At 67.6% G+C, this 56,973-nt stretch carries 45 protein-coding genes, 2 tRNA genes and 1 riboswitch (2 of these 48 running past the window's edge); of the genes, 22 read left to right on the forward strand and 25 right to left on the reverse strand.

Annotated features, from left to right (window positions below; genetic code table 11):
* A protein-coding gene (purL, locus tag AC3WR5_RS22685) for a phosphoribosylformylglycinamidine synthase (RefSeq protein WP_492487357.1) crosses the window boundary here: on the reverse strand, window positions 1-2,068 show its 5' portion. 1,958 nt of this gene lie to the left of the window's left edge; only the first 2,068 of its 4,026 coding nucleotides appear in the window; the start codon lies at window positions 2,066-2,068; its stop codon lies beyond the left edge, outside the window.
* A 149-nt stretch (window positions 2,069-2,217) separates the two neighbouring features.
* On the opposite strand from purL, the gene map reads away from it, so the two are divergent.
* Both map and AC3WR5_RS22695 read left to right on the forward strand, forming a co-directional pair.
* On the forward strand, window positions 2,218-3,021 hold the full coding sequence (gene map, locus AC3WR5_RS22690) for a type I methionyl aminopeptidase (protein WP_492487359.1): 804 nt from the start codon (window positions 2,218-2,220) through the stop codon (window positions 3,019-3,021).
* 9 nt (window positions 3,022-3,030) lie between these two features.
* Window positions 3,031-5,670: a [protein-PII] uridylyltransferase gene (locus AC3WR5_RS22695; RefSeq protein ID WP_231011155.1), complete on the forward strand. Its 2,640-nt coding sequence runs from the start codon at window positions 3,031-3,033 to the stop codon at window positions 5,668-5,670.
* A gap of 58 nt (window positions 5,671-5,728) precedes the next feature.
* On the opposite strand, the gene AC3WR5_RS22700 is transcribed toward AC3WR5_RS22695, so the two are convergent.
* Window positions 5,729-7,171 (reverse strand): PPC domain-containing protein, encoded by a 1,443-nt coding sequence (locus AC3WR5_RS22700; RefSeq protein WP_141291098.1) that lies wholly within the window; start codon window positions 7,169-7,171, stop codon window positions 5,729-5,731.
* A gap of 247 nt (window positions 7,172-7,418) precedes the next feature.
* Between AC3WR5_RS22700 and mnmH the strand changes: the two genes are divergently transcribed.
* A complete protein-coding gene (gene mnmH / locus AC3WR5_RS22705) occupies window positions 7,419-8,465 on the forward strand; it encodes a tRNA 2-selenouridine(34) synthase MnmH (RefSeq protein ID WP_492487361.1) in 1,047 nt (348 codons plus the stop codon).
* 1 nt (window position 8,466) lies between these two features.
* On the opposite strand, the gene AC3WR5_RS22710 is transcribed toward mnmH, so the two are convergent.
* From AC3WR5_RS22710 to phaC, 5 genes are all read right to left on the reverse strand, one after another.
* Complete coding sequence (locus AC3WR5_RS22710) at window positions 8,467-8,874, reverse strand: response regulator (RefSeq protein WP_231011157.1); 408 nt, start codon at window positions 8,872-8,874, stop codon at window positions 8,467-8,469.
* Window positions 8,871-11,990 carry a PAS domain S-box protein gene (locus AC3WR5_RS22715; RefSeq protein WP_492487363.1) on the reverse strand — a complete coding sequence of 1,040 codons (3,120 nt, stop codon included), beginning with the start codon at window positions 11,988-11,990 and terminating at the stop codon, window positions 8,871-8,873. Before AC3WR5_RS22715 ends, AC3WR5_RS22710 begins: the two co-directional genes overlap by 4 nt.
* Before the next feature lie 275 nt (window positions 11,991-12,265).
* On the reverse strand, window positions 12,266-13,003 hold the full coding sequence (phbB, locus tag AC3WR5_RS22720) for an acetoacetyl-CoA reductase (RefSeq protein WP_141288396.1): 738 nt from the start codon (window positions 13,001-13,003) through the stop codon (window positions 12,266-12,268).
* A gap of 110 nt (window positions 13,004-13,113) precedes the next feature.
* On the reverse strand, window positions 13,114-14,295 hold the full coding sequence (locus AC3WR5_RS22725; protein ID WP_492487365.1) for an acetyl-CoA C-acetyltransferase: 1,182 nt from the start codon (window positions 14,293-14,295) through the stop codon (window positions 13,114-13,116).
* Window positions 14,296-14,406: 111 nt separating this feature from the next.
* On the reverse strand, window positions 14,407-16,098 hold the full coding sequence (gene phaC, locus AC3WR5_RS22730; protein ID WP_492487492.1) for a class I poly(R)-hydroxyalkanoic acid synthase: 1,692 nt from the start codon (window positions 16,096-16,098) through the stop codon (window positions 14,407-14,409).
* Between the two features lie 164 nt (window positions 16,099-16,262).
* Here phaC and AC3WR5_RS22735 point away from each other — a divergent pair, with 164 nt between their 5' ends.
* Window positions 16,263-16,550, forward strand: a complete 288-nt coding sequence (locus tag AC3WR5_RS22735; RefSeq protein ID WP_492487367.1) for a hypothetical protein — start codon at window positions 16,263-16,265, stop codon at window positions 16,548-16,550.
* Between the two features lie 11 nt (window positions 16,551-16,561).
* Here the strand turns inward: AC3WR5_RS22735 and pgeF are convergent, their stop codons facing one another.
* The 3 genes from pgeF to AC3WR5_RS22750 are packed head-to-tail and all read right to left on the reverse strand — an operon-like array spanning window position 16,562 to window position 18,720.
* Window positions 16,562-17,377: a peptidoglycan editing factor PgeF gene (gene pgeF, locus AC3WR5_RS22740; RefSeq protein ID WP_492487369.1), complete on the reverse strand. Its 816-nt coding sequence runs from the start codon at window positions 17,375-17,377 to the stop codon at window positions 16,562-16,564.
* On the reverse strand, window positions 17,367-17,999 hold the full coding sequence (gene maiA, locus AC3WR5_RS22745) for a maleylacetoacetate isomerase (protein ID WP_141290372.1): 633 nt from the start codon (window positions 17,997-17,999) through the stop codon (window positions 17,367-17,369). Before maiA ends, pgeF begins: the two co-directional genes overlap by 11 nt.
* A 13-nt stretch (window positions 18,000-18,012) precedes the next feature.
* Window positions 18,013-18,720, reverse strand: coding sequence for a fumarylacetoacetate hydrolase family protein (locus tag AC3WR5_RS22750; protein ID WP_492487371.1), 708 nt, complete (start codon window positions 18,718-18,720; stop codon window positions 18,013-18,015).
* 123 nt (window positions 18,721-18,843) lie between these two features.
* Between AC3WR5_RS22750 and AC3WR5_RS22755 the strand changes: the two genes are divergently transcribed.
* Complete coding sequence (locus AC3WR5_RS22755) at window positions 18,844-19,389, forward strand: NUDIX hydrolase (protein WP_141290366.1); 546 nt, start codon at window positions 18,844-18,846, stop codon at window positions 19,387-19,389.
* Between the two features lie 16 nt (window positions 19,390-19,405).
* On the opposite strand, the gene AC3WR5_RS22760 is transcribed toward AC3WR5_RS22755, so the two are convergent.
* Together AC3WR5_RS22760 and AC3WR5_RS22765 are read right to left on the reverse strand one after the other, a co-directional pair.
* Complete coding sequence (locus tag AC3WR5_RS22760) at window positions 19,406-19,564, reverse strand: oxidoreductase-like domain-containing protein (protein WP_141290368.1); 159 nt, start codon at window positions 19,562-19,564, stop codon at window positions 19,406-19,408.
* 61 nt (window positions 19,565-19,625) lie between these two features.
* The gene (locus AC3WR5_RS22765; RefSeq protein WP_231011160.1) at window positions 19,626-21,557 is read right to left on the reverse strand and encodes a bifunctional diguanylate cyclase/phosphodiesterase; all 1,932 of its coding nucleotides are present in this window, start codon (window positions 21,555-21,557) and stop codon (window positions 19,626-19,628) included.
* A gap of 230 nt (window positions 21,558-21,787) precedes the next feature.
* Between AC3WR5_RS22765 and AC3WR5_RS22770 the strand changes: the two genes are divergently transcribed.
* The 3 genes from AC3WR5_RS22770 to AC3WR5_RS22780 all read left to right on the forward strand — a co-directional run bounded on the left by AC3WR5_RS22770 (window position 21,788) and on the right by AC3WR5_RS22780 (window position 24,936).
* Window positions 21,788-22,963 (forward strand): YybH family protein, encoded by a 1,176-nt coding sequence (locus AC3WR5_RS22770; protein WP_492487373.1) that lies wholly within the window; start codon window positions 21,788-21,790, stop codon window positions 22,961-22,963.
* A 71-nt stretch (window positions 22,964-23,034) separates the two neighbouring features.
* A complete protein-coding gene (locus AC3WR5_RS22775; protein WP_492487375.1) occupies window positions 23,035-24,369 on the forward strand; it encodes a L,D-transpeptidase family protein in 1,335 nt (444 codons plus the stop codon).
* A 60-nt stretch (window positions 24,370-24,429) separates the two neighbouring features.
* Window positions 24,430-24,936, forward strand: a complete 507-nt coding sequence (locus AC3WR5_RS22780) for a DUF6265 family protein (protein ID WP_492487377.1) — start codon at window positions 24,430-24,432, stop codon at window positions 24,934-24,936.
* A 66-nt stretch (window positions 24,937-25,002) separates the two neighbouring features.
* On the opposite strand, the gene lpdA is transcribed toward AC3WR5_RS22780, so the two are convergent.
* From lpdA to aceE, 3 genes are all read right to left on the reverse strand, one after another.
* Entirely contained in the window at window positions 25,003-26,832 is a 1,830-nt protein-coding gene (gene lpdA, locus AC3WR5_RS22785) for a dihydrolipoyl dehydrogenase (RefSeq protein WP_492487378.1), read from the reverse strand.
* A gap of 13 nt (window positions 26,833-26,845) precedes the next feature.
* Window positions 26,846-28,528 carry a dihydrolipoyllysine-residue acetyltransferase gene (gene aceF, locus AC3WR5_RS22790; protein ID WP_492487380.1) on the reverse strand — a complete coding sequence of 561 codons (1,683 nt, stop codon included), beginning with the start codon at window positions 28,526-28,528 and terminating at the stop codon, window positions 26,846-26,848.
* A 128-nt stretch (window positions 28,529-28,656) separates the two neighbouring features.
* Window positions 28,657-31,365 carry a pyruvate dehydrogenase (acetyl-transferring), homodimeric type gene (gene aceE, locus AC3WR5_RS22795; protein WP_492487382.1) on the reverse strand — a complete coding sequence of 903 codons (2,709 nt, stop codon included), beginning with the start codon at window positions 31,363-31,365 and terminating at the stop codon, window positions 28,657-28,659.
* Between the two features lie 224 nt (window positions 31,366-31,589).
* Here aceE and AC3WR5_RS22800 point away from each other — a divergent pair, with 224 nt between their 5' ends.
* From AC3WR5_RS22800 to AC3WR5_RS22820, 5 genes are all read left to right on the forward strand, one after another.
* The gene (locus tag AC3WR5_RS22800; RefSeq protein ID WP_492487384.1) at window positions 31,590-34,166 is read left to right on the forward strand and encodes a PAS domain S-box protein; all 2,577 of its coding nucleotides are present in this window, start codon (window positions 31,590-31,592) and stop codon (window positions 34,164-34,166) included.
* Window positions 34,163-34,786 (forward strand): response regulator transcription factor, encoded by a 624-nt coding sequence (locus AC3WR5_RS22805; protein WP_141287582.1) that lies wholly within the window; start codon window positions 34,163-34,165, stop codon window positions 34,784-34,786. The genes AC3WR5_RS22800 and AC3WR5_RS22805 overlap by 4 nt, the downstream gene beginning before the upstream one ends.
* A 116-nt stretch (window positions 34,787-34,902) precedes the next feature.
* Window positions 34,903-35,766, forward strand: a complete 864-nt coding sequence (folD, locus tag AC3WR5_RS22810) for a bifunctional methylenetetrahydrofolate dehydrogenase/methenyltetrahydrofolate cyclohydrolase FolD (protein ID WP_492487386.1) — start codon at window positions 34,903-34,905, stop codon at window positions 35,764-35,766.
* A 44-nt stretch (window positions 35,767-35,810) separates the two neighbouring features.
* Window positions 35,811-37,835, forward strand: coding sequence for a M3 family metallopeptidase (locus AC3WR5_RS22815; protein WP_492487387.1), 2,025 nt, complete (start codon window positions 35,811-35,813; stop codon window positions 37,833-37,835).
* Between the two features lie 181 nt (window positions 37,836-38,016).
* Window positions 38,017-38,634, forward strand: coding sequence for a DUF4124 domain-containing protein (locus AC3WR5_RS22820; protein WP_231011163.1), 618 nt, complete (start codon window positions 38,017-38,019; stop codon window positions 38,632-38,634).
* Between the two features lie 12 nt (window positions 38,635-38,646).
* On the opposite strand, the gene AC3WR5_RS22825 is transcribed toward AC3WR5_RS22820, so the two are convergent.
* From AC3WR5_RS22825 to AC3WR5_RS22845, 5 genes are read right to left on the reverse strand one after another with little or no spacing between them, the layout of a single operon-like run.
* Window positions 38,647-39,831, reverse strand: coding sequence for an MFS transporter (locus AC3WR5_RS22825; RefSeq protein WP_492487388.1), 1,185 nt, complete (start codon window positions 39,829-39,831; stop codon window positions 38,647-38,649).
* Window positions 39,828-41,204 carry a DNA recombination protein RmuC gene (locus AC3WR5_RS22830; RefSeq protein WP_492487390.1) on the reverse strand — a complete coding sequence of 459 codons (1,377 nt, stop codon included), beginning with the start codon at window positions 41,202-41,204 and terminating at the stop codon, window positions 39,828-39,830. Before AC3WR5_RS22830 ends, AC3WR5_RS22825 begins: the two co-directional genes overlap by 4 nt.
* Window positions 41,205-41,250: 46 nt before the next feature.
* Window positions 41,251-42,249: a 2-hydroxyacid dehydrogenase gene (locus AC3WR5_RS22835; protein WP_492487392.1), complete on the reverse strand. Its 999-nt coding sequence runs from the start codon at window positions 42,247-42,249 to the stop codon at window positions 41,251-41,253.
* A gap of 22 nt (window positions 42,250-42,271) precedes the next feature.
* A complete protein-coding gene (locus tag AC3WR5_RS22840; RefSeq protein WP_492487394.1) occupies window positions 42,272-42,718 on the reverse strand; it encodes an acyl-CoA thioesterase in 447 nt (148 codons plus the stop codon).
* The gene (locus AC3WR5_RS22845; RefSeq protein WP_492487396.1) at window positions 42,718-43,695 is read right to left on the reverse strand and encodes a histone deacetylase family protein; all 978 of its coding nucleotides are present in this window, start codon (window positions 43,693-43,695) and stop codon (window positions 42,718-42,720) included. Before AC3WR5_RS22845 ends, AC3WR5_RS22840 begins: the two co-directional genes overlap by 1 nt.
* Window positions 43,696-43,937: 242 nt before the next feature.
* On the opposite strand from AC3WR5_RS22845, the gene AC3WR5_RS22850 reads away from it, so the two are divergent.
* Window positions 43,938-44,501: a phasin family protein gene (locus tag AC3WR5_RS22850; protein ID WP_141288716.1), complete on the forward strand. Its 564-nt coding sequence runs from the start codon at window positions 43,938-43,940 to the stop codon at window positions 44,499-44,501.
* Between the two features lie 250 nt (window positions 44,502-44,751).
* Here AC3WR5_RS22850 and AC3WR5_RS22855 read toward each other — a convergent pair whose 3' ends face one another.
* Complete coding sequence (locus AC3WR5_RS22855) at window positions 44,752-45,681, reverse strand: patatin-like phospholipase family protein (RefSeq protein ID WP_492487397.1); 930 nt, start codon at window positions 45,679-45,681, stop codon at window positions 44,752-44,754.
* A gap of 175 nt (window positions 45,682-45,856) precedes the next feature.
* Between AC3WR5_RS22855 and AC3WR5_RS22860 the strand changes: the two genes are divergently transcribed.
* From AC3WR5_RS22860 to AC3WR5_RS22895, 8 genes are all read left to right on the forward strand, one after another.
* Window positions 45,857-47,587, forward strand: a complete 1,731-nt coding sequence (locus AC3WR5_RS22860) for a nitrite/sulfite reductase (RefSeq protein ID WP_492487399.1) — start codon at window positions 45,857-45,859, stop codon at window positions 47,585-47,587.
* Window positions 47,588-47,608: 21 nt separating this feature from the next.
* Window positions 47,609-48,088: a DUF934 domain-containing protein gene (locus AC3WR5_RS22865; RefSeq protein ID WP_492487400.1), complete on the forward strand. Its 480-nt coding sequence runs from the start codon at window positions 47,609-47,611 to the stop codon at window positions 48,086-48,088.
* Window positions 48,085-48,897, forward strand: a complete 813-nt coding sequence (locus AC3WR5_RS22870) for a phosphoadenylyl-sulfate reductase (protein ID WP_492487401.1) — start codon at window positions 48,085-48,087, stop codon at window positions 48,895-48,897. Before AC3WR5_RS22865 ends, AC3WR5_RS22870 begins: the two co-directional genes overlap by 4 nt.
* An 8-nt stretch (window positions 48,898-48,905) precedes the next feature.
* On the forward strand, window positions 48,906-49,694 hold the full coding sequence (gene cobA / locus AC3WR5_RS22875) for a uroporphyrinogen-III C-methyltransferase (protein ID WP_492487402.1): 789 nt from the start codon (window positions 48,906-48,908) through the stop codon (window positions 49,692-49,694).
* Between the two features lie 123 nt (window positions 49,695-49,817).
* Window positions 49,818-50,141 carry a ferredoxin FdxA gene (fdxA, locus tag AC3WR5_RS22880; protein WP_141288510.1) on the forward strand — a complete coding sequence of 108 codons (324 nt, stop codon included), beginning with the start codon at window positions 49,818-49,820 and terminating at the stop codon, window positions 50,139-50,141.
* A 135-nt stretch (window positions 50,142-50,276) separates the two neighbouring features.
* A riboswitch (TPP riboswitch) is annotated at window positions 50,277-50,383 on the forward strand.
* 60 nt (window positions 50,384-50,443) lie between these two features.
* Complete coding sequence (locus tag AC3WR5_RS22885) at window positions 50,444-52,594, forward strand: TonB-dependent siderophore receptor (RefSeq protein WP_492487403.1); 2,151 nt, start codon at window positions 50,444-50,446, stop codon at window positions 52,592-52,594.
* 115 nt (window positions 52,595-52,709) lie between these two features.
* Window positions 52,710-52,785: transfer RNA gene (locus AC3WR5_RS22890), tRNA-Asn, on the forward strand.
* A 106-nt stretch (window positions 52,786-52,891) separates the two neighbouring features.
* Window positions 52,892-52,967: transfer RNA gene (locus tag AC3WR5_RS22895), tRNA-Asn, on the forward strand.
* Between the two features lie 69 nt (window positions 52,968-53,036).
* On the opposite strand, the gene AC3WR5_RS22900 is transcribed toward AC3WR5_RS22895, so the two are convergent.
* The 4 genes from AC3WR5_RS22900 to AC3WR5_RS22915 form a co-directional block, all read right to left on the reverse strand.
* Window positions 53,037-53,990 (reverse strand): tripartite tricarboxylate transporter substrate binding protein, encoded by a 954-nt coding sequence (locus AC3WR5_RS22900; protein WP_492487404.1) that lies wholly within the window; start codon window positions 53,988-53,990, stop codon window positions 53,037-53,039.
* 234 nt (window positions 53,991-54,224) lie between these two features.
* Window positions 54,225-54,410: a hypothetical protein gene (locus tag AC3WR5_RS22905; protein ID WP_141288513.1), complete on the reverse strand. Its 186-nt coding sequence runs from the start codon at window positions 54,408-54,410 to the stop codon at window positions 54,225-54,227.
* An 84-nt stretch (window positions 54,411-54,494) separates the two neighbouring features.
* A complete protein-coding gene (locus AC3WR5_RS22910; protein WP_141288514.1) occupies window positions 54,495-56,210 on the reverse strand; it encodes a cation:proton antiporter domain-containing protein in 1,716 nt (571 codons plus the stop codon).
* 69 nt (window positions 56,211-56,279) lie between these two features.
* Window positions 56,280-56,973, reverse strand: the 3' portion of a protein-coding gene (locus AC3WR5_RS22915; protein WP_492487405.1) for an IclR family transcriptional regulator. Its footprint extends 98 nt past the window's final position; 694 of the gene's 792 nt are visible here — the last part of the coding sequence; its start codon lies beyond the right edge, outside the window — the gene reads right to left on this strand; the stop codon is at window positions 56,280-56,282.

Below are 56,973 nucleotides of genomic sequence, written 5' to 3' on the forward strand. Positions count from 1 at the left end.
CGCGGTGGTTCATGCCGCCCACGGTGCGGTCGCCAATGGTGACCAGGAAGCGCTTGCTGGCGACCGTCGGGTGGCGCAGCACGTCGCGAGCGGCCTTGTCCAGCGGCACGCCGGTCAGGTCCAGCGCGGGCAGCTGGCGGGCCACGCTTTTCACGTCGCGCAGCATCTTCGGCGGCTTGCCCAGCAGCACGTCCATCGGCATGTCGATCACGCGCTCACCGCCGGGGCCGTCTTCGAGGATCAGCTCGGGCTCGTCAGTCGCCACGCCAACGATGGCAAACGGGCAGCGCTCGCGCTCGCACATCTGCTCGAACAGTGCCAGCTTGGCCGGGTCGATCGCCAGCGTGTAGCGCTCCTGGCTCTCGTTGCACCAGATTTCCTTGGGCGCCAGGCCGGACTCTTCCAGCGGCACCTTGCGCATGTCAAAGCGAGCACCCTTGCCGGCGCCATCCACCAGCTCAGGGAAAGCGTTGGAGATGCCACCAGCGCCCACGTCGTGGATCGCCACGATGGGATTGCCTTCGCCCAGGCTCCAGCAGTGGTTGATGACCTCCTGCGCGCGGCGCTGGATCTCGGGGTTGCCACGCTGTACCGAATCGAAGTCCAGCGACGCGGTGTTGGTGCCGGCCGCCATCGAGCTGGCGGCGCCGCCGCCCATGCCGATGCGCATGCCCGGGCCGCCCAGCTGCACCAGCAGCGTGCCGGCGGCAAACGGCAGCTTCCTGGTCTGGCCGTCGGAGATCATGCCCAGGCCGCCGGCGATCATGATGGGCTTGTGGTAGCCGCGGCGAATGGCGTTTTCGCTGCCGTCCGCGCCCTCGCCCACCGTCTGCTCGTAGACGCGGAAGTAGCCGCCCAGCGCGGGCCGGCCGAATTCGTTGTTGAACGCTGCGCCGCCCAGCGGGCCCTCGGTCATGATCTGCAGCGGGCTGGCAATGTGCTCGGGCTTGCCGTAGGGCGTTTGTTCCCAGGGCTCATTGGTGCCGGGCAGGTTCAGGTTGGAGACGGAAAAGCCGGTCAGGCCCGCCTTGGGCCGGGCGCCACGGCCGGTCGCGCCTTCGTCGCGGATCTCGCCGCCGGCACCGGTGGAGGCGCCGGGGAACGGCGAGATGGCGGTGGGGTGGTTGTGCGTCTCGACCTTCATCAGCACGTGCGCGGTTTCCTCGCGAGCACCGTACTTCGGGGCGTCGCTGAAACCTTCGGGCAGCCAGCGTTCGACCGGGCCGCCTTCCATCACCGCGGCGTTGTCGTTGTACGCAATGATGGTGTGCTGCGAGTTCAGCTTCTCGGTGTTGCGGATCATGCCGAACATCGACAGCGGCTGGGCTTCGCCGTCAATGCGGAACTCGGCGTTGAAGATCTTGTGCCGGCAGTGTTCGCTGTTGGCCTGGGCGAACATCATCAGCTCGACGTCGCTGGGGTTGCGCTTGAGCGTGGTGAAGGCGCTCACCAGGTAGTCGATCTCGTCGTCCGACAGCGCCAGGCCGAACTCGCTGTTGGCCTTGACCAAGGCCGCGCGACCCTGGCCGATCACGTCCACATGGGCCAGCGGCTCGGCGGCCTTGTCGTCGAACAGGTGCTGCGAGGCTTCGCGCTCGAAGACCACGCTTTCGGTCATGCGGTCGTGCAGCAGCAGTGCGCAGGCGGCGCGTTCCTCGGCGCTCAGCGGCTTGTTGCCGCCGGTCAGCGTGCTGATCAGGCCGGTCTTCAGTGTCAGCCGGAATTCGGTCACGCGCTCGACGCGGTGGATCGGCAGGCCGCAGTTGTGGGCAATGTCGGTTGCCTTCGAGGCCCAGGGCGAGACGGTGCCCAGGCGCGGCAGTACGACGATCAGCTCACCGTCGGCCTGCGCTTCATAGGCGTCGCCGTAGGTCAGCAGCTCGGCCAGCTTCTGGTGCGCGTCGGCCGCCAGCGGGGCGTCGCTCCAGACCCAGTGCACATGGCGGGCGGACACGCCAGCGATGCGCGGGCATGCGGCCTGCAGGGCCGGCAGCAAAGCGGCGGCGCGAAACGCGGAAAGGGCGTTGCCGCCCTCGAAGTGCATCAGGTGCTTGGAAGCTGTGGACATGGGGTTCCGTCGGTTGGCGGCGGTGCGGGCGCGGGTTGCGGGGTCTGGTGACAAAGCCAGCGGCAGGAATGCCCACCATCTGCTGACTTGGTTCCCCAGTTGCGCCCGTGGAAACCCGGCATTTTACGATGCGATGGGATAATCAGTGGATGACGATCACCCTGAAATCCGCAGCCGACATAGAAGGCATGCGCGTCGCAGGCCGCCTGGCCTCGGAAGTGCTGGACATGCTGACCCCGCACGTCAAGCCCGGGATCACGACCGAAGCGCTGGACAAGCTGGCCCACGACCACATCGTGAACGTGCAGGGTGGCATTCCCGCGCCGCTGAACTACCAGCCGCCGGGCTACACGCCCTACCCAAAGTCGGTCTGCACCTCGATCAACCACCAGGTCTGCCACGGCATTCCGAACGACAGGCCGCTGAAGAATGGCGACATCGTCAACATCGACGTCACCGTCATCAAGGACGGCTGGCACGGCGACACCAGCCGGATGTTCGTCGTGGGTGAAGGCTCGATTGCCGCCAAGCGCCTGTGCGCGCTGACCTACGAAGCCATGTGGAAAGGCATCGTCAAGGTCAAGCCGGGCGCGCGCCTGGGCGACATCGGCCATTCGATCCAGACCTTCACCGAGAACCAGGGTTTTTCCATCGTGCGCGAGTTCTGCGGCCACGGCATCGGCCTGAAGTTCCACGAGGAGCCGCAGGTGCTGCACTATGGCCGGCCGGGCACGCTGGAAGAGCTGGTGCCAGGCATGGTCTTCACCATCGAACCGATGGTCAACGCTGGCCGCCGCGAGATCAAGGAAGCCGGGGACGGCTGGACCATCGTCACCAAGGACCGCTCGCTGTCGGCCCAGTGGGAACACACCATCGTCGTGACCGAGACCGGCTATGAAGTGCTGACGGTTTCCGCAGGCAGCCCGCCCCCGCCGGCCTTCGTCAACGGCTGAACAAACCGGATGTCTGCAGTCCTAGAGTCCGTCATCCAGCCGCCGATCCCGCCGCAGGCCGCCGTGCCGGTGGCCGAGCTGCGCCGCCGCTTCAAGGACGGCAAGGCGGCCTTGCTGACCCATTTCCGCGAGGCCAGGCCCACGGTCACCAGCGCAGCGCGACTGGCACGGGCGCTGGCCCGGCATGTGGACGCGACGCTGGCCCAGCTGTGGTTCCAGTCCTGCCTGCCGCGGGGCGCAGTGCTGGTGGCGGTGGGCGGCTACGGGCGTGGTGAGCTGTGCCCCTATTCCGACATTGACGTGCTGGTGCTGCTGCCGGCCGGTGCCGAGGCCGACCCGGCCTGCCAGGCGGGCGTGTCGGACTTCATCACCGGCTGCTGGGACATCGGGCTGGAGATCGGCTCCTCGGTGCGCACGGTGGACGAATGCGTGGGCGAAGCCCGCAATGACGTGACGGTGCAGACGGCGCTGCTGGAAAGCCGCTTCCTGTGCGGCCCGCGCCGCCTGTTCACCCGCTTCCGCCGCGCGACCGACGAAGCCATGGACCCGGTGGCCTTCCTGCGCGCCAAGGCGCTGGAAATGCGCCAGCGCCACGTCAAGTACGAAGACACGCCCTACTCGCTGGAGCCCAACTGCAAGGAAAGCCCGGGCGGCCTGCGCGACCTGCAGGTGGTGATGTGGGTGGCCCGCGCCGCAGGCCTGGGCAAGACCTGGGGCGAGCTGGCGGCCAAGGGGCTGATGACGCAGTTCGAGGTCAAGCAGCTGCAGCGCCAGGAAGGCACGTTGAAGCTGATCCGCGCGCGCCTGCACCTGGTGGCGGGCCGGCGCGAAGACCGGCTGGTGTTCGACCTGCAGACCGCCGTGGCCGAGAGCTTCGGCTACCACGGCACCGGCAACGAGCGCGCCTCGGAAGTGCTGATGCGGCGCTACTACTGGGCCGCCAAGGCGGTGACCCAGCTGAACCAGATCCTGATGCTGAACATCGAGGAACGCATCATGGGCTCGGAGACGGCGCCGATGCGGCCGATCAACGCCCGCTTCCTCGACCGGGCCGGCATGCTGGAGGTCATCCGCGACGACCTTTACCTGGACAGTCCGCATGCCATCCTCGAAACCTTCCTGATCTACCAGCAGACACCCGGCATCAAGGGTCTGTCGGCCCGCACGCTGCGCGCGCTCTACAACGCCCGCAACGTGATGAACAGCAGCTTCCGGCGCGACCCGGTGAACCACGCGCTGTTCATGGAGATCCTGCAGCAGCCCGAGGGCCAGACCCACGCCTTCCGGCTGATGAACCAGACCTCGGTGCTGGGCCGCTACCTGTGGGTGTTCCGGGCCATCGTCGGCCGCATGCAGCATGACCTGTTCCACGTCTACACGGTGGACCAGCACATCCTGATGGTGCTGCGCAATGTGCGCCGCTTCTTCATTCCCGAGCATGCGCACGAATATCCGTTCTGCGCCCAGCTGGCGGCGAACTGGGACAAGCCCTGGCTGCTCTACATTGCCGCGCTGTTCCACGACGTGGCCAAGGGCCGCGGCGGCGACCATTCCGAGCTGGGCGGCACCGAGGTGCGGCGCTTCTGCCGCGACCACGGCATCGACAAGGCCGACGCTGCGCTGGTCGAATTCCTGGTGCGCGAACACCTGACGATGAGCCGTGTGGCGCAGAAGGAAGACCTGTCGGACGCGGACGTGATCGCCGCCTTTGCCCGCCACGTGGGCGACGCACGCCACCTCACCGCGCTGTACCTGCTGACGGTGGCCGACATCCGCGGCACCAGCCCGAAGGTGTGGAACGCCTGGAAGGCCAAGCTGCTGGAAGACCTGTTCCGGCTCACGCTGCGTGCGCTGGGCGGCGCGGCGCCGAACGCGGATGCCGAGATCGAGGCACGCAAGCAGGAGGCTCGCCACCTGCTTGCGCTGCACTCGGCGCTGCCGGGCACCGAGGAGCCGCTGTGGGCCACGCTGGAGGTCAGCTACTTCGCGCGGCACGATGGCTCGGAAGTGGCCTGGCATGCCCGCTCGCTGTGGCGCCACCTGGCGACGGACAAGCCCATCGTCCGGGCCCGGCCCTCGCCCATCGGCGAAGGGCTGCAGGTGCTGGTCTATGCCCAGGACCGGCCGGACCTGTTTGCCCGCATCTGCGGCTATTTCGACAGCACCGGCTTCTCGATCCAGGATGCCAAGGTTCACACCACGCGCACCGGCTACGCGCTGGACACTTTCCAGGTCGTGAACCCGCTGGCCGACGACCAGGGCGCCACCGCCTACCGCGACATGATCTCGCTGGTCGAGACGCAGGCCGCGCTGGCGCTGGCCAGCAGCGGGCCGCTGCCCGAGCCCAGCCGCGGCCGGGTCTCGCGCCGGGTGCGTTCGTTCCCGGTCAAGCCGCGGGTGCAGTTGCGGCCGGACGAACGGGGCCAGCGCTGGCTGCTGTCGGTCAGCGCGAGCGACCGCTCCGGCCTGCTGTATGCGATTGCCCGTGTGCTGGGCGCACACCAGATCAGCCTGCAGCTCGCCAAGGTCTCGACCCTGGGCGAGCGGGTGGAAGACACCTTCCTGATCAGCGGCATGACGCTGGCCCAGCCCAAGGTGCAGCTGCAGATGGAAAGCGAGCTGCTGGACGCCATCGCGCCAGCAACTTGAAGCCAAGGCCAGCAACTTGATGAAGCCACGAGGCGCCCTTCAGCGCCTCGCCTTCGGCTCACTCGCCGCTGGTGCACAGGCGGAAGTCGCCCGAGCCGTCCAGCGCGGTCACGGTCCAGCGCAGCATGCCGGCTGGCGCGGTCTTCGTCGTCACCGTGCCATCGGTGCTCACGCTGGTCGACGAGCCGATGACCTGCCATTGGCCGTCGGCAATCTTCTGCTCCAGGTAGAGGTCGAAGTCCAGCGGGTAGATCTCGTCGTGCATGAAATCGGTCTGCACCGTCATCTTCGCGCCAACCTTGCCACCGGCCGAGTCGAACTTGAAGCGTGCCGCCTGGCCGCGGTACAGCGTGCCGACGTGCTGCGTGGTACCTGATGGGCAGGCCGCGCCGGTGTAGCCGCCACCGCCGAGCTCATAGGTGGCAGTAAGGGCGACGTTGCTGTAGCTGTCGAAGCTCCTCAGGCCGATGTAGTAGGTGCCGGCCTTGGGCGTGGGGAACACGCAGGTTTCGTTGGCGCCATTGCCGAACACGTCCGAGCTGCAGTCGTATTGCCACCAGCTTGGCACCTCGCCGCGGCTGACATACATCAGCAGGTCGGCCGAGGTGCTGCCGGTGGTCGCCACTGTCAGCTTGCCGGCGCCTTCGGGCACGTCGATCTTGTAGTAGTGCATGTCGCTGTCGCCCCAGCTGCCGCTGAGGCCAGTCAGCGGCACGCCGTTGCCCAGGTCGGTCAAGGGCGACGGGGTGGACAACTGGGCCGTCAGCGCGACGTTCTGGAAATCGGTGTTGCCTGTCACCTTCACGTACCAGGTGCCGACCTTGGGGAAGCCCTGGTCGCAGCTCATGCCGCAGCCATTGCCGTCCGGACTGGGCTCCTGCTGGTACTTCATGGACAGGCTCACATCGCCGCTGCCGCCGGCATTGCTGACCACCAGGTGCGAGGTGCCCTTGGGCACGCTGACCTTGTAAAGCACCGAGCTGCCGGCCGCGCCGGACACCTGCGCCGGCACGCCGGACGCCAGCTTGATCGCCTTGGGCCCCTGCTGGGTGCCCAGGGTGTAGCTGGCCAGCAGCTGCGCATCGGTGTAGCCGCCGATGTAGATGCTGCTCAGCATGACCGTGTAGCGGCCGGGCTTGGGGTTGTAGAAGGTGCAGACGTCGTTGTTGCCTTCGGCGCCGGTGTAGCAGTCATAGTGCATCTTGCTGACCGGCTTGCCGGCGGCGGCCATCCACATGTCGGCATCGCCGCTGCCGCCGGTCACACTGACGGTCAGCGAGCCGGCGCCTTCGGGCACGTCGATTGTGTAGAAGCGCTTGGTGTCGCCACCGTCGCTGACGGCCAACACCGTGTCGTTGGCCAGCGCGATGGCGCCGACCGACGAGGCGGGCGTCTTGTAGGGATCCGAGGCAGCGCTGGCGGCAGCGGTGGCCAGCAGGCCCCAGGCCAGCCACGCGGGCCGGGAGAACAAGGCGAGGGACGAGGTCCGGGACTGGGACATGGGGATGAGCTCCGAAGGCAGATGAAAGCAAAAACCGGCATGCAGGCACGCCGGCAACCAATGCGGCGAAGCATGCCCAGCAGTGCGGCAACGGAGTCCTCGCCGGTCTTGGTTTTTTCTGGTTTTTGCCGGTCTCCCGGGCAAGCGTGGCAAGGATTTGGCAACGGAGGCCTTTTCGAAGGCTGGCCGTGACCGCTGGCCTGTCTTTGATCCAGCGGACAATCGCCGCGATGCCCGCCTTCCTCCCATGAGTTTTTCTCCCATCCAGGTGCCGGACTGGCTGGCCCAGCCAGCGCAGTTCGATTGCGTGATCGATGTGCGCTCGCCGGCCGAGTTCGCCGACGACCACCTGCCGGGCGCCGTCAACTGGCCGGTGCTGGACGACGCCGAGCGCGCCCATGTCGGCACGGTCTACACCCAGGTCTCGACCTTCGAGGCTCGCAAGCAGGGCGCGGCGCTGGTCTCGCGCCGCATCGCCGACATGCTGGAGCGCCACGTGGCCGACAAGCCCAAGGACTGGCGGCCGCTGGTCTATTGCTGGCGCGGCGGCCAGCGCTCGGGCAGCCTGTCGCTGGTGCTGGCGCAGATCGGCTTTCGCACCCGCCAATTGCAGGGCGGCTACAAGGCCTTCCGGGCCCAGGTGCGCGAAGACCTGGCCACCCTGCCCGGCCGCTTCCAGTGGCAGGTGCTGCGCGGGCGCACCGGCAGCGGCAAGACCCGGCTGCTGGCAGCGCTGGCGGACGAGGGGGCACAGGTGCTGGACCTGGAGGCGCTGGCCGCCCACCGCGGCTCGGTGCTGGGCGGCCTGCCCGGCGTGGCCCAGCCAGGGCAAAAACAGTTCGAGGGGCAGATCTGGCAGCAGCTGCAGGGTTTCGACCCGCGGCGGCCGGTGTTTGTCGAGGCAGAGAGCCGGCGCATTGGCGCCCGCCAGCTGCCGGACAGCGTGCTGGCCGCACTGCAGGCCCCGGCAGGCTGGGTGGAACTGCAGATGGACATTCCGGCGCGCACCGAGCTGCTGCTGGACGAGTACCGGTTCTTCACCGCGCAGCCCGAAGCGCTGTGCGAGCGCCTGGCCGAGCTGAACAGCCTGTGCGGCAACGCCACCGTGGCCCATTGGCAGGCGCTGGCCCGGGCCGGTGCCTGGACGCAGCTCCTGCCCGAGCTGCTGAGCCAGCACTACGACCCGCTGTACGACAGGCAGCAGCGCCGCGGCAATGCGCCGGTTCGTGCGCTGCCGCTGGCGGACGGCCAGGCGGCGGCGCTGCAGGCGGCTGCACGCAGCCTGCTGGCCTGACTCAGCCGATCGCGGTGCCGATCCCGGGCGGCAGCATCTCACGCACCTGGGCCGCCAGCTTGGTCACGTCAATCGGCTTGGAGAGGTAGCCATCGCAGCCGGCTGCGCGCATGCGGGCGTCGTCGCCCTTCATCGCATAAGCGGTGAAGGCCACCAGCACGATGTGGCGCGTGGCCGGGTCGGACTTCAGCCGGCGCGCCAGTGTCAGCCCGTCCAGGCCAGGCATCTGGATGTCGAGCAGGATCAGGTCCGGCGGGTTGGCCTGCACCCGGTCCAGCGCGGCCAGGCCGTCCTCTGCAGCATCGACCTCCAGGCCATCGGCGCTGAGCACGTAGCTGGTGAGCTCGACGTTCATCGCGTTGTCGTCGACGATGAGGATGCGCGCGGCGCGGTGGGTGTCAACGGTCACAGCAGGTCTCCTTCGGTCAAGGCCACCACAGGCGGCCGCCAGCGCCGCAACGCGCCCAGGGTGTCGGCCAGTGCACCGCCGCCCTTGCCAAGCACGGCACGGGCCGAGGTGGCCAGCCGGCCGTACTCGTCGTCGGTCAGCACCATGCTGGTCCACACCAGCACCGGCAGTTCGCGCCAGGTGGGCAGGCGCTGCAAGGCGTCCAGCATCTCGAAGCCGTCGAAGCCCGGCATCATCAGGTCCAGGATCAAGGCATCCGGCCGGTGCTGCGACAGGCTTTCCAGCGCTTCCCGCCCATCGGCGAGGCAGACAGCATCAATGCCCAGCTGGGCCAGCGACGAACGCATCAGCGCCAGCGCCAGCGGGTCGTCGTCCACCACCATCAGCCGTGGCCGGCGGCTGACCGGCAGCGCCAGCCGGCCCAGCGCCTGTGACAGCTCGCCATTCTGCAGCGGCTTGGCCAGCAGGTCGGCGACGGGGAAGCTCGCGGTCTCGCCGGTGTCTCCCGCCGGCATGCTCAGCGCCAGCACCGGCGCGCTGCGGCTGGGGCCGGACTCGCGGATGCGGGCCAGCACGCTCAGGCCGCCACGCCCCGACAGGCGCAGCGCCAGCAAGATGGCGTCATAGGCCTGCTGGCTGGCCTGGGCCACGGCTTCCACGGCATTGGCTGCCGCGTCGACCAGGAAACCGGTGTCGGCCAGGCTGCGCACCAGCCGCGGATCGCTCTCGATGACCAGCAGCCGGTGGCTGGCTGGCGGGAGCATCAGGCCGTCGGCAGGATCGGGTTTCACGCGCGGCAGCACCAGGTGGAACACGCTGCCGGCACCCAGCGTGCTGCGCACGCCCACGCGGCCACCCTGGGCCTGCACCAGCCGGCGGGTCAGTGCCAGGCCCAGGCCGGTGCCGGCGTGCTGCTTGTTGTAGCCGGTGTCCAGCTGCTGGAATTCGGCGAACAGGCGCGGCAGGTCGGCCTCGGCAATGCCGATGCCTGTGTCCTCCACCTCCAGCCGGAAATGCGCCGGGCCCTCGGGGCGCGTGCGGATGGTGACCTGCCCGCCTTCAGTCGTGAACTTGATGGCGTTGGACAGGTAGTTGTAGAGCACCTGCTTGAGCCGGCCCGGGTCCAGATCCACCGTGTCCACTGCCGGGTCCAGGTCCAGCATGAGGCGCAACTGCTTGCGCTGCATGCCAGGCTGCAGCACGTCGCAGACCTCTCGCACCAGCGGTGCCAGCGCCAGCTGCTGCGGGAAAAACTCGAACTTGCCGGACTCGACCTTGGACAGGTCCAGCACGTCGTTGATCAGCTGCAGCAAGTGCCGGCCGCTGGCCGCGATGTGGCCGAGGAACTCGCGGTTCTTGGGCGACTGCGCCGGTACTGCGCCGCTGTGCAGCAGGTCGGCAAAGCCGATCACCGCGTTCAGCGGCGTGCGCAGTTCGTGCGACATGTTGGCCAGGAACTGGCTCTTGAGCCGGCTGGCGGTCTGGATCTGCTGGTTCTCGGCTTCCAGCCGCATGGCCTTCTGGCGCGCTTCCTGCGCCAGCTTGTGCTGGGTGATGTCGGTCACGATGCCCAGCATGCGGCCGGCCGTGCCGCTGTCGTGCAGCAGCCCGGCCTGCAGGCTGATCCAGTGCACGCTGCCGTCTGGCCAGCGCACGCGGCATTCGGCCTGCCAGTCGCCTTGCTGCTCGACGGCGGCGCTGAAACTCGCCTGCAGCTCGGGCCGGTCTTCCGGGTGCACATGGGCCAGCAGCGTGTTGAAGGACCACGAAGGCTGCAGCTGGCTGTAGCCGAAGCAGCGGTCATGGCGGATCGAGCGCCGGGTGGCGCCGGTCGCCAGGTCCATGTCCCATTCGCCGATCTGGGCCGAATCGAGCGCCAGCCGCAGCCGGGCGTCGCTCTCGCGCAGCGCGGCCTCGGCGCGCCGCTGCGGGCTCAGGTCGCGCACGATCTTGGCGCTGCCCACGACCCGACCGGAAGGGTCGCGCAGCGGCGAGACGCTGACCGAAACCTCGAAGTGGCGACCGCCCTTGGCCCGGGCCACGGTGTCGAACGGCGGCACGCTGTGGCCCGAGGCAATGTCGGCGAGCATGTGCGGCTCGGCCATCGCGTGTTCGGGGTTGGCAATGACCTGCACCGGCTGGCCCATGACCTCACGGGCGGTGTAGCCGAACAGGGTTTCGGCAGCATGGTTCCAGCTGGTGACCCGGCCATCCAGCGACTTGCTGACGATGGCGTCGATGGACGAGTCGACGATGGCGGCCAGCCGCAGCCGCTCGGCTTCGATCTCCTCGATCTGCGTCAGGTCCCGGAACACCAGCGTCATGCCGCGCTGCTCGCCACCTTCACCGTCTTTCGGGGCCAGCGTGGCGCGCACTTCCAGCGGGGTCAGGCTGCCGTTGCGCGAGCGGATCAGGTCATGCCGGGTCACCGGGCCGGCCGTGGCCAGCAGGCTGCGCACCACCTCCACCGGATTCTCGCCGGTGAGGGCCTCGTCGCGTCCTTCGCGCACCAGCACGTCCCACAGCACGCGGCCGCGTGCCTCCGCGTCCGACCAGCCGGTGACCCGCTCGGCGACCTCGTTCATGCGGGTCACCTTGCCCTGCGCATCGGTGACGATGAAACCGGCGCCGATGCTGTCCAGCGTCAGGGCCACGCTTTGCTCGATGCCTGCCAGGTGCTGCTCGGCGCTGCGGCGCTTGCTGACCTCAGCCTCCAACGAACTGACCGCGCTGCGCAGCTGCGCTGCCGACGGGATGCGCAAGGCGCGTGGCAGCAGCACCCAGAGGGCAACGGCGGTGACGACCGAGATGGCCGCGGTGAAGACCTTGGCCAGCACCTGCAGCCCGTAATCGGCCTGCCAGATGGTCCACACGTCCATCACATGCGTGATGCCGCAGGCAAAGATGAAGGCGCTGAACAGCCAGGCCACCGGGCGGTAGCCGATGTCCGGGCGCTTGCGGTAGAAGCTGACGATGGCCAGCGGAATGGAGAAATACGCCGCCGCGATCAACCCATCGGCCAGCACCATCGGCCACAGCAGGCCCGGCGCCCAGGTGAAGCAGTAGCCGTGCGGCAGGAAGCCGTTGCGTCCGAGCAAAGACAGCAGGAAATCCATGACAGCCCTTCTGTTCACCCCCTGACCCGCCGCCGTGCGTCGGGCCTCCCCTGGAGGTCATGTGCCTCGTGACGGCCGTGAGGCAGTCCGCCAGACATGGTCTGCCGCGGCAAGGCTGCGGTCAATCGCTGCAGCGGCCGGGATCCCGTGTGCTGCCAAAAAATCGCAAAAAAGAGACTGTGCCGGGCACCCGGGCGGGTATCCCGGCGGGTATCCGGCACAAGGCCCGTCGCGGCGCGATGCCAGCGCGATGCCGCTGTCACAGACCAAAGGCTTCAGCCCATGTGCAGGCCGCCATTGCAGGAGAAATCAGCACCGGTGGTGAAGCCGGAGTCTTCGCCCGCCAGCCAGGCGACGATGGCGCCGATCTCTTCGGGCGTGCCCAGGCGCTTGACCGGGATCGTCGCGACGATGCGCTCCAGCACCTCGGGCTTGATGGCGCGGACCATGTCGGTGCCGATGTAGCCAGGGCTGACGGTGTTGACCGTCACGCCCTTGGCAGCCACTTCCTGCGCCAGCGCCATCGTGAAGCCGTGCATGCCGGCCTTGGCGGCCGAGTAGTTGGTCTGGCCGGCCTGGCCTTTTTCACCGTTGACCGACGAGATCTGGATCACCCGGCCCCAGCCGCGCTCGACCATGTCCGGCACCACCTGCTTGGTGACGTTGAACATCGAGTTCAGGTTGGTGTCGATGACGGCATGCCAGTCCTCGGGCGTCATCTTCAGGAACATGCGGTCACGGGTGATGCCGGCGTTGTTGACCAGGATGTCGATCGGACCGTGTTCGGCCTTGGCGGTCTTGAAGGCCTGCACGGTGGATTCCCAGTCGGCCACGTTGCCCACCGAGGCGTAGAACGTGAAGCCCAGCGCACGCTGTTCGTCCAGCCATTTGGTGAAGTCACGGCTGGGGCCGCAGCCGGCGATGACCTTCAGGCCGCTGTTGGCCAGGCGCTGGCAGATCGCGGTTCCGATGCCACCCATGCCACCGGTCACGTACGCTACTTTTTGAGTCATGTCTTTTATCTCCTGAGCTTGGATATCGAAGGGAAAGCAGCGGTTTCAAACCACTATCGCGCGTCGGCCCGGCCGCACACGTCCGTACATTCCCTGCGTCTCGCTGTGGTTCAACGCTCGACCGTCAGTGCAACACCCATGCCACCGCCAATGCACAGCGAGGCAATGCCCTTCTTCGCATCCCGGCGCTGCATCTCGTGCAGCAGCGTGACCAGGATGCGGGCACCGGATGCACCGATCGGGTGGCCGATGGCAATCGCGCCGCCGTTGACATTGACCTTGCTGGTGTCCCAGCCCATTTCCTGGTGCACCGCGCAGGCCTGCGCGGCAAAGGCTTCGTTGATCTCCAGCAGGTCCAGGTCGGCCGCCTTCCAGCCGGCGCGCGCCAGCGCCTTGCGCGCCGCCGGCACCGGGCCCATGCCCATGATGGACGGATCCAGCCCGGCGCTGGCATAGCTGGCAATGCGGGCCAGCGGTGTCAGGCCCAGCGCCGCGGCCTTGGCCGCCGTCATCACGACCACGCCGGCAGCGCCGTCGTTCAGGCCGGAGGCGTTGCCGGCTGTCACGGAACCAGCCTTGTCGAAGGCGGGGCGCAGGCCGGCGAGTGCGTCGGCGTTGGTCTTGCGGTTGATGAATTCGTCGGCATCAAAGACGATGGGGTCACCCTTCTTCTGCGCCAGGCTGACGCCGACGATCTCGTCCTTGAACCTGCCGGCGTCCTGCGCCGCGGCGGCCTTCTGCTGCGAGGCCAGCGCCAGTGCGTCCTGCGCTTCGCGGCTGATGCTGTACTGCCTGGCCACGTTCTCGGCGGTGATGCCCATGTGGTACTGGTTGTAGACGTCCCACAGGCCATCGGTGATCATGGTGTCGACCAGCTTCCAGTCGCCCATGCGCTGTCCATCGCGCGAGCCTGGCAGCACGTGGGGCGCCAGGCTCATGTTTTCCTGGCCACCGGCAATGATGATTTCGCTGTCACCGTCGCGGATGGCTTGCAGCGCCAGCATCACGGCCTTCAGGCCCGAGCCGCAGACCTTGTTGATGGTCATCGCCGGCACGCCGTTCGGCAGGCCGGACTTGATGACGGCCTGGCGCGCCGCGTTCTGGCCGGAGCCGGCGGTCAGCACCTGGCCGAGGATCACTTCGTTGACCTGTTCACCGGCCAGGCCGGTGCGGCGCAGCAGTTCCTTGATGACGGTGGCGCCCAACTCGGGGGCCGGGGTCTTGGCCAGGCTGCCGCCAAACTTGCCGACGGCAGTGCGGGTGGCGGCGACGATGACGATGTCGGTGGTCATGGGATGAGACTCCTTGCTGTGGATTCGGGCCGCGAGGCAAACGGCAACGCGCGGCGGTGACAGGGGTGATGGTGCTGAGGATGCGCGTTGGCAAGGCCTGCGGCCATCGGGTCAAGCGCGCTGTTTGACGTAGCGGCCAGGCGCCGGTTCGATGGCCTTGTGCTGCTTGCTGCCGGGGATTTTCGGGGCCTGCACCTGCTTGCCGGCATGGGTGGCGAGCCACTGGCTCCAGTCGGTCCACCAGCTGCCGCGATTTTCCTTGGCATGGGCCAGCCACTCATCGGCCGTGGGCGGCAGGCCTTCGTTGATCCAGTGGGAGCGCTTGCCGCTGGAAGGCGGGTTGATCACGCCGGCAATGTGGCCGGAGGCGCCCAGCACGAAGCGCTTGGGGCCTTTGAACACCTTGGTCGAACCATAGGCGCTCTTCCAAGGCACGATGTGATCTTCCTTCGAGCCGTAGAGGTACACCGGTGCCTTGATCAGCCCCAGGTCCAGCGGCACGCCGCAGACGGTCAGCTTGCCGGGCTGCTTCAGCTCGTCCTGCAGGTAGGTGTGGCGCAGGTACCAGCAGTACATCGGGCCCGGCAGGTTGGTCGAGTCGCTGTTCCAGTACAGCAGGTCGAACGGCGGCGGCATCTCGCCCTTCAGGTAGTTGCCGACGACGTAGTTCCACACCAGGTCGTTGGGCCTCAGGAAGCTGAAGGTGGTGGCCAGTTCCTGGCCCTTGAGCAGCCCGGGGCCGCCCGGCGCTTCGGCGCCCAGCGTCATCTCGCGCAGCTGCACCGAAGATTCGTCGACGAACAGGTCCAGCACGCCGGTGTCGGAGAAATCGACAAAGGTGGTCAGCAGCGTGACCGAGGCGGCCGGTTGCTCGCCGCGCGCCGCCAGCACGCCCAAAGCGGTCGCCAGCAAGGTGCCGCCCACGCAGAAGCCCAGCGTGTCCAAGGTCTTGGCGCCGGTGATCTCCTGCACCGTGCGCAGCGCCTGGATCGCCCCCTGCTCGACGTAGTCGTCCCAGGTGTGGGCGCGCATGCTGTCATCCGGGTTGCGCCAGCTGACGACAAACACCCGGTGGCCTTGCGAGACGGTGTAGCGGATCAGCGAGTTGTCTGGTTGCAGGTCCAGGATGTAGTACTTGTTGATGCAGGGCGGCACGAACAGCATCGGCCGCTCGAAGACGGTGGCCGTCAGCGGCTTGTATTCGATCAGCTGGAAAAACGCGTTTTCGAACACCACCGAGCCTTCGGTGGTGGCCACATTGCGGCCAACCTCGAACAGGCTCTCGTCGGTCTGCGAGACATGGCCTTGCTGCAGGTCATGGAACAGCTGGCGCAGGCCTTGCGCAATGCTCTCGCCGCGGCTCTCCAGCGCCTTGCGCTGGACCTCGGGGTTCAGCGCGATGAAGTTGCTCGGGCTGGCCGCGTCTATCCACTGCTGCACCGCGAAGCGCACGCGGGCGCGGGTCTTGTCATCGCCCTGCAGCGCATCGGCCAGCTGCAGCATCATGCGGCTGTTCAGCAGGTACATCTGCGCGGTGAAGGCATTGCCCGGGTGGCTGCCCCAGTCCTTTGCGGCAAAGCGCCTGTCGGTGATGGCCAGCGGCTTGGCCTCGGCCGGTGCTTCGCCTGCACCGCCTGCGCCCCTGGTCAGCACGCTGTTCCAGATGGCCGTGGCCTGTTGCAGATAATCGTCGCGCAACTGCGTCAGCGCGGGTGCCGACACGCTGATGCCGGACCACGATTTCAGCAGGTTGCCGACGGCATGGCCAAAGGCATCGGCGTGCGCTTGCGCCTGGGCACCCATGTCTTCGAACGACGACGGGGTAAAACGCTTGTTCAACGGCTTGTCTCCTGTTGATCAGCCCGGCGGTCACTTGCCGCATGCGGCAAGGCCGGAGGCCCTGATGCAGCTTACCGCAGCAAGGCCTTGATTTCCGTTAAGCGATATTGCGAATCACATCCCGAAAAATGCACATCGTCGCTGCCGCCTGGATCTTCGTCGCGCTGATGATGGCGCTGGCCGAGGCCACCGCCACCGAGGGCAGCGTGCTGGGCGCGCTTTTCACCTTCTTGTTATACGGCGTGATGCCACTGGCCATCTTGCTCTATGTCATGGGCGCACCCATGCGACGGCGTGCTCGCAGACTGGCCGAACAGCAACAGTGGGAGGCCGAGCGCGCCGCGCAGCCCGGTCCGGCTGGCAAGCCGTCTGTCAACCCTTCTGTCAACGATCGCGCGGCCCCGGCGCCCGATTGAAGGCGGGCGACTCAGCGTCGCCAGATGGCCGCAGCGTGCCGGCCGGTCACACCGGTGTCACGCCGATAGGAGTAGAAGCGCACGGCATCGCTCGCGGTGCACCACTGGCCCCCGCCGATCTGCTGCACGCCAGCCGCACGCAGCCGTCGGCGCGCCAGGCCCGGCAGGTCGGCCCACCATTTCGGCGGCAAGCCTTCCGGCGTGGCAACTGGCCGGAAGCAGGGGTCGCCCGGTTCGGCGCCGAACGCGATGCGCACCTCGTCTCCCACCTCGAAGCGCTGCGGCCCGATGCAAGCGCCCAGCCAGGTCGTCACTTCCGAGGGCTTGCAGCCCGCGGCTTCACAGAGCGCCGCCAGCGTGGCCTGCAGCACACCACCCGCCAGCCCGCGCCAACCCGCGTGCGCAGCGCCCACCGCCCGCCCCTGCGGCGCCGAAAACAGCACCGGCAGGCAGTCGGCCACCAGCACCGTGCAGGCCAGGCCGCGCTCGGTGGTGATGCTGGCGTCGGCTTGCCAGAACTCGGTCGACCGGCCTTGCGCGTCCACCGGAGTTTCACCGGCCCGCAGGTGCACCACCCGCGTGCCGTGCACCTGGTCCAGGTAGACAGGCTTGGCGCCGCCCAGCGCGGCGGCAAAACGCTGCTGGTTGCGCCAGATCGACTCGGGCACGTCGAGGTTGTCGCCGCGCAGGCCCGGTGGCCGCAGGTTCAGGCTGGCCCACGGTCCAAGGCTGACGCCGCCGGCCCGGGTGCTCATCAACCCTGCAGCCTCCGCCGGCAAACCGCTGGCGTGCAGCCAGATCGAATCCGTCACCAACTCATTCGGCATCGGGACAGCGCGCTGGATGCGTCTCGCTGAACGCTGGCAAGGCCATGCAGGCGTCGAAGACCTTCATGACCTGCGGCACATGGTCCAGCCGGCACTGGAAACGCTGGGCGTTGAAGATCTGCGGCACCAGCACGCAGTCGACCAGCCCCGGCGTGTCGCCCATGCTGAAGCGGCCCGCCTGCACTTGCAACTGGCGCTCGACCGTGGCCAGGCCGGTCTCGGTCCAATGCCGGTACCAGCGGGTCTTGTCCTCTTCCGACAGGCCCAGGTCCTTGACCAGGTAGCGCAGCACGCGCAGGTTGTTCAGCGGGTGAATCTCGCAAGCCATGTCCAGCGCCAGCGCGCGGGCCTGGGCCCGGCCCAGCGGGTCCGCCGGCAGCAGCGGTGGCTCGGGGTGCGTCTCGTCCAGGTACTCGATGATGGCCAGCGACTGGTGCACCGAGGCTTCACCGTCGCGCAGCAGCGGCACCAGCCGGGTGGCCGACACGGCGGCGTAGGACTCGCCCATCTGCTCGCTGCGTGCCAGGTGCACCGGCTTGTAGTCATAGGCCAGGCCCTTGAGCGCCAACGCAATGCGCACCCGGTACGAGGCCGCCGAGCGGAAGTAGTTGTAGAGCTCCATCACGGGTTTCGTGTCACGCACCTGCAACGATCTCGACCACCAGGCTGCCCAGTCCGGTGATCTCGCAGCGCAGCGTGTCACCCACCTTGACCGCGCCAACCCCTGCCGGCGTGCCGGTGTAGATCAGGTCACCGGGCGCCAGTTCCCAGCCCTGGCTCAGCACCGCGATGGTCTCGCGCACGTTCCAGATCAGGTCCGACAGGTCGCCTCGCTGGCGCAGCTCGCCATTGACTTCCAGTGTGATCGCGCCGCTGGTCAGCTCGCCGGTGCTGGCGACCGGATGCAGCGGGCCGATGGGCGCGGACTGCTCGAAAGCCTTGCCGATCTCCCACGAGCGGCCCTGCTTCTTCATGTCGTTCTGCAGGTCGCGGCGGGTCATGTCCAGGCCGATGGCGTAGCCCCAGATGTGCTCGCCTGCGGCTTCGGCGCTGATGTCCTTGCCGCCCTTTCCGATGGCCACCACCAGTTCCACTTCGTGGTGCAGGCTGTGGGTCAGCGTCGGGTAGGCCATGTGGCCGGTCTCGCCCTGCGGCACGGCCAGGATCGCGTCGGCCGGCTTCATGAAGAAGAACGGCGGCTCGCGGCCGGTGGCACCCATCTCGATGGCGTGTTCGGCGTAGTTGCGGCCGACGCAATAGATGCGGCGAACCGGGAATTGATCGCTGCTGGTGCCGGCGACTGGCACGGTGATGACGGCGGGGGCGGGAAAGACAAGGCTCATGGCGGCACGGAGCCGGCGCCGTGGCGGCTACCGGCGGCAAATGAGGGGGAAAACGAAGGGTGGACGACGATGATGCCATGCAGCCGGCAAAGCGCTGCGGCCTGCCCGCTACACTGCAAAGCCATGCTGCTCGAGCGCTCCATTCGTCACTGCCGCGCCTGCGGTTCGCCCACCGCCTACATCGTGCCAGCGGACGACAGCCGGCCGCGCGCGGTTTGCAGCCAGTGCCACACCGTGCACTACGAAAACCCCCTCAACGTGGTGGGCACTGTGCCGGTCTGGCAGGACCAGGTGCTGCTGTGCCGCCGCGCCATCGAGCCGCGCTACGGCCTGTGGACGCTGCCGGCCGGGTTCATGGAGCTGGGCGAAACCACGGCCCAGGGTGCAGAACGCGAAACCGACGAAGAAGCCGGCGCGCAGATCGAGATGCAGGGCCTGTTCACCGTGCTGAGCGTGCCGCGCGTCGGCCAGGTGCACCTGTTCTACCTGGCCCGCATGCTGGACACCACGCTGAACCCCGGCCCCGAAACCCTGGAAGCCAAGCTCTTCCGCGAAGACGAAATCCCCTGGGACGAAATCGCCTTCCGCACCGTGCGCGACACCCTGCTGCACTACTTCGAAGACCGCAAGACCGGCCGCTTCGAGGTGCACACCGGCGACATCCTGTAGCTGCCCGCGTTTCGCGTCAGGAGCTGCCCGTCGCCGAATCGGGATGCCGCGCCCGCCAGGCGCGCATCGCCTGGCGGTACTCGTCCATTGCGAGGTCGTAGAGGTCGAACACGCAAGGGTCGCAGCCATTGCCGCAGCAGGCGTCCAGGTCGGGCTGGAACGGGGGCGTGGGCATCGGGTCGGCGTCGGGCGTCGGTGCGGCGTCCACGGCTGAGTTCGGTATGGTGGGTCGGCCCTCAGGCCGCCAGCGCGTCGGCCGGCACCGCGGCCGGGCCGGTGATGCCGTCGATGTTGCATTGCCACAGCGCGTCGGCGTCGGCGGCGTCGGCCACACCTTCGGCGTACACCTTCAGGTCAAGGCCGTGCAGCATGCGCACGCTGCTGGCCACGTGCTGGATGCGGGCGTCGTCGTGGGCCAGGCCTTCGGTCACGCTGGCGTCGAGCTTGATGAAGTCGAGTCCGGCCTCCAGCAGCACGCCGGGTTCGGCGATGTGTTCGCCAGCATGTTCCAGGCCGACACGGGCGCCGTGGGCGTGCGCCATGCTGACCAGTTCGCGCAGCAGGCGCAGTTCGTTGAACGCGCCGGCTTCATCCACTTCGAGCCACAGGCCGGGCGAGGCCGCGCGGTGCAGGTCCAGCAGGCTGCGCAGCTGCGGCATCAGCGCGCTGTCTTTCAGCGAGTGCGGGCTGAGGTTGACCGAACGGGGGATGCCGTCGCGGGCGATCGCGCGCAAGGCCAGGTCGGCAGCGACCAGATCGATGCGGGCGGTCAGCTGGGTGCGGCGCGCCATCGGCAACCACTTGGCTCCGGACAGGGGCTCCGCCCCTTCGTCGAGCTGCAGGCGCAGCGGGCATTCGCGCAGCAGCACGGCGCGGGACGCGTCGATCAGCGGGAATTCGACCAGGTGCGCGCGCTCTGCCGTCAACGCGGCTTCTATGCGCGAGCGCCAGCTGTCTTCGCCCAGCATCACGCCGTCACCGGTGTCGTCCAGTTCGACCGCAAATGCGCCCTTGGCCTCAGCCCGCGCCAGCGCCTGGTCGGCCGCGGCCAGCAGCGATGAAATGGGCGCGCCATGCCACCAGCGCACCGCGCCGACCACGGCCGAGACGCCGCCCAGCCGCTCGCGGCCGGACTCGCGCAACAGGCTGCGCAGCCGGGCCGAGACGTCCACCGCAGGTTCACGCAGGGACGCCGCTTCAGGCAGCAGCATCGCGAAGTCGGAGCCGTTCAGCCGGCCGACCTCGAAGGAACCGACACGCGTGGCGGAGTCGATGATCGCGTGGCCGGCATCGCGCAGCATCGCGTCGGTCGCCACGCGGCCCAGGCGGCGGTTCAGGCCCTGCAGGTCGCTGATGCGCACCAGCAGCAGCGCGCCACCGGCCACGCCGTCTTCCGAACTCAGCAGGCCCTTGAGCCGGCTCATGAAATGCGGCCGGTTGGAGACGCCGGTCAGCGGGTCGCAATTGGCCTGGCGGCGCAGCATCTCGACCTGGCCGGCCTGCTCGTCGAACATGGCCTTGAGGCGGTCGACCATCAGGTTCATCGCCCGGGTCACGTTGCGCAGCTCGGGCACCGAAGGTTCGCTGACGGTGATGAAGCGCCGCTCGGTCAAGGCCTGGGCCTGGCGCACCGTGGCTTCCAGCGGCACCCGGATGCGGCGCAGCAGCAGGTGGGCCAGCGCGCCGAGTGCAATCGCCAGCAGCGCAAACGCGGTCAGCGTGCGCAGCATGCCGCGCCACAGTTCGCGGTAGGCAAAGCGGGTGTTGCCCCGCACTTCCAGCGAGCCCACGCTGACGCCGTCGGCCACCACCGGCGCCAGGCCCTGGGTCACATTCAGCGACAGCAGGTCGGCAAACCAGTCCGGCACGCCATCGGCCATCGGCGGCGCTTCGCGCGACAGCAGCGTGCCGCCTTGCGGCGTGCGCAGCCGCAGGTGCTCGTAGAAGCCGATCTCGAACTGGCGGTCCAGCGTGGCGGCCATGCTTGGCAGGTCGCCATGCTGGCCCGCCAGCGTCTGGGCCAGCGATTGCGCGCTGTCGTGGTTCTTCATGGCCAGTTGCGTGGCCAGGTATTGCCGGGCCGACAACATGGACAGGCCGAAGGCGCCGGCAAAAGCCAGCGTCAGCGTCAGCAGCAGCAGCAACCAGACTTGGCGAATCAAACTCATGGGCAGGTTTCCGTTTCCTCTGTCGCCCTTATACCTTCTCCCGGCCGGCATCAAAGCTGCAAAATCGACGCAGAAACGGGGCATAACCCGCAGGCTTTGCGCATGCCCAGCGCGGTTCGTCCCAGTGAAACACGCGAATTTGGATAGACTCGGCGGGCTTTGGGCAGCGCCAGTCGCCGCCCGGCCCATTTTGTTGCTTGCCTGCCCACTTGCCACCTGACCGCCTGCCCATGCTGTTTGCCCGTGCCCCACTTGCGTCCCAGGCGATTCTTCACGCTGACCGGGCCGCCGGGCCGGTGCGAAGCCTGAGCTGTGGCTGGCTGCTGGCCCTGAGCGCGCTGGTCAGCCTGCCCGCAGGTGCACAGACCACCGCCCCGGCGGCGGCCTCAAAGCCGGCCGCGGCGTCACCCGAAGCAAGCGAAGTGCAGCGCCTGATCCGCGAAGGCCAGCACGCGCAGGCGCTCAAGCTGATCGACGAAACCCTGGCCCGCAATCCCAAGGACGCGCAGATGCGCTTTCGCCGCGGTGTCGCGCTGTCCATGCTGGACCGCAAGCAGGAGGCGCTGACGGTGTTCCAGAAGCTGGTCGAAGACCACCCGGACATGCCGGCGCCGTACAACAACATGGCCGTGATCTACGGCTCCATGGGTGACTACGACAAGGCCCGCGAAGCGCTGGACAAGGCGATCCGCACCAATCCAACCTACGCCACCGCCTACCAGAACCTCGGCGACGTCTACGCCCAGCTCGCCAGCCAGGCCTACAACAAGGCGCTGCAGCTGGACAAGACCGATGCCACCAGCGCGCCCAAGCTGGCACTGCTGCGTGAACTGACGGCCGCGCCCAATGTGGCCCCGCCGCCGATGCCGAGAAAAAAGCCGCCGGTCATCGCCGCTGCACCTGCCGTGGCCCCGTCGGTACCGGCACCAACACCAGCGATCGCGCCTTCCGTTGCCGCCGCACCGGCCAGCACGGCGGTGGCCGTGGCCAAGCCGAAACCGGAACCCGCCAAGGTTGAAGCCACCAAACCTGAAGTGGCCAAGCCGACGCAAGCCGTCGCACCGGAAGGCCAGGCCGAGGTCGAGGCCGCCGTCAAGGCCTGGGCCACCGCCTGGAGCAGCCGTGACATGAGCGGCTATTTCGCAGCCTACGCGCCGGACTTCAAGGGCCAGGCCGCCTCCCGCAAGGCCTGGGAACAGGACCGCGAGGCCCGCATCGCGCCGCGCAAGAAGATCCGCGTCGAGCTGGCGGACATGAGCGTGCAGGTCAAGGGCAATCAGGCCACGGTGCGATTCCGCCAGGCCTACAGCTCGGACACTTTGAGCACGACAGGTCGCAAAACGCTGGAAATGCAGCGCTCGGATCACGGAAAATGGCAGATCAAGCAAGAGTCCGTCGGCGGGTGACCCTGCCCGCGACCGGCCCTGCCCTGGTGGCGGCCTGACATGCGCTGGCCCGCCGCCCCTGACCTGATTCGATGACGAGTGAACAACGCCCCCTGACGACCCGGCACCGCGGCGCATGGCTGCTGAGCCTGGTGGCCGGTGCCGTGCTGCTCGGCTGGGCCGCGCAAGGCCGCCACGCCTGGGACGCCCGCGCAGCCGTCGCCCCTGACGCACTGCGTGGCAGCGGCAAGCTGAAGCTGGCCGACGAACTGCCGACCTGGCGCGACAGCGAGGTCGCCGAGCCCGAAGCCCTGAGCGGCAGCGCCGAAAGCCGCCTGCTGGCCGCTTACCGGCTGGTAGGCGAGCGCCGGCTGGACGCCGCGCTGCAGGTCACCACCGCCCTCTCCCACGACTACCCGCAGTTCCGCCTCGGCCAGCTGCTGCATGCCGACCTGCTGGCGGCCCATGTGCAGCCGCTGGCGGGCTTCGGCCGGCCGGCCGCGGCGATGGCCGTTGCACCCGAGGCTTCTGCCACGGGGGACGCCCTGACCGGCCTGCAACAGGAAGCCGCTGCCCGCCTGCACGCGCTGCAGCAGCGCCCGCCCGCCGGCCTGGTACCGGCCGAGCTGGTGCGGCTGCCGGCCTCGGTGCCGCATGCCGTCGTGGTGGACGCCTCGCGCTCGCGCCTGTACCTGTTCCGCCATGACGCGCAAGGCCTGCAGCTGGTGCAGGACTTCTACGTCTCGGTCGGCAAGCAGGGCGTGGACAAGCAAGCAGAGGGCGACCAGAAGACGCCGCTGGGCGTGTACTACACGCTGAATGCGGTGGCGCATGCCCAGCTGGACCTTCGCTTTGGCGCTGGCGCGTTGCCGCTGAACTACCCGAACGCGCTAGACAAGAACGACGGCCGTACCGGCAGCGGCATCCTGCTGCACGGCGTGCCGACCAGCACCTACTCACGTCCTCCGCTGGACAGCGACGGCTGCGTGGCGATGGCCAACGACGACCTGCTGCGCCTGATGGCGACGCTGCCCGAACGCGACACGCCCGTGGTCATCACCCGAGAGATCCACTGGGTGGCGCCTGCCCAGGCCGGCGCTTTGCCAGCCAGCTTCGAGCAGGCCTGGAGCGCCTGGCAGCGCGCGCGGCTGCAAGGCACGCCGGCGCTGCTGGACCCGCTGTACGCACCCAACGCCACACTGGCGGTCACCGGCGAACAGGCCGAGCGCTTTCGCAGCCGGCTGCAGGTGCCACCGGCCGCGGTCGACGAAGTGAGCGTGCTGACCTGGCACGACCACACGCCCATGCTGGTCGTGACCTTCCGCGAACGCGCGGGCGCCACTGTCAAGCGCGACCGCGTGGTGCGCCAGTACTGGGGCCAGCAAGGCGCGGACTGGCGCATCGTCGCCGAAGGCCCGGTGCGCTGAGCGTCTGGTCGCGCAAGCGCGGCCGGCCCACAATCTACGGCATCACTGCCGGAGCCGCCCATGTTCCCTGCTTCACGCCAGTTGCTGGCCGCGCTGGCCAGCGCCACCTTGCTGGTGGTCACCAGTCCAACCCTGCAAGGCCAGGCCACCGCCGACCCGTTCACTCCGGTGGCCTGGCTGGCCGGCTGCTGGCAGCTCGACGGCGGCGAAGCCGGCACGGTGGAGCAATGGATGGCGCCGGCCGGCGGCGCAATGCTGGGCATGAGCCGTACGCTGCAGCGCGGCCAGCTGCGCGAGTTCGAGTTCATGCAGTTCCAGCTGGATGCGAGCGGCAAGCTCAGCTTCGTGGCGCAGCCGCAAGGCCGGCCGCCGACCGCTTTTGCGCTGGCCGCCGTCGGTGAGCGCCAGGCACGCTTCAGCAACCCGCAGCACGACTTCCCGCAGACGGTGATCTACCAGGCGGTGGGCAACGACCGGCTGCTGGCGCGCATCGAAGGCCCACGGAACGGCGAGTTGCGTGGCATCGACTTTCCGATGAAGCGCATCGCCTGCGACGGGCCGCGCTGAGCTGGAAATGAAAAGGAGCCGGCCCTTGCGGGTGCGGCTCCTTGGGGTTTGCGGAGAAGCGCCGAATCAGCGCTTCTGCGGTGGCAGGTCCGTGCAGGAGCCATGTGCCACTTCCGCCGCCATGCCCAGGCTTTCTCCCAGCGTCGGGTGCGGGTGGATGGTCTTGCCGATGTCCACTGCGTCTGCGCCCATCTCGATGGCCAGCGCGATCTCGCCGATCATGTCGCCAGCATGCGTGCCGACGATGCCGCCGCCCAGGATGCGGCCATGGCCGTGGGCCTCGGGCGAATCGTCGAACAGCAGCTTGGTGAAGCCTTCGTCGCGGCCGTTGGCAATGGCGCGGCCCGAGGCCGTCCACGGGAACAGGCCCTTCTTGACCTTGATGCCTTGCGCCTTGGCCTGGTCCTCTGTGAGGCCGACCCAGGCGACTTCCGGGTCGGTGTAGGCGACGCTGGGGATCACGCGGGCGTCGAACTGGCTCTTGGCCAGTGCATCGTCGCCCTTGATCTCGCCGGCGATGACTTCCGCGGCGACGTGGCCTTCGTGGACCGCCTTGTGCGCCAGCATCGGCTGGCCCACCAGGTCGCCGATGGCGAAGATGTGGCGCACGTTGGTGCGCATCTGCACATCGACCGGGATGAAGCCACGGTCGCCGACGGCCACACCGGCGTTTTCAGCGCAGATCTTCTTGCCGTTGGGCGTGCGGCCCACGGCCTGCAGCACCAGGTCGTAGGTCTGCTCGCTCTTGGTCCCGTCAGCCGCCTCGAACTGCACCTTGATGCCTTCGGGCGTGGCTGTCGCACCCACGGTCTTGGTCTTCAACATGATGTTGTCGAAGCGTGGCGCATTGAGCTTCTGCCAGACCTTCACCAGGTCGCGGTCGGCGCCCTGCATCAGGCCATCCAGCATTTCGACCACGTCCAGGCGCGCACCCAGCGTGGAGTAGACCGTGCCCATTTCCAACCCGATGATGCCGCCACCGACGATCAACATCTTCTTCGGCACCGCCTTCAGGTTCAGCGCGCCGGTGGAGTCGACGATGCGCTCGTCCTGCGGGAAGAACGGCAGGCGCACCGCCTGCGAGCCGGCGGCGATGATGGCGTTGTTGAAGCGAACGACCTTCTTCGCGCCGGTCTTGGCCTGGCCCTCCGCACCTTCGGTCTCTTCGACCTGCAGGTGGTACGGATCGATGAACTGGCCGACGCCGCGCACGGTCGTGACCTTGCGCATCTTGGCCATGGCCGTGAGGCCGCCTGTCAGCTTGCCGACGACCTTGTCCTTGTGGCCGCGCAGCTTGTCGATGTCCAGCTCGGGCGCGCCGAACTCGACGCCGAGGGCTGCCATGTGGCTGACTTCGTCCATCACCGCGGCCACGTGCAGCAGCGCCTTGGACGGGATGCAGCCGACGTTCAGGCAGACGCCGCCCAGCGTGGCGTAACGCTCGACGATGACGACCTTCAGGCCGAGGTCAGCAGCGCGGAAGGCGGCGGAGTAGCCGCCAGGGCCGGCGCCGAGCACGACGAGGTCGCATTCGAGGTCGACCGCGCCGCTGTACGAGCCCGCAGGTGCGGGTGCGCTCACAGCGGTGGGCGCCGGAGCCGGAGCCGGTGCGGGTGCGGAAGCCGCGGCTGCAGGTGCAGGTGCCACAGCGCCTGCTTCGGCCGCTTCCAGCATCAGGATCGCCGAGCCCTGGTTGACCACATCGCCCACCTTCAGCTTCAGTTCCTTGACCACGCCGGCGTGCGACGACGGGATTTCCATCGAGGCCTTGTCGCTCTCCACCGTGATCAGGCTCTGGTCGGCTTTCACCGTGTCGCCGGGCTTGACCAGCAACTCGATGACGCCCACGTCCTTGAAGTCGCCAATGTCCGGGACTTTCACTTCGATCAGTGCCATGTCGTGCTCCTGATCAAAGTGCGATGCGGCGGAAGTCCGCCAGCAACGAAGCGAAATACACATTGAATCGAGCGGCTGCGGCGCCGTCGATCACGCGGTGGTCCCAGCTCAGCGACAGCGGCAGGATCAGGCGCGGCTGGAAGGCCTTGCCGTCCCATACCGGCTCGATGCTGCTCTTGCAGACGCCCATGATGGCGACTTCAGGCGCGTTGATGATGGGCGTGAAGTACTTGCCGCCAATGCCACCCAGGCTGGAGATGCTGAAGCAGCCGCCGCTCATGTCGGCCGGACCCAGCTTGCCGTCGCGTGCCTTCTTGGCCAGGTCGCTCATTTCCTGGCTGATCTGGAAGATGCCCTTCTTGTCGGCATCCTTGATCACCGGCACCACAAGGCCATTGGGCGTGTCCGCCGCAAAGCCGATGTGGAAGTACTGCTTCATCACCAGCTTCTGCGCGTCGCCCTCGCCTTCCAGGCTGGCGTTGAACTCGGGGAACTTCTTCAGCGCAGCCACGGTGGCCTTGATCATGAAGGCCAGCATCGTGACCTTGATGCCGCTCTTCTCGTTTTCCTTGTTGAGCTGCACGCGGAAGGCTTCCAGATCGGTGATGTCCGCGTCGTCGTGGTTGGTGACGTGCGGGATCACGACCCAGTTGCGGTGCAGGTTGGCGCCGGAGATCTTCTTGATCCGGCTCATGTCCTTGCGCTCGATGGGCCCGAACTTCTCGAAATCCACCTTGGGCCACGGCAGCAGGCCCGGGAAGGCGCCACCGCCAGTGGCCGCCGCAGGTGCCTTGGCCTTTTGCGCGACCGTCTGCACTGCGCCGGCCATCACGTTCTTGACGAAGCCTTCGAGGTCGCCCTGGGTGATGCGACCCTTGGGGCCGGAGCCCTTGACCTCGGCCAGCGGCACGCCCAGTTCACGGGCGAACTTGCGGATGCTGGGCGAGGCGTGCGGCAACTGGCCATTGGGCGTGCCGGGTTCGTGCGCGGGCAGCGCCGCGGTGGGCGCGGTGCGCTCGACCGGGGCGCTGGTGAGCGTGGCTGGCGCCGGGCTCGCCGCGGCGGCGGCCTGTGCGGGTGCTGCGGCGGGCGCAGGCGCAGCAGCACCCTCGCCTTCCAGCACGGCAATCAGCTGGCCCTGGTTGATCTTGTCGCCCAGCGCCACCTTCAGTTCCTTGACCACGCCGGCATGCGACGAGGGGATCTCCATCGAGGCCTTGTCGCTCTCGACGGTGAGCAGGCTTTGCTCGGCCTTGACCGTGTCGCCGACCTTGACCAGCAACTCAATGATGGCCACGTCCTTGAAGTCGCCGATGTCGGGCACGACGACCTCGATGCGCGACGGGCCAGCCGGCGCTGCAACCGGCGCAGGCGCCGGTGTGGCAGCTTGCGCGGGTGCAGGCGCCGGAGCCGCTGCGGCAGCAACTGGCGCGGGCGCGGTAGCCGGTGCAGCGGCGCCTTCTGCTTCCACCGTCAGCAGCACGGAGCCTTCGCTGATGGTGTCACCCAGTTTGACCTTCAGTTCCTTGACCACGCCGCCGGTCGAGGCCGGGATTTCCATCGAGGCCTTGTCGCTCTCGACGGTCACCAGGCTCTGCTCGGGCTTGATCGTGTCGCCAACCTGGACCAGCAGCTCGATGATGGCCACGTCCTTGAAGTCTCCGATGTCGGGGACTTTCACTTCTACCAATGCCATTCGGATGTCTCCGTTGAATTCAGTACGCAAGGCGTCAAATCAATTCCCGCGGCGTCCGCAGAGCCAGCTTTGCCGGTCTGCAGGCGCGCCCCCCTTCAAGGGGGAGGCGCTACGCGCCTCGGGGGTGATCACGCATACAGCGGGTTGATCTTGTCGGCCTTGATGCCGTACTTGGCAATCGCCTCGGCCACCTTGGCCAGCGGCAGCGTGCCTTCGTCGGCCAGCGCCTTCAGCGTCGCGACGACGATGTAGTGGCGGTTGATCTCGAAGTGCTCGCGCAGCTTGCTGCGGAAGTCGCTGCGGCCGAAGCCGTCCGTGCCCAGCACCTTGTAGGTCTTGCCCTTGGGGATGAAGGCGCGGATCTGCTCGGCGTAGTTCTTCATGTAGTCGGTCGACGCGATGACCGGGCCGGAATGCGCGCCGAGTTGCTGCGTGACAAACGGCACGTGCGCGGTCTCAGTCGGATGCAGCAGGTTCCAGCGCTCGCAGGCCTGGCCGTCGCGGGCCAGTTCGTTGAAGCTTGGGCAGCTCCAGACGTTCGCTGCCACGCCCCAGTCCTTCTCCAGCAGTTCCTTGGCCGCCTGCGACTCACGCAGGATGGTGCCCGAGCCCAGCAGGTTGACGGTGGCGCTCTTGCCCTTGGCGGCCTCGTCCAGCAGGTACATGCCCTTGATGATCTCTGCCTCGGTGCCAGGCTTCAGGCCGGGCATCGGGTAGTTTTCGTTCAGCAGGGTCAGGTAATAGAAGACGTTTTCCTGGTTCTCGACCATGCGCTTCAAGCCGTGCTGCATGATCACCCCGACCTCGTGCGCGAAGGTCGGGTCGTAGCTGACGCAGTTCGGGATCGTGCCGGCCAGGATGTGGCTGTGGCCGTCTTCGTGCTGCAGGCCTTCACCGTTCAGCGTGGTGCGGCCCGAAGTGCCGCCCAGCAGGAAGCCGCGCGCCTGCATGTCGCCCGCGGCCCAGGCCATGTCGCCAATGCGCTGGAAGCCGAACATCGAGTAATAGACATAGAACGGGATCATCACGCGGTTGTTCGTCGAGTACGACGTGGCCGCGGCGATCCACGAGCCCATGCCGCCCGCTTCGTTGATGCCTTCCTGCAGGATCTGGCCAGCCTTGTCTTCCTTGTAGTAGGAGACCTGGTCGCGGTCCTGCGGCGTGTACTTCTGGCCTTCAGGGTTGTAGATGCCGATCTGGCGGAACAGGCCTTCCATGCCGAAGGTGCGCGCCTCGTCCACCAGGATGGGCACGACACGCGGGCCGAGCTGCTTGTCACGTAACAGCGCGCCGAGCACGCGCACGTATGCCTGCGTGGTGGAAATCTCGCGGCCCTCGGCCGTCGGGTCCAGCACCGACTGGAAGAACGGCAGGTCCGGCACCGGCAGCGATTCTTCAGCCTTCACGCGGCGCTTGGGCAGGTAGCCGCCCAAGGCCTGGCGGCGCTCGTGCAGGTAGCGCATTTCCGGCGTGTCTTCGGCCGGCTTGTAGAACGGCAGCGAAGCCAGCTCGCTGTCGGGAATGGGAATGTTGAAGCGGTCGCGGAAGGCCTTGATGTCCTCGTCGGTCAGCTTCTTGGCCTGGTGGGCGGTGTTCTTGCCCTCGCCGGCCTTGCCCATGCCGAAGCCCTTGACGGTCTTGACCAGCATGACCGTCGGCTGGCCCTGGGTGTTGACGGCCTTGTGATAGGCGGCATAGACCTTTTGCGGGTCGTGGCCGCCGCGCTGCAGGCGCCAGATGTCGTCGTCGCTCATCTTGGCGACCATTTCCAGCAGCTTGGGGTGGCGGCCAAAGAAGTTCTTGCGCACGAAGGCGCCGTCATTGGCCTTCATGGCCTGGTAGTCGCCGTCCAGCGTCTCCATCATGACCTTCTTCAGCAGGCCGTCCTTGTCGCGCGCCAGCAGCGGGTCCCAGTAGCTGCCCCACAGCAGCTTGATGACGTTCCAGCCGGCGCCGCGGAATTCACCTTCCAGCTCCTGCACGATCTTGCCGTTGCCACGCACCGGGCCGTCCAGGCGCTGCAGGTTGCAGTTGACGATGAAGATCAGGTTGTCGAGCTTCTCGCGCGCAGCCAGGCCGATGGCGCCCAGGCTTTCCGGCTCGTCCATCTCGCCGTCGCCGCAGAAGACCCAGACCTTGCGCTTGGATGTGTCGGCAATGCCGCGCGCATGCAGGTACTTCAGGAAGCGTGCCTGGTAGATCGCCATCAGCGGCCCCAGGCCCATCGAGACGGTGGGGAACTGCCAGAACTCGGGCATCAGCTTCGGATGCGGGTAGCTGGACAAGCCCTTGCCATCGACTTCCTGGCGGAAGTTCAGCAGCTGCTCTTCGCTGATGCGGCCTTCCATGAAGGCGCGGGCATAGATGCCGGGCGAGGAGTGGCCCTGGATGTAGAGCAGATCACCGCCGTGCACGCCGTCGTCGCCGTGCCAGAAGTGGTTGAAGCCGGCGCCGAACATCGTGGCAACCGAGGCGAAGGACGAGATGTGGCCGCCGAGGTCGCCGCCATCGGCCGGATGCAGGCGGTTGGCCTTGACGACCATGGCCATCGCGTTCCAGCGCATGTAGGCGCGCAGGCGCTCCTCGATTTCCAGGTTGCCCAGGCAATGGGCTTCGTCTTCCGGCTCGATCGTGTTGACGTAGCCGGTGGTGGCCGAGAACGGGCGGTCCACGCCATGTTGGCGGGCGTGCTCGAGCAGTTGCTCCAGCAGGAAATGGCCGCGATCACGCCCCTCTGAATCGATGACGGCGGACAAGGCGTCCAGCCACTCACGGGTTTCTTGCGCATCGGCATCAACGGCCGACGCGCCCAAGAATGATTCAGGCACGGCTGACATGGTGTCTCCTCAAACGGGGTTCTAAAAGGTCGGCGCGCAGTTTGGCACAGGGTTCGTGAATTTTCAAATTGCGATTGTGCTTTTCACATTATGAATTCACCATCCTCCTTCAGGCCTGGAACCGGCTGCCCCAATGGTTGGGCAAACCTGCAGCACCGGCCCACGCGAAAACCCGCGCCCAGGCGCTGCCCCAAGCCGCAAGCGGCATCGATAATCGCCCCGCCATGCCCGTTGCCCGAGACATCCCTTCCGCCAGCCACCCCAACAGCCTGCTGCACCGCCTGTTCCGGCGCTGGTGGCGGCAGCAATCTCCCTCGCGCCAGGACCGCTTTGCAACCATCGCCCCGTTGATTTCGGTGCTGATGTTTCTCGCAACCATCACCGCCACCTTCTGGTACCTGCGCAACGAGGAGATTGAACGGGCCGGCGAAGCACTGCGGCGCGACACCGAAATCTCCCAGCAGCAGATCCGCCTGCACCTGATCGAGAACCAGGAACAGCTGGTGCGCATGGCGCGCGAGCTGGCAACGCGCGACATCGCGCCCGAGGAGTTCCTGCCGCATGCCGCCGCCTTCCAGCGCGAGCGCCCCGAGGTCCGCCACCTGACCTGGGTCACTGCGCAGCGCCAGGTGCGCGCCTCCCAGGCAGTGCTGTCCTATGAGTCCGTCACATCCGAGAAGCCCGCCAAGCACAACCCGTCTTTCCCGGGCGAAGGCCTGGCACTGGCGTCAGAAGCCGCCTTTATCGCGGCACGGGACACGCGCCAGCCGGTGTACTCCCGCCCGTTCACCGACGCCGACGGCATGGCGGTCTTCCAGGTGCAGGTGCCGCTGATCGACCGCGGCAACTTCGCCGGCACGCTGATCGTCGAATACTCGATCGAGTCGCTGGTGCGCTACTACGTGCCCAGCGAAGTTTCGCGCCGGCACATCATCAGCGTGGTCGGGCCGGAGCTGCAGCCGCTGGCCAGCACCGTCACGGCCATGCCGGGCCAGCCCGTCGTGCCCCCGTCGTTGCAGCATGAGGTGCCGCTGGCGCCGATGGCCAATGGCCTGATGCTGCGCGGCCAGGGCTACCGCACCTCCATCGGCCTGATCGGCAACACGCTGTTCTGGATGGTGGTGGCCCTGTCGGTGCTGACGGTCTGGATGCTGCTGGGCACCTGGAAGCACATGCGGCGGCGGGCGCAGATCCAGAACGCGCTGGCGCAGGAAACCAACTTCCGCCGGGCGATGGAAAACTCCATGCTGACCGGCATGCGGGCCATGGACATGGAAGGCCGCGTGACCTACGTGAACCCGGCCTTCTGCGCGATGACAGGCTACGCCGAGGCCGACCTGCTGGACGGCAAGCCGCCCTTCCCGTATTGGCCGCCCGACCGGGTCGAGGAAAACACCCGACTGCTGCAACAGGAACTGCAGGGGCGCAGCCCGGCCGGCGGCATAGAGGTCAAGGTCATGCGCAAGGATGGCTCGATCTTCGACGCCCGCATGTACGTCTCGCCGCTGATCGACCCGCGAGGCCTGCAGACTGGCTGGATGACCTCGATGACCAACATCACCGAGGCCAAGCGCATCCGCGACCAGCTGTCGGCCTCGCACGAGCGCTTCACCACGGTGCTGGAAGGGCTGGACGCGGCGGTGTCGGTGCTGTCGGTCCAGCAGGGCGAGCTGCTGTTCGCCAACCGCTCGTACCGGCTGTGGTTTGGTGCCGACGCCCGTGGCCATGGGCAACTCGCCCACAGCACGCCGGCGCAAAGCTACCAGGCCGAGGCGGACGAGGAGGTCGACGGCCTGTCCGGCCTGCCGACGCAGGAGCTGACCGAAGCTGGCGCGCACCCGCACGAGATCTACGTCGAGCCGCTGGCGATGTGGTTCGACGTGCGCACCCGCTACCTGCAGTGGACCGACGGCCGGCTGGCGCAGATGCTGATCGCCACCGACATCACCAGCCGCCGCCGGGTCGAGGAACAGGCCCAGCAGCAGGCCGAGAAAGCCCAGGTCACCAGCCGGCTGATCACCATGGGCGAGATGGCCTCGTCGGTCGCGCACGAGCTGAACCAGCCGCTGACGGCGATCAACAACTACTGCAACGGCATGGTCAGCCGGGTGCGCAACGAGTCGATCAACACCGAAGACCTGATCGCCGCGCTGCAGAAGACCGGCCGCCAAGCCGAGCGCGCCGGGCAGATCATCCACCGCATCCGCGCCTTCGTGAAGAAGAGCGAGCCTCAGCGCCAGCCCTCGCAGGCCAGCGAGATCGTCGACGACGCGGTCGAGCTGGCGGGCATCGAGCTGCGCCGGCGCAAGGTGGCGATCCACACCTATGTCGCGCAGCGCCTGCCCACGCTGATGTGCGACCCGATCCTGATCGAGCAGGTGCTGATGAACCTGCTGAAGAACGCCGCCGAAGCGATCGACAGCGCCGGACTGCCCAGCGCACGCCGCAACATCGAGCTGCGCGTGGTGCCGCGCCACACGGCCGAAGAAGGCGGCGTGATCGAGTTCAGCGTCAGCGACATGGGACCGGGCATGAAGGAAGAGGTGCTGTCGCGCCTCTACGAAGCCTTTTTCTCGACCAAGGCCGAAGGCATGGGCATAGGGCTATCCCTGTGTCGGTCCATCATCGAGTCCCACCGCGGCCGGATGCGGGCGCAGAACCTCTACAATGGCACAACCGTGACAGGGTGCCGGTTCGCCTTCACCCTGCCTGTTGACCTGACCCAGCGCGTGGATGCCCAGCCGGTGCCAGAGGTACCTGATGTGGCAGCCGCAGCCAACCCGAACGCCACAGCTTCATGAGCCTGATCCCCAAAAAAGGTACCGTCTACGTGGTCGACGACGATGAGGCCGTGCGCGACTCGTTGCAGTGGCTTCTGGAGGGCAAGGACTATCGGGTCAAGTGCTTCGATTCCGCCGAATCCTTCCTGTCCCGCTTCGACCCGCGCGAAGTCGCCTGCCTGATCGCCGACATCCGCATGGACGGCATGAGCGGCCTGGAACTGCAGGACCGGCTGCTGGAGCGCAAGAGCCCGCTGCCTGTTGTGTTCATCACCGGCCATGGCGACGTGCCGATGGCCGTGACCACGATGAAGAAGGGCGCGATGGACTTCATCGAGAAGCCCTTCAAGGAAGAAGAGCTGGTTTCGCTGGTCGAGCGCATGCTGGACCAGGCCCGCTCGGCCTTCTCGCAACACCAGGAACAGGCCAGCCGCGATGCCTTGCTGTCTCGCCTGACCACCCGCGAAGCCCAGGTGCTGGAACGCATCGTCGCCGGCCGCCTGAACAAGCAGATTGCCGACGACCTGGGCATCAGCATCAAGACGGTGGAGGCGCACCGCGCCAACATCATGGAAAAGCTCAACGCCAACACCGTGGCCGATCTGCTGAAGATCGCCCTCGGTGCATCCCACAAGGGGTGAACTTGAGTTTGGCGCCTGGCGCCTGCAGATAACGGGGCCTTCGGGCCCCGTTGTGCCTTCTGAAGCGCATCGCTTCCCCCAATCCTTTCCGCCTCCTCTCCTCGAAAGCAGCCCGCATGACCGCCAAAGTGATCGACGGCAACGCCCTGTCCAAGCAACTCCGCGCCGAAGTCGCCACCCGCGCCGCCGCCCTCACCGCCCGCGGCCACCAGCCCGGCCTGGCAGTGATCCTGGTCGGCGAAGACCCGGCCTCGGCCGTCTATGTGCGCAACAAGGTCAAGGCCTGCCAGGACAGCGGGCTGCTGTCCGTCTTCGACAAATACGAAGCCACCCTCAGCGAGGCAGCCCTGCTGGCCCGCATTGCCGCGCTGAATGCCGACCCGGCGATCCACGGCATCCTGGTGCAGATGCCGCTGCCCAAGCACATCGATTCGGGCAAGGTCATCGAGGCGATTGCCACCCACAAGGACGTGGACGGCTATTCGGTGCTGTCGGCCGGTGAGCTGATGGCCGGCCTGCCGGGTTTCCGGCCCTGCACGCCCTACGGCTGCATGAAGCTGATCGAGTCCACCGGCGTGTCGCTGAAGGGCAAGCATGCGGTCGTGATCGGCCGCAGCAACACCGTCGGCAAGCCAATGGCGCTGCTGCTGCTGCAGGCCAATGCGACCGTCACCGTCTGCCACAGCGGCACCCCTGACCTGGCCTATCACACACGCCAGGCCGATGTGGTGGTGGCCGCGGTCGGCCGGCGCAACACCCTGACAGGTGACATGGTCAAACCCGGCGCCATCGTCATTGACGTGGGCATCAACCGCAATGATGAGGGCAAGCTTTGCGGCGACGTGGACTTCGCCTCGGTCAGCGAGGTAGCCTCGCACCTGACCCCGGTGCCCGGCGGCGTTGGCCCGATGACCATCACGATGCTGCTGGTCAACACCGTGGAAGCCGCCGAGCGCGCAGCCACGCAGGCCGACGCCTGAAGCCACCTGTTCGCACGGCCAATTCATTCCCAGGGAACCACAAGATGACCAATCCGCTGCTGCAGTTCGACACGCTGACCGATTTCCAAGCCATCCGGCCCGAACACGTCACTCCGGCGATGGACCAGTTGCTGGCCGATGCCAGCACCGCACTGGAACGCGCCGTCAGCGCAGACGTGCCGGCCGACTACGACGCGCTGTCCGCCACGCTGGGCGTGGCGACCGAGCGGCTGGGCCGGGCCTGGGGTGCCGTCGGCCACCTGAACCAGGTGGCTGACTCGCCCGAGCTGCGCGCCGCACATGCCGAAAACCTGCCCAAGGTCACCGAGTTCTTCACCCGCCAAGGCAGCGACGAGCGGCTCTACGCCAAATACAAGGCCGTGGCCAGCAGCCCCGCCGCTGCGCAGCTGAACCCGGCACGGCGCCAGGCGCTGAACCACTGGCTGCGCGACTTCAAGCTCGGCGGCGCCGATCTGCAGGGCGATGCCAAGACGCGCTTTGCCGCCATCCAGGACCGCATGGCCGAGTTGTCGCAGGCCTTCTCCAACCACGTGCTCGACGCGACCGACGCCTTCGCCTACTACGCCAGCGCAGAAGAGCTGGCCGGCGTGCCGGAAGACGCGGTGGCCGCTGCACGCAGCGCCGCCGAGGCCGAAGGCAAGGACGGCCACAAGATCACGCTGCACTTCCCGAGCTATTTTCCGGTGATGCAGTACGGCAGCAACCGCGCGCTGCGGGAGACCCTCTACCGCGCCTACGCAACCCGCGCCAGCGAATTCGGCCCGGCCGACCGCGACAACAGCGCGGTGATGAGCGAACTGCTGACGCTGCGCGCCGAAGAGGCCGCACTGCTGGGCTACGCCAACTACGCCGAAGTCTCGCTGGCCAGCAAGATGGCCCGCAGCCCGGCCGAAGTCATGAGCTTCCTGCGCGACCTGGCGCAGCGCGCCCGCCCCAGCGCCGAGCAGGACTTGAGCGACCTGCGCGCCTTTGCCAAGGCCGAGCTGGGCCTGGCCGACCTGCAGGCCTGGGACGTGGCCTACGCCAGCGAGAAGCTGAAGGAGGCCCGCTATGCCTTCAGCGACCAGGAGGTCAAGGCCTACCTGCCGCTGCCCAAGGTGCTGCAAGGCCTGTTCGGCATCATCGAGACGCTGTTCGAAGTGGCCATCCGCCCGGCGGACGCGCCGGTGTGGCACGAGAGCGTCAGGTTCTACCGCATTGAAAGAGGCTCGGAGCTGGTCGGCGAGTTCTACCTGGACCCGCACGCCCGCCCCGGCAAGCGCCCCGGCGCCTGGATGGACAATGCCCGCGACCGCTGGAAGCGCGCCGACACCGGCAGCCTGCAGACGCCGGTGGCCTTCCTGGTCTGCAACTTCGCCGCCCCGGTGGGCGACAAGCCGGCGCTGCTGAACCACGACGACGTCATCACGCTGTTCCACGAGTTCGGCCACGGCCTGCACCATTTGCTGACCCGCGTCGAGGACCTGGGCGTATCCGGCATTGGCGGCGTCGAGTGGGACGCGGTCGAGTTGCCCAGCCAGTTCATGGAGAACTTCTGCTGGGAGTGGGAAGTCATCAAGCACCTCAGCGCCCATGTGGACAGCGGCGAGCCGCTGCCACGCGCGCTGTACGACAAGATGCTGGCCGCGAAGAACTTCCAGAGCGGGCTGCAGACGCTGCGCCAGGTCGAGTTCGGCCTGTACGACATGCGGCTGCACACCGAGGCCGACGCGGCTCAGCGCGTGCTGCCCATCGTGCAGGAAGTGCGCGCCGAGGTCGCGGTCATGCAGGCGCCCGAGTTCAGCCGCACACCGAACACTTTCTCGCACATCTTTGCAGGTGGTTACTCAGCCGGCTACTACAGCTACAAGTGGGCCGAAGTGCTGTCGGCCGACGCCTGGAGCGCCTTCGAGGAGCAAGGTGTGCTGAACGCAGACACCGGCCGCCGCTACCGCCGCGAGATCCTGGAAATGGGCGGCAGCCGCCCCGCGCTGGACAGCTTCAAGGCTTTTCGCGGCCGCGAACCGTCGATTGACGCCTTGCTGCGTCACCAAGGCATGGCCAACTGAGCTTGCAGGCCGCGGTCCCCCATGCCTGCGGGGGGACCGTGCCGAAGTGCCTGCTGCGCCCACGGCGTCACCGCCAGTGTTGGTTCCGCGCGGCACGTCGGACCGGCCTTTTTGCTACCCTCAGACCTTGTCGTTGGGCGCGGCCACGAGGTTGGCGCCATTAGATTTGGAATCCGCAGTCATGATGCTCAAGGTTTCGCTTCGCCATCTGTTGCCGCTGGCCACCCTGCTCTGCCTGGCGCCACTGGCCCAGGCGCAGTACAAGGTCGTCGGCCCGGACGGCAAGGTGACCTACACCGACCAGCCGCCCGCCGACCCCAAGGCCAAGGTGCAGGCCATTGCCACGCCTGGCGCCGGCGCAGTGCCCACAGCCAGCCTGCCAGTGGGCTTGCGTGGCCCGGCTTCGCGTTATCCGGTGGTGCTGTATGCCGCGCGCGGCTGCCAGCCCTGCGACGCGGGCCGTGGCCTGCTGGTCCAGCGTGGCATTCCGTTCAGCGAAAAGCGGGTTGAAACCCCGGCCGACATCGAGGCCCTGCAGCGCATGAGCGGCAGCCGGGCGCTGCCTTTGCTGACCATCGGCACGCAGCAGGTGCGCAGCCTGTCCACCGCCGAATGGAACGGCTATCTGGACGCTGCCGGTTACCCGCAGGAGTCGCAGCTGCCGGCCAACTACCAGCGCCCGGCCTCCACGCCGCTGACCACGCCGCCGGCTGCCGCCGCGCCCGCCCCGGTCAGCTCGCCGGACACTGCGCCGCCGCCAGCCCCGGCCCCTGCCACCGGGCCCAACATCCGGTTCTGACGAAGCGCCGGTTCACGGCACCACGCGCCGGGCCGGCCACTGCGCCAGCAGCACGATGCTGCCCATCAGCCACATCGGCGCAGCCGGCAGCGTGGCGGCGGCCAGCAGGCCGAACACCGTGGGCATGAAGACGGTGGCGCCGTTGGTCACCAGCATGCGCAGCCCCAGCGCCTGGCCATGGCGGTCCGGGGGCGTCACCTGGTGCAGCATGGCCAGCACCATCGGCTGAACCGAACCCAGCGCCAGGCCCAGCACCGCCGAGCCGACCAGCATGCCGCCGGTGCCTGGAAGCCAGGCGTAGAGGAACGACACTGCCGTGGCCAGTCCCATGGCCGAGCGCAGCGCCAGCCGCTCGTCCAGCTTGTCAGCCCAGCGCGAGATCAGGAGGCGAACCAGCGTGGCCGCGGTGGCAAACGAGCCCAGCACCAGGCCGATGCTGGACGCGCTCATCGCCCGCACATGGCCCAGCACCGGAATCGCGAAGCTGTGCGCGTCCCAGCAGGAAGACAGCGCCAGATTGACCAGCAGCAAGGCGCGCAGCTGCGGGCTTTTCAGCAGGTGCCATGCAGGCGCCTGCTTGGCCGCAGGCCCCGCTGGCGGCGCAGGCTGGCGCGGCACCCAGCCGGCGAATGCCCAGGACAGCAACGGCAGCACGGCGGCAAACACAAAGCCGCTGCGGTAGCCCACATGGTCGATCAGCAAGCCGACGACCACCGGCGCCAGCGCGTTGGACAGCGCCGGCCCCAGCGAGACCCAGCTGAACACCCGCTTCAGGTCCAGCGCGTTGTGCGCCAGGCGGCCGGCCTCGCGCTGGATGCCGACGGCAGCCACCGCGACCGCGCCACCCGTCGCCAAAGCCGCCAGTGCCAGCGCTACCGGGTGCTGAGAAATGGCCGCCAGCAGTGCGCCACCCGCGCCCATGGTCACGCCAACGCCCAGCGTGCGGTGCATGCCGTGGCGGTCTGCCTGCCGGCCGGCCCACAGCGACAGCGGCAGTGGCGCCAGCGCGAACAGCGACAGCAGCGTGCCCACCATCCATTCCGGGTAGCCCAGGTGCAGCAGCAACAGGCTGGCGGTCACGCGGGTCGCGGCCATGGACGCATGCACACCGACCAGTGCGCCGATCACCGCGGGCAGCGCCCGGCGCATCGCCAGCTTGTCCTGCAGCGCGTCCTGGGCAGAAGCCGCGGCCGTCATTCGCCGGTCTCCCGCAGTTCATCCAGTGGTGCAGCCACCGCGCCCAGCAGCTTGGCCGCCTGCGGCTCGCCCATCTGCTCCACGCCCTTGAGCTTGCGCGCCATCACGCGGGTGCGCACCTCGGCCGCGTCAATGCTGGAACTGGCTTCCTCCAGCTTCTTCTTGGTCTTGGCCAGCACCTCGCCAAACTTGCCGAACTCGGTCTTCACGGCACCCAGCACTTCCCAGACTTCGGCACTGCGCTTCTCCAGTGCCAGCGTGCGGAAGCCCATCTGCAGGCTGCTCAGCGTGGCCAGCAGCGTGGTCGGGCCCACCAGCGTGATGCGATGGTCCCGCTGCAAGCCTTCCACCAGGCCCGGCCGGCGCAGCGCTTCGGCGTACAACCCCTCGGTCGGCAGGAACAGCAAGGCAAAGTCGGTGGTGTGCGGGGCTGCCACGTATTTCTCACGGATGCTGCGCGCCTCCTGCCGCAGCCTGGCCTCCAGCGCGCGCGCTGCGGCTTCTGCTGCCACCGGGTCGGCCTGCTCCTGGGCCAGCAGCAGGCGCTCGTAGTCTTCACGGGGGAATTTCGCGTCGATCGGCAGCCACAGTGCCTGGCCGTCGTCGCGCCGGCCGGGCAGGCGGATCGCGAACTCGACCCGTGCGCCGCTGCCAGGCACGGTTTCTACATTGGCGGCGTACTGGTCCGGCGTCAACACCTGCTCCAGCAGTGCCGCCAGCTGCAGCTCGCCGAACACACCGCGGGTCTTCACATTGTTCAGCACGCGCTGCAGCGAGCCCACGTCGCGGGCCAGCCCCTGCATCTCGCCCAGGCCCTTGTGCACCAGCTCCAGCCGCTCGGCCACCTGGCGAAAGCTTTCGCCCAGGCGCTGCTCCAGCGTGGCGTGCAGCTTTTCGTCGACGGTGGCGCGCATCTGTTCGAGCTTCTGCTCGTTGCCCTGCTGCAGCTGGGACAGGCGCTGCTCGACGGCCACACGCAACTCGGCCTGCTTGCGTTCGTTGGCATCGGACAGGCTTTGCAGCTGGCGCGTCAGCGCCTCGGCCAGCCGGCGCAGTGCGAGTTCCTGCGCCTCGCGGGCCTGGGCCAGCGTGCGGGCCGCGTCGCCGGCCTGGGTCATCAGGCCTTGCTGCAGGTGCGACAGGCCTTGGGCCAGCTCGGTGCGGGTGGCGCGGGCGCTGCCCTGCACCTCGCCGCGCAGTTCGCGCTCCAGCCGCTCGACCGCAGCGGCGCTGCCATCGCCGTGTCGCAGCCAGAGGGCCAGCACGGCGATCAGGTTCAGCACCAGCAGGGCCAGCAAGGCCGCCTCGACGCTGGTGATGGAAAGGCTGGAAACGGAAACGCTTGAAGAAGCAGCAGCAGGCAACACGGTCATTGCCGCCATTGTCGCGCTCGCCAAGGCGGCCAGCCCCGCGCAGGCCTCAAGTCCTGGCCAGTACCTCGGGGTTCAGGGCGGTCGGCGGCTCGCCGCCGGTCAGCGCGGCAATCAGGTTGTCGGCCGCCAGATTGCACATGGCCATGCGGGTTGGGATGCTGGCGCTGGCGATGTGCGGCGTGAGCACCACGTTGGGCAGGTCCAGCAGCGCGGGCAGCACCTTGGGCTCGCCCTCGAACACGTCCAGCCCGGCCGCGGCAATGCGCCGCTCGGCCAGCGCACGGGCCAGCGCCGCGTCGTCCACCACGCCGCCGCGGGCAATGTTGGTCAGCGTCGCGCCCGGCTTCATCAGCGCCAGCTCCGCTTCGCCAATCATGTGGTGTGAGGCGGGGCTGTAGGGCACGACGATGACCAGGTGGTCCGCCTCGCGCAGCAGCGTGGCCTTGTCGACCCAGCGCGCCTTGACGGCCTGCTCGTCGGCCTCCGGCAGCCGGCTGCGGTTGTGATAGATCACCGGCATGCCAAAACCCAGCGCGCCGCGCCGGGCAATCGCCTGGCCGATGCGGCCCATGCCCAGCACGCCCAGCGTGGCGCCATGCACATCGGCACCGGCCATCAGGTCGAAGCTCCAGTGCGTCCATTCGCCGCGGCGCAGGAAACGCTCGGACTCGGCGATGCGCCGCGCGGTGGCCATCATCAACGCGAATCCGAAGTCGGCCGTCGTCTCGGTCAGCACATCAGGCGCATTGCTGACCAGCACGCCGCGCGCAGTGCAGGCCGACACGTCGATGTTGTTGTAGCCCACCGCCATGCTGCATACGGCCTTCAATCGCGGGCAGGCCGCCAGCAGCTCGGCATTGATCGGCTCGCTGGCTGCGACGAACACGCCGTCGCAGCCTTGCAGCCTGGCGTGCAGTTCAGTGGTGCTCAGCGCCTCCTCGCTGTCGTGCGTGATGACGTCCAGGTGCTCGCGCAACCGCGCGATGACTTCCGGGAAGATGGGCCGTGCGACCAGCACGCGAGGACGGACAGGGCTTGAAGGCATGGATGGCAGTGCGGTTGAAGGATCAATCGACCCGCAGCGGCTGCAAGGCTTGCAGCAGTGCGGTCGGCAAGGGCACCGGGCGACGTGTCACGCGGTCCACATAGACATGGATGAAGTGACCGGCCGCGGCGCTCATCTCGTCGCCCGCGCCAAACAGCCCGACTTCGTAGCGCACGCTGGAGCGGCCGACATGCGCCACGCGCAGCCCGGCCTCGACGGCTTGCGGAAAGGCCAGCGGTGCGAAGTAGTTGCAGCGGGTCTCGATCACCAGGCCGATGGTCTCGCCGCCATGGATATCCAGCGCACCGGCCTCGATCAGGTAGCCGTTCACGGCAGTGTCGAAGAAGCTGTAGTAGACGACGTTGTTGACGTGGCCATAGACGTCGTTGTCCATCCACCGGGTGCCGATGCTGCGGAACAGCGGATAGGCTTCGCGGGGCAAGGCCATGGGGCGGGTGTCTTCGCTCATCAGGCGATTGTTCCATCGGCAGCTGCCAGCGGCTGTCGCCTGCCGGACGAGGCCTGCCACGCCTTCCAGCTATCGCTGGCGAGTGCCAACGTGTGCCTTTGCAGCGCCACGGTGACGGCAATGTCATGCCCATAACCGCCGGCCATCGACAGCGCCACCGGCAGCCCGCGCTCGCGCAGCGCGTCCAGCACCAACAGGTCGCGCTGCGCCAGGCCAGCCGCGCTGACCTTGAGCCGGCCCAGCCTGTCGCCCTCGTGCGGGTCGGCGCCGGCCAGGTAGAAGACAAGGCCCGGTGGCGTGCGCTGCAGGCGTTGCCACACGGTGTCCAGGCTTTGCGCCAGCGCGGCCAGGTAAGCCGTGTCGTCGCAGCCGTCCGGCAGGTCCACGTCCAGGTCGCTGGGCACCTTGCGGAACGGGAAGTTGCGCGCGCCGTGCATCGAGAAGGTGAAGACGGTCGGGTCGTCGGCAAAGATCTCGGCGGTGCCGTTGCCCTGGTGCACGTCCAGGTCGATCACCAGCACGCGCAGCAGGCTGCGATGGTGGCGGTGCCATTCGGCCTGCATCAAGCGCGCCGCCACGGCCACGTCATTGAACACGCAATAGCCCGAGCCCTTGGCAGCGCTGGCGTGGTGCGTACCGCCGGCCAAGTTGGCGGCCACGCCTTCGCTGAGCGCCACCCGCGCCGCGGCAATGCTGGCACCGACCGAACGGCAGGCCCGCTCCGCCATGCGCGGCGACCACGGAAAGCCGATTTCACGCTGCTGCGCGGGGCTCAGCCAGCCTTGCAGCACGGCATCGATGTAGCTGGGCTCGTGCGCCAACGCCAGTTCGCCCTCGGTGGCTGGCGGCGCTTCGCGCAGTTGGATCTGCGGCAGCGACTGGGCCACTGCGTCGCGCAGCAGCGCATATTTGCCCATCGGGAAACGGTGCCCCGGCGGCAGTGGCAGCACGAAGTGGTCGGACGTGAAGGCCTGCATCGAGCCGCATTGTGCGGCCCCGGCGCGCCAGGCGCGCAAAGCCGGCTGACCATGCGCGGAATCCTCCTTCCGTATGCGGAATCATTGCCGCCAGCCAAATTGCTGCAGTGCAACAAAAGTGCTTGCAATGCGTTGGGAGATCTCTATACTTGAGGTCATGTTGCAGCGCACAAAACAGTCCGCGCTGTCCTCACGGATCGAAAGATCCACCCGCCGCTGTTTTTCTTCACTGAATGGAGACTCTGATGCTGACTGCTGAACAACTGGTTGCCAACCAAAAGGCCAATGTGGAAACCCTCTTCGAACTGACCGCCAAGGCCTTCGAAGGCGTGGAAAAACTGGTCGAACTGAACCTGCAGGTGGCCAAGGCTTCGATGAGCGAAGTCGCCGAAACCGCCAAGGCCGCCATGTCGGTCAAGGACGCGCAGGAACTGCTGTCGCTGCAAGCCAGCCTGATGCAGCCGGCCGCCGAAAAGGCAGCTGCCTATGGCCGCCACCTGTATGACATCGCTGCGGCGACCAATGCCGAACTGACCCGCGCCGCCGAAGCCCAGCTGTCCGACGCGCAAGGCAAGTTCATGGCCACGGTCGACACGGCGGTCAAGAACGCCCCGGCCGGTTCGGAAAACGCCGTGGCGCTGGTCAAGTCGGCCATGGCCGCTGCCAACAACGCCTACGAAAGCGTGCACAAGGCCGCCAAGCAGGCCGCCGATGTCGCCGAAGCCAACTTCCAGGCGATGACCAACACGGCAGTCAAGGCTGCCCAGTCGGCCCCGAAGCCGCGCCGCGCCGCCACTGCAGCCTGAGCTTTGAGACACAGGGGGAGCAGATTCACCCTGTAACGCGGACGGCCGGGAACTTCCCCGCCGTCCGCTGCTCCATCTGGAGGGGCACCGCAGACAGCCACCTGCTGGTGCTCGCTCCATGGAAGGTTGTCTCCTCGGTGCCTTCTTCTCCAGTTAGGCACCTTCAAACCCGACTCTGGTCACGCTGACCCGGTCGGGTTTTCTTTTGGCAGAACCCGGCGCAGCGCCGGGTTTGCTGTTTCTGGCCTGGTCAGCGCGTCAAGGCCGTGATGCGCGCCTTCAGCGCCGCCACCTGCGCCAGCGCCGCTTCGCGGCCGGACTGCACGGCCTTGGCGCGGGACGCGAAATCGGCGCTGGAGACGCCAACCAGGCCGGGGCGCAGCACGATGTCGGCGTCCTTCAGCTCGAAGCGGTTGATGCTGCGGCCCATGATGGCGAAGGTCTGCAGCAGCAGGTGAAAGGCGTCGCCGGTCGCGGCGCCGTCGGGTGGGGAGGAAATGTCGACCGCGATCACCAGGTCGGCCCCCATCTGGCGCGCAAAGCGCACCGGCACCGGGGACACCAGGCCGCCGTCCACATATTCACGCGTGCCAATCTTGACCGGCTGGAACACCGCCGGCACAGCGCTGGAGGCGCGAACTGCCGCCCCGGTGTCGCCGCGCTGGAACAGCACGGCCGCGCCGTCGTCCAGATCGGTGGCGACGATGCCCAGTGGCACCTTCATCTGCTCGATGTTCAGGTTGCGGGTCTGCGCGCGCACGTAGCGCGCCAGCGCGTCACCGCGAATCAGGCCACGGCCGGGGAATGCCCAGTCCGTCAGCGCCGATTCGTCCATGCCTTGCGCCAGCGCAGCCAGTTCCGCACCTGACTTGCCGGACGCATACAGCGCCGCGACCAGGCTGCCGGCCGAAGTGCCGACCACCAGGTCCGGCTTGATGCCCTGCTCTTCCAGCACCTGGATCACGCCAATGTGGGCAAACCCCCGCGCCGCGCCGCCGCCCAGCGCCAGGCCAATGCGGGGTGGCTTCGGCGCTGCGCTGGGGATCAGCGGTGGCGGTGGCAACTCGACGTGCACCGGAGGCGGCGTCGCAGGCGGGGTCGATTGGCAACCGACCAGCAGGCCGGTCAAACCGCCAGCAGCCCAACCCAGGCAACGGCGACGGGAACAACGCGAATTCATGGACGAGCAGGTCTCCAGAGACTTCCAGTGGCAACGGATTCTAGGTGGCGCATGAGCTTGGAAGATTTCTTCATATTCATTTGAAATAAACAATCAACTTTTATGTTCTTTTCAAGAATAAGAAGGCTTCCTACAGTGCATGGCATCGGGTGTTCCCTGCCCCCCAGCCATCGCCATGTACAACTACACCGACTTCGACCGCCAGTTCGTCCGCCAACGCGCCGCCCAGTTCCGTGATCAGCTGACACGCAACTTGGCTGGCGAGCTCGGCAGCGAGGAATTCAAGCCACTGCGGCTGCAGAACGGCTGGTACGTGCAGCGCCATGCGCCGATGCTGCGCGTGGCCGTGCCTTATGGCGAGCTGAACAGCCGCCAGCTGCGCCAGCTGGCCGGCATCGCCCGCGAGCATGACCGCGGCTTTGGCCACTTCACCACGCGCCAGAACCTCCAGTACAACTGGATTCCGCTGACGCAGGCGGCCGACGTGATGGACAAGCTGGCCGAAGTCGACATGCACGGCATCCAGACCTCGGGCAACTGCATCCGCAACATCACCAGCGACGTGTTCGCCGGCATTGCGCCCGACGAAGTCGTCGACCCGCGCCCGTACTGCGAAATCCTGCGCCAATGGAGCACGCTGCATCCCGAGTTCGCCCACCTGCCGCGCAAGTTCAAGATCGCCGTGTCCGGCGCCACCGAAGACCGTGCCGCCATCGCCTGGCATGACGTGGGTCTCCAGTTGCTGAAGAACGCGGCCGGTGAAGTCGGCTTCAAGGTGCTGGTCGGTGGCGGCATGGGCCGCACGCCGGTGATCGGCAGCGTGATCCGCGAATTCCTGCCCTGGCAGCAGGTCCTCGTCTACCTCGAAGCCATCGTGCGGATCTACAACCGCTTCGGCCGCCGCGACAACGCCTACAAGGCCCGCATCAAGATCCTGGTGAAGGCCGAAGGCCAGAAGTATTTCGACGCGGTCAACGCCGAGTTCGACAAGCTGATGACCTCCGACCCGGCTGGCCGCGAACACATCATTCCCGAATCCGAACTGGCCCGCGTCGCCGCGAGCTTCCAGGACCCGGTGGGTGTTCACCCTGCGGTGGGCGGCTTCGACCCGCATCGCACCGGCCCGGCACCGACCGCCTTCCTGCGCTGGCTGGAGCGCAATGTGCACGGCCACCGCATCTCCGGCTACCGTGCCGTCACCCTGTCGCTGAAGCGCCCGGGCCAGGCGCCTGGCGACGTGACCGCCGAGCAGATGGACCTGGCCGCCACCATGGCCGACCGCTACTCCTTGAGCGAGCTGCGCGTCAGCCATGACCAGAATCTCGTGCTGCCCTGGGTGCGCGAGGCCGACCTGTTCGCCGTGTGGCATGCCGCCCGCGACGCCAGCTTCGCCACGCCCAACATCGGCCTGTTGACCGACATGATCGCCTGCCCCGGCGGCGACTTCTGCGCACTGGCCAATGCCCGCTCCATCCCGGTCGCCGCCAGCATCACCGAGCGTTTCGACGACCTGGATGCGCTGTACGACCTGGGCGACATCGACCTGCACATCAGCGGCTGCATGAACTCCTGCGGCCACCACCACACCGGCCACATCGGCATCCTTGGCATCGACAAGGACGGCGACGAGTGGTACCAGATCTCCGTCGGAGGCTCTGATGGCTCGACGCTGAGCGGCGCCTCGGTGCCTGGCAAGGTCATCGGCCCGTCTTTCGCGGCCGAGGAAGTGCCGGACGTGATCGAGGCGCTGATCGACACCTACCGCGCCCAGCGCGAAGCCGGCGAACGCTTCATCGACACCGTGCGCCGCATTGGCGTGCCGCCGCTGCGTGCCGCGGCCGACGCCGTGCGCCACGCCACCGCCAAGCCCCAGCAAGACCAAGAGCTGGCCACCGAAGCGGCCTGAGCCGGTCACAGGACATCCACCATGAAGTTCGTTTCCCTCCAAGACACCGGCTGGCAGGCAGTTGACGCCGCCGAAACCGCGCCGGCCGCCGCCGCCCAGCGCCTGCTGACGCTGGCCCAGTGGCAAGCCGTGCGCGCCAGCTGGCCGGCCGAGCTGCCAGTCGCCGTCACGCTGCCCAACACATTCGACGTGGAAGAACTGGCCAGCGACCTGCCGCGCATCGCGCTGGTCGCACTGCAGTTCCCCAAGTGGACCGACGGCCGCGCCTACAGCCAGGCCCGCACGCTGCGCGCCCGCCTGGGCTACCAGGGCGAAGTGCGCGCCACCGGCGAAGTGCTGGTCGACATGCTGCCGCTGCTGCAGCGCACCGGCGTGGACGCCGTGCAGCTGCGCGCCGACCAGCGTGAAGAGAGTGCCCGCCGCGCGCTGACGCTGGTCACCGAGCACTACCAGGGCGATGTCTCGCAGAGTCGCCCGCTGTTTGCAAGGCTTGCTGCATGAGCGCCGACAACCTCTCCGTCCTGCCCGCGCCGGATGCCGGCGAAACCTCCACCCTGCCCTGGGCCAGCGCCGCGTCCAGCGCGATTGCGCTGTATGCCCGCCACACGGCTGGCTTCGAAGCGCGCGTGGCAGCCACGGTCGCCTGGCTGCGCGAAGCCGCCGAGCAGCACCCCGGCAGCGTCGTGCTGGCCAACAGCCTGGGCGCCGAAGACATGGTGCTGACCGACCTGATCGCGCGCCACAAGCTGCCCATTGCCATCGGCACGCTGCAGACCGGCGCGCTGCACGCCCAGACGCTGGCGCTGATTCCGCAGATCGAGCAGCGCTATCAGCTGCCGGTCGAGGTCTACGAGCCGCGCAACGAAGCGGTGGTGCAGTTCGTGCGCAAGAACGGCGAAAAAGCCATGTACGAAAGCCTGGAGCTGCGCAAGGGCTGCTGCTTTGTTCGCAAGCTGGAGCCGCTGGGCCGCATGCTGGAAGGCCGCAGCGCCTGGGTCACCGGCCTGCGCCGCGAGCAGTCGCAAAACCGTGGCGAGATGCCCGCCAGCGAAGTCGAGGCCAACGGCCGCACCAAGTACAACCCGCTGGTCGACTGGACCTGGGCCGACATCTGGCACTACATCGAGCAGAACAACGTGCCGTACAACGCGCTGCACGACCAGTTCATGCCCAGCATCGGCTGCGCACCCTGCACCCGCGCCATCGCGGTGGGCGAGGAATTCCGCGCTGGCCGCTGGTGGTGGGAAGACGAGAAGGCCAAAGAATGCGGCCTGCACGTTCGACCTGAAGCCGAGACGGCCGAAGCCTGAACCCGCGCATGTCCCTGCCTGCCAACCCCGCAACACCAGGCCGCGTCATCTTCATCGGTGCCGGCCCTGGTTCGGCTGACCTGATCACGCTGCGCGGTGCCCGGGCGCTGGGCCAGGCGCAGGTCGTGCTGTTCGACGCCTTGACCGACCCGTCGCTGCGCGACTTCGCGCCACAAGCCCTGTGGCTGGACGTGGGCAAGCGCGGCTTCACCGCCGCCACCGCCCAGGCGCGCATCAACGCCTTGCTGGTGCAGCACGCCACGAGCGGCGCCGTCGTCGCCCGGCTCAAGGGCGGCGATCCGTCCATCTTTGGGCGTCTGGAAGAAGAACTGCAAGCGCTGGCCGAGGCCGGCATTGCCAGCGAAGTCATTCCCGGCGTGACTGCGGCGTTGGCAGCGGCTGCCGCCACGCAGCGTCCGCTGACCCGCCGCGGCCAGGGCCGCAGCCTGGCGCTGAGCACCGCGATGACGGCAGAGTTGGAGTTGCGTGCCAGCCAGCGCGCAGACACCGAAGTCTTCTACATGGCCGGCCGCCAGCTGGCCGACCTCTCCCGCCGGCTGCAGGACGCCGGCTGGGCAGGCGACACGCCGGTCAACGTGGTCTCTCGCGCAGGCTGGCCGGACCAGCTGATGTCCGACCATTGCGTGAGCACCTTGCCAGCCGCCTGCGTGATGCATGCCGGCCGGCCGGCCGTGGTCACCGTGGGCGTCGGCGCGGCACCGGTCTGTCGCCTGTTGGCTGCGCCGACTGCGACAGCAGTTGAAGGCCATCCAGCAAGCGCCGCCTTCCCACCGTAAAATTCGCTTTTCGCCAGCCGCTGCCGGCGCGGTCGACTTCGGTCGCCAGCCGCCGCGCAGCAAGCCACGCGTGCGTTCCTGCAGACGGGGCGCCCCCTTTTCTCATACCAACGATTCCGCCCCATGACCCACGTCGTCACCGAAGCCTGCATCCGCTGCAAGTACACCGACTGCGTCGACGTCTGCCCCGTCGACTGCTTCCGCGAAGGCCCGAACTTCCTCACCATCGATCCGGACGAGTGCATTGACTGCGCGGTCTGCATCCCCGAGTGCCCTGTGAACGCCATCCTGCCCGAGGAAGACGTGCCCGGCGACCAGCAGCAATACATCGCGCTGAACGCCGAACTCGCCAAGCTCTGGCCCAGCATCACCAAGCGCAAGCCCGCGCTGCCGGATGCCGACGAGTGGAAGGACAAGACCGGCAAGCTGGGCGAGCTCAAGCGCTGAGCGCCGCGCTCACCCGAACAGCCCGCCGCGTGCGGGCTTTTTTGTGGGCTTTTTGCGCCGGCCAGTCCGCCACCGTGTTGCGCGCTGGTTAAGGGCGATAATCCGCCCGCGCTGCCGTCTCTCTCACGACTGCAGCGCATCCGCTAGGGGTGTTGGCCCGTCCACCGGACGGGGCCGACTGAGACAGTCCCTTTGAACCTGATTGAGGTAATCCTCGCGCAGGGAAGCCATGTTGAGAGCGCGTGCCGGTCCTCGGCCGCCATTCACTGCATTGCCCTTGCGCCATCGACTGGAAGTCACCGATGGCCCGCCGCCTTTCTTCTTCTTTTCTTCGCCTGCCGCTCGCGGCTGCCGCGTTGCTGGCATTGACCGCCGGCGCTCACGCGCAAACCACGCCGACCGAAGTCGTCACCGTGACGGGCCGCAGCAGCGCCCTGCCCGCCACCATCGCCGGCTTTGGCGACACGCCGCTGGCGCGCTCGCCGTTCCAGGCCAGCGTGCTGAACACCGGCCTGCTGCTGGACAGCGGCATTGACTCGCTGGGCGAGATCACCAAGCTGGACGCCAGCATTGGCGACGCCTACAACGCACCCGGCTACTGGGCCTCGATGCGGGTGCGCGGCTACGAGTTGGACAACCGCCACAACTACCGGCGCGACGGTCTGCCCATCAATGCCGAGACCGCGCTGCTGATGGACAACAAGGAAAGCATCGAGGTGCTCAAGGGCACCAGCGGCGCGCAGGCCGGTATCAGTTCGCCTGCGGGCCTGGTCAACTTCGTCGTCAAGCGGCCTCGCGGGGATCAGAAGAGCGTGCTGCTGGGCTGGACCGAATCCGGCAGCCTGAAGGCCGCGGCCGACATCGACCAGCAACTGCTGGACGGCCAGGCCGGCCTGCGCATCAACGCCTCGGTCGAAAAGCTGGACCCGCAGCAGCGCGACACCGAAGGCCACCGCCACCTGCTGGCCGCAGCCGGCATGCTGAGCCTGGGCAGCGGCGGCAAACTGGAGGCCGAGGTCGAGTTCAGCCACCAGTCGCAACCCAGCGTGCCGGGTTACAGCATGCTGGGCGACACTTTGCCCAAGGCCTCGACCGTGGACCCGCGGCTGAACCTGAACAACCAGCCCTGGTCGCTGCCAGTGGTGTTCGACGGCCAGACCGCCAGCCTGCGCTGGACCCAGGCCCTGAGCGCGCAGTGGCAGCTCAGCGCGCAGGCCATGCTGCAGCGGCTGCAGACGGACGACCGCGCGACCTTCCCGGTTGGCCTGTTCGACCCTGTCACCTACGACTGCGCGCCGTGCGACCGCTACAGCGCCGACGGCCATGTGTCGCTGTGGGACTTCCGCAGCGAAAACGAGCACCGCGACACCCGCACCGCCGCGCTGACGCTGGAAGGCAAGCTTGCCACCGGTCCGCTGACCCACCAGCTCTCCACCGGCCTGACCTGGAGCAAGCTCACCGCCCGCTTCGGCCCGCAGACCTACAACCTCGCCGGCACCGGCACAGTGGACGGCAAGACCGAGGTGCCGGCCAGCCCCGAGGCGCTGTACACCAACACCAACCGCGACGAGCGCAGCGTCGAACTGCACCTGCGTGACGTGCTCGACCTGAGCCAGGCCACCCGCCTCTGGCTGGGCCTGCGCCACACTCGGCTGTCGCGCGGCAGCGTGGCCACCGACGGCAGCGAGCCTGTCAGTTACGACCAGAGCTTCACGACGCCATGGCTGGCGCTGACGCAGCAGTTCACGTCCACGCTGATGGGCTACGCCAGCTGGGGCCAGGGCATCGAGAGCGACGTGGCACCGAACCGCCCGGTCTACAGCAATGCCGGCCAGCCGCTGCCTGCGCTGAAGAGCCACCAGACCGAAGTCGGCGTCAAGTTCCAGGACCGCGAGCTGGACGTCAGCCTGACCGCATTCGACATCCACCGCCCGGTCAGCAGCGACCTGGGCAGCTGCTCGGACGATGGCAGTTGCACCCGGGTGAGCGATGGCGACGCGCGCCACCGCGGCCTGGAAGCCAGCGTGGACTGGCACGGCGGCCCGCTGACCCTGCGTGGCAGCGCAATGGCACTGCGCGCCCGGCGCGAAGGCGCGGCCGATGCGGCCCAGAACGGCCTGGTGCCGGAGAACGTGGCCCAGCGCTCGCTGCGTGCCACTGCCATTTACGCACCGCCGCAAGTGCCCGGCTTGTCGCTTGTCCTCACCGCTTCACATGAAGGCTCACGCTACGTGCTGCCGGACAACTCGGTCGCCATTCCTGGCTGGACCACCTGGTCCCTCGCCAGCCGCTACCAGACCCGCATTGCCGGCCACGACACCGTGCTGCGCGTGGGCGTGGACAACCTGTTCGACCAGCGCGCCTGGCAGGAAAGCCCGTACCAATATGGCCACGTCTACCTGTATCCGGTGGCGCCCAGAACTTTTCGCGCGTCTTTTCAAGCGTTTCTGTGAGCCCCCAGACCTGCCGCTTCGCGTCAGGCCCCCCGAGGGGGAGAAGAAAACTTGGAGCGGCCCGGCGTTTTCTTGTGAAACCCTTTAATTTCTGCCTATAATCTGAGGCTTCACTTCCCCGATAGCTCAGTTGGTAGAGCGCCGGACTGTTAATCCGTAGGTCCCTGGTTCGAGCCCAGGTCGGGGAGCCAAATCAAGACGCCAAGGTGCCACCGCATGCCTTGGTCGACATACCAAGGTCTCGGGATTTCCGGGACTGACGAACTGCCAGTCAAGTAATTCACTTGCTTGGACAATTCCTCGATAGCTCAGTCGGTAGAGCGCCGGACTGTTAATCCGTAGGTCCCTGGTTCGAGCCCAGGTCGAGGAGCCAAATCATGAGAGCCAGCAGATGAATGTCTGCTGGCTCTTTTTTTCGTGGCTTCGTCAGCGCCTTTTCAGGTCAGTTCTTCAAGCCAAGCTTGGGAATGAGGGTCTTGAAGGTCTCGTTGTCACGCGCCATCACGGCACGGAAGGTTTCGTCGTCTCCGTAGGCGTAGCCGAGGGACAACTTCTCCATCGCTTCGCGCATGGCCGGCTCCTGCATGGTCTTTTGCGTCGCCACCTTCAGGATCTCGACCACCTCCTTCGGCGTGTTCCTCGGCACCCCCAGGCCACGCCAGGTGCCCACGGCCACGTCAATGCCACGCTCCTTCAGGGTCGGCACCTTCTCAAACCCCTTCTGGCGCTGATCGGCCATGACCGCCAGCATCTTCAGCTTGCCGGCCGCCACATAGGTCGCCACCTCCGCCGGGCTGACCGACACGGCGTCGATGTGGCCGCCCAGCAGGCTCAGCACCGCAGGGTTGGCACCCTGGTAGGGAATGTGGCTGAACTTCGCACCAATGCGGTCTTCCAGCGCCGCGGCCGCCAGGTGCCAGATCGAGCCGTTGCCCGAGTTGCCGACCTGCAACTCGGTGCCCGGCTTCTTGGCGGCGGCGATGAACTCCTCGATGGTGTTCCACGGCGCATCGGCCTTCACCGTGATGGCGGCCGGGTCGGCGTTCATGCGGGCGATGGGCGTGAACTCCTCGTGGCTGAACTTCTGCAGCCCCAGGTGCGGCAGCGTGGTGAGTTCCACCGTCATCAAGGCCAGCTTGTAGCCATCCGGTTTGCTGTTGAGCACCTCCTGCCAGCCGATCACGCCGCTCGCACCAGGCCTGTTGTAGACCACGATGGGTTGCGGAAAGTGCCTGCGCGCAGCCTCGGCAAAGGCACGCGCCAGTGCGTCGGTCCCGCCGCCGGGGTTGTAGGGAACGACCAGCTCCACCGGGTGATTGGGGTAGTCGACAGCCAAGGCAGGACCGGCGCCACAGGCGGCAAGCAGGGCGAGGCAAAAGGCGATGCGGCGGTTCATGTTGTCCCAAATAGTCTGACCATTTGAGAATCGCAGCGTTTTCAAACCCTGCCAATCGGGTTAGCCCGGCTTTGGCGCGCCCAAGAGAGACTGTCGCGCGCCAGGCATGAAGCGCCGGGGCGCACACTTCGACCAGCCGAAACAGGCACCTGAAAAAACAGGCCCACATGGGGCCTGTTTCATCTATCGATCAAGCGAGAGACGTGGGCTGAAGGCGCGCCAGGCGCCGTCCGCTCACTTGCTGGCTGCGGGAGCAGCAGCAGCGGCCGCGTCGGCCTTCTTCTTCGAGTGCTTCTTGTGCGAAGCCTTGGCCGGAGCCGATGCAGCAGCGGCCGATGCCTCCGGCTTGGCGGGCGTTTCGGTGGCGAAGGCACCGGCAGCAAACACGGTGGCGATCAGGGCAGCAGCGAGCTTGTTCATGGCAGTTTGACCGCGAGGTCAATCAAGTGGATGGTGCCGGTTCAACGCCACATGTTTCTGGCACGTTGACGAATCAACCTGTCGTCAAGCTGTCATCGGTGCCGGCGTGTCGCGGTCGAAGCGGTCCAGCACGTGACTCAGCATGCCGCGCGCCAGTTCCTCCTCACCATAGAAGACGGCGCCGATCTTGTCGCGCCGCAGCAGTTCGGACTCGTCTTCGCTGTGGGTGCGCAGCACCACCTCGATCTGCGGGTTCAGCGCGCGGGCGGCCTCGGCCATCTGGCGCACGTTCAAGGCGTCCGGCGTGGCGATCACCAGCATCGCAGCATTGGCAATGTGGGCCTGGATCAGCACGGCAGGATCGGCTGCATTGCCAGAAACTGCGGCCACACCGCGCTTGCGCAGGTCTTCCACGCGCTCGCGGTTCTGCTCGGCGACGACGTAGGGGATGCCGCGTGCGTCCAGCCCCTGCGCAATGCGCTTGCCCACGCGGCCGTAGCCGACGATCACGACCTGACCTTCCAGGTAGCGGCGCTCGGTGCTGGTAGGCAGTTCGGCGTACGGGTCTTCGCGCTGCTCCAGCCGCTGCGCCAGCGTCGAGCGCGCCAACACCCAGCGGCGAAACGGTTCCAGCGCGGCGAACAGCAGCGGGTTCAGCGCGATGGAGATCAGCGCGCCGGCCAGCACCAGGCTCATGCCTGCGGCCGGCAACAGGCCCAGCGCCACGCCCAGTCCCGCCAGGATGAACGAGAACTCTCCGATCTGCGCCAGGCTGGCGGCCACCGTCAGCGCGGTGTTCAGCGGGTAGCGGAACAGGATCACCAGTGCCGCAGCGGCAAGCGCCTTGCCCAGGATGATGACGGCCACCACCGCCAGCACATGCCCCGGCTGCTCGACCAGGATGGCCGGTTCGAACAGCATGCCGACCGAGACGAAGAACAGCACCGAAAACGCATCGCGCAGCGGCAGTGACTCTTCGGCCGCCCGGTGGCTGAACTCCGACTCGCGCATCACCATGCCAGCGAAAAACGCGCCCAGCGCAAACGAGACCTTGAACAGCACTGCAGCGCCGTAGGCAATGCCGATGGCCACCGCCACCACCGCCAGCGTGAACAGCTCGCGCGAGCCGGTGCGCGAAACCTGCCACAGCAACCAGGGCAGCACCCGCCGGCCCACCACCAGCATCAGCACGATGAAGGCAGTCACCAGCAGCAGGGTCTGGCCAATGGCCCACCAAAGAGGCTGGCCAGCTTCGGCTTCGGGCACGGTGCCGCCCAGCACCCCCGCCAGTGGCGGCAGCAGCACCAGCACCAGTACCGTGGCCAGGTCCTCCACCACCAGCCAGCCGACCGCGATGCGGCCGTTCATGGACTCGAGCGTGTTGCGCGCCTCCAGCGCCTTCAGCAGCACCACCGTGCTGGCGCAGGACAGCGACAGGCCAAACACCAGGCCCTGCCCCCAAGTCCAACCCCACCAGTGGGCCAGCAGCATGCCCAGCAGCGTCGCAAACGTCATTTGCACGATGGCGCCGGGCACCGCCACGCGCTTCACGGCCAGCAGGTCCTGCAGCGAAAAATGCAGGCCCACGCCGAACATCAGCAACATCACGCCGATCTCCGACAGCTGCGACGCGATGTGCACGTCGGCCACATACCCCGGCGTGGCCGGGCCGATCAGGATGCCGGCCATCAGGTAGCCGACCAGCGCGGGCAGCTTCAAGCGCTCCGCGATGAAGCCAAGGACGAGGGCAACGCCAAAACCGGCGGCAATCGTGGTGATCAGAGAGGTGCTGTGTTCCATGTCCGGTTGACCTTACCAGACGCTTCCGTTCCTCCAGGCGATGGCCGGACGCTGCGACAGGAATAGCGCTCAGCTGCGCGCGCCCAGTCGCCGGGACAAGGCCGCCGCGCTGGCCCTCAACAGCTGCGCAGCGACACCTTCGGGCGACGGGTCCAGCGAGGCGCGCGGGCCGATCGCGGTCAGCGCCAGCACCATCGCGCCAAAGCCATCGAACACCGGCGCGGCCAGCGCCGAGATGCCCTGCACCGTACCGCCGTCGACGCTGGCGAAGCGCTGCGCGCGGACCTGCGCCAGCTCGGCCTCGAAGCTGGCGTCGATGCCCTTCGGCGGCTTCGCGCCGGCCGGCGCATGGGCCGCTTCGTCGCGCAAGGCCTGCAGCACCTGCTCGCGCGGCGCAAAGGCGGCAAACAGCCGGCCCGAAGCCGTGCCGCGCACCGACACCACCGTGCCATGCCGCATGTTGACGTGCACCGCCGTCGGCCCCTCCTCCAGCCGCACGAAGGTCGGTCCGCGGTTGCCCCAGATCGCGATGCCCACGGTCTGGCCGATCTGCCGCGCCAGCGCCGGCAGTTCGGCCGAAGCCAGGCGGATCGGGTCCACCTGCTGCAGGCTGATCAAGCCCATCTGCAGCGCCAGCGGCCCCAGGCCGTACTGCCCGGTGGCCGGGTCCTGGGCGATCAGGCCCAGCTTGCCGAAGCTGACCAGGTAGGGATGCGCCTTGGCCGGCGCCATGTCGGCTTCGCCGGCCAGTTCCTTCAGCGGC

The organism is Ideonella sp. FW305-24 (genome assembly GCF_058788035.1).

Coding starts and splice junctions, on each gene's coding strand:
- map (WP_492487359.1), top strand. CDS start 2,218: ATGACGATCACCCTGAAATCCGCAGCCGACATAGAAGGCATGCGCGTC.
- AC3WR5_RS22695 (WP_231011155.1), top strand. CDS start 3,031: ATGTCTGCAGTCCTAGAGTCCGTCATCCAGCCGCCGATCCCGCCGCAG.
- AC3WR5_RS22700 (WP_141291098.1), bottom strand. CDS start 7,171: ATGTCCCAGTCCCGGACCTCGTCCCTCGCCTTGTTCTCCCGGCCCGCG.
- mnmH (WP_492487361.1), top strand. CDS start 7,419: ATGAGTTTTTCTCCCATCCAGGTGCCGGACTGGCTGGCCCAGCCAGCG.
- AC3WR5_RS22715 (WP_492487363.1), bottom strand. CDS start 11,990: ATGGATTTCCTGCTGTCTTTGCTCGGACGCAACGGCTTCCTGCCGCAC.
- phbB (WP_141288396.1), bottom strand. CDS start 13,003: ATGACTCAAAAAGTAGCGTACGTGACCGGTGGCATGGGTGGCATCGGA.
- AC3WR5_RS22725 (WP_492487365.1), bottom strand. CDS start 14,295: ATGACCACCGACATCGTCATCGTCGCCGCCACCCGCACTGCCGTCGGC.
- phaC (WP_492487492.1), bottom strand. CDS start 16,098: ATGGGTGCCCAGGCGCAAGCGCACGCCGATGCCTTTGGCCATGCCGTC.
- AC3WR5_RS22735 (WP_492487367.1), top strand. CDS start 16,263: ATGCACATCGTCGCTGCCGCCTGGATCTTCGTCGCGCTGATGATGGCG.
- pgeF (WP_492487369.1), bottom strand. CDS start 17,377: ATGCCGAATGAGTTGGTGACGGATTCGATCTGGCTGCACGCCAGCGGT.
- maiA (WP_141290372.1), bottom strand. CDS start 17,999: ATGGAGCTCTACAACTACTTCCGCTCGGCGGCCTCGTACCGGGTGCGC.
- AC3WR5_RS22750 (WP_492487371.1), bottom strand. CDS start 18,720: ATGAGCCTTGTCTTTCCCGCCCCCGCCGTCATCACCGTGCCAGTCGCC.
- AC3WR5_RS22755 (WP_141290366.1), top strand. CDS start 18,844: ATGCTGCTCGAGCGCTCCATTCGTCACTGCCGCGCCTGCGGTTCGCCC.
- AC3WR5_RS22760 (WP_141290368.1), bottom strand. CDS start 19,564: ATGCCCACGCCCCCGTTCCAGCCCGACCTGGACGCCTGCTGCGGCAAT.
- AC3WR5_RS22765 (WP_231011160.1), bottom strand. CDS start 21,557: ATGAGTTTGATTCGCCAAGTCTGGTTGCTGCTGCTGCTGACGCTGACG.
- AC3WR5_RS22770 (WP_492487373.1), top strand. CDS start 21,788: ATGCTGTTTGCCCGTGCCCCACTTGCGTCCCAGGCGATTCTTCACGCT.
- AC3WR5_RS22775 (WP_492487375.1), top strand. CDS start 23,035: ATGACGAGTGAACAACGCCCCCTGACGACCCGGCACCGCGGCGCATGG.
- AC3WR5_RS22780 (WP_492487377.1), top strand. CDS start 24,430: ATGTTCCCTGCTTCACGCCAGTTGCTGGCCGCGCTGGCCAGCGCCACC.
- lpdA (WP_492487378.1), bottom strand. CDS start 26,832: ATGGCACTGATCGAAGTGAAAGTCCCGGACATTGGCGACTTCAAGGAC.
- aceF (WP_492487380.1), bottom strand. CDS start 28,528: ATGGCATTGGTAGAAGTGAAAGTCCCCGACATCGGAGACTTCAAGGAC.
- aceE (WP_492487382.1), bottom strand. CDS start 31,365: ATGTCAGCCGTGCCTGAATCATTCTTGGGCGCGTCGGCCGTTGATGCC.
- AC3WR5_RS22800 (WP_492487384.1), top strand. CDS start 31,590: ATGCCCGTTGCCCGAGACATCCCTTCCGCCAGCCACCCCAACAGCCTG.
- AC3WR5_RS22805 (WP_141287582.1), top strand. CDS start 34,163: ATGAGCCTGATCCCCAAAAAAGGTACCGTCTACGTGGTCGACGACGAT.
- folD (WP_492487386.1), top strand. CDS start 34,903: ATGACCGCCAAAGTGATCGACGGCAACGCCCTGTCCAAGCAACTCCGC.
- AC3WR5_RS22815 (WP_492487387.1), top strand. CDS start 35,811: ATGACCAATCCGCTGCTGCAGTTCGACACGCTGACCGATTTCCAAGCC.
- AC3WR5_RS22820 (WP_231011163.1), top strand. CDS start 38,017: ATGATGCTCAAGGTTTCGCTTCGCCATCTGTTGCCGCTGGCCACCCTG.
- AC3WR5_RS22825 (WP_492487388.1), bottom strand. CDS start 39,831: ATGACGGCCGCGGCTTCTGCCCAGGACGCGCTGCAGGACAAGCTGGCG.
- AC3WR5_RS22830 (WP_492487390.1), bottom strand. CDS start 41,204: ATGACCGTGTTGCCTGCTGCTGCTTCTTCAAGCGTTTCCGTTTCCAGC.
- AC3WR5_RS22835 (WP_492487392.1), bottom strand. CDS start 42,249: ATGCCTTCAAGCCCTGTCCGTCCTCGCGTGCTGGTCGCACGGCCCATC.
- AC3WR5_RS22840 (WP_492487394.1), bottom strand. CDS start 42,718: ATGAGCGAAGACACCCGCCCCATGGCCTTGCCCCGCGAAGCCTATCCG.
- AC3WR5_RS22845 (WP_492487396.1), bottom strand. CDS start 43,695: ATGCAGGCCTTCACGTCCGACCACTTCGTGCTGCCACTGCCGCCGGGG.
- AC3WR5_RS22855 (WP_492487397.1), bottom strand. CDS start 45,681: ATGAATTCGCGTTGTTCCCGTCGCCGTTGCCTGGGTTGGGCTGCTGGC.
- AC3WR5_RS22860 (WP_492487399.1), top strand. CDS start 45,857: ATGTACAACTACACCGACTTCGACCGCCAGTTCGTCCGCCAACGCGCC.
- AC3WR5_RS22865 (WP_492487400.1), top strand. CDS start 47,609: ATGAAGTTCGTTTCCCTCCAAGACACCGGCTGGCAGGCAGTTGACGCC.
- AC3WR5_RS22870 (WP_492487401.1), top strand. CDS start 48,085: ATGAGCGCCGACAACCTCTCCGTCCTGCCCGCGCCGGATGCCGGCGAA.
- cobA (WP_492487402.1), top strand. CDS start 48,906: ATGTCCCTGCCTGCCAACCCCGCAACACCAGGCCGCGTCATCTTCATC.
- fdxA (WP_141288510.1), top strand. CDS start 49,818: ATGACCCACGTCGTCACCGAAGCCTGCATCCGCTGCAAGTACACCGAC.
- AC3WR5_RS22885 (WP_492487403.1), top strand. CDS start 50,444: ATGGCCCGCCGCCTTTCTTCTTCTTTTCTTCGCCTGCCGCTCGCGGCT.
- AC3WR5_RS22900 (WP_492487404.1), bottom strand. CDS start 53,990: ATGAACCGCCGCATCGCCTTTTGCCTCGCCCTGCTTGCCGCCTGTGGC.
- AC3WR5_RS22905 (WP_141288513.1), bottom strand. CDS start 54,410: ATGAACAAGCTCGCTGCTGCCCTGATCGCCACCGTGTTTGCTGCCGGT.
- AC3WR5_RS22910 (WP_141288514.1), bottom strand. CDS start 56,210: ATGGAACACAGCACCTCTCTGATCACCACGATTGCCGCCGGTTTTGGC.